This window comes from Micromonospora sp. CA-263727, assembly GCF_050942455.1.
Classification (GTDB): domain Bacteria; phylum Actinomycetota; class Actinomycetes; order Mycobacteriales; family Micromonosporaceae; genus Micromonospora.
The window spans coordinates 4,644,495-4,700,593 of the sequence record NZ_CP192031.1; the positions used below are offsets into that span (position 1 = coordinate 4,644,495).

Annotated in this window: 53 protein-coding genes and 1 pseudogene (2 of these 54 cut by a window edge); 17 read left to right on the forward strand and 37 right to left on the reverse strand. The window is 73.1% G+C overall.

What is annotated here, in order from left to right; translation table 11 throughout:
- Positions 1-159: the end of a hypothetical protein gene (locus ACQPYA_RS20200; RefSeq protein ID WP_433528660.1), read on the forward strand. 504 nt of this gene lie to the left of the window's left edge; 159 of the gene's 663 nt are visible here — the last part of the coding sequence; its start codon lies off the left edge, out of view; the stop codon is at positions 157-159.
- Here ACQPYA_RS20200 and ACQPYA_RS20205 read toward each other — a convergent pair.
- Together ACQPYA_RS20205 and ACQPYA_RS20210 are read right to left on the reverse strand one after the other, a co-directional pair.
- Positions 156-1,421, reverse strand: coding sequence for a cupin domain-containing protein (locus tag ACQPYA_RS20205; protein ID WP_433528661.1), 1,266 nt, complete (start codon positions 1,419-1,421; stop codon positions 156-158). The two genes, ACQPYA_RS20200 and ACQPYA_RS20205, sit on opposite strands and share 4 nt — an antisense overlap.
- A 6-nt stretch (positions 1,422-1,427) precedes the next feature.
- A complete protein-coding gene (locus tag ACQPYA_RS20210) occupies positions 1,428-1,733 on the reverse strand; it encodes a hypothetical protein (RefSeq protein WP_433528662.1) in 306 nt (101 codons plus the stop codon).
- Positions 1,734-2,050: 317 nt separating this feature from the next.
- Between ACQPYA_RS20210 and ACQPYA_RS20215 the strand changes: the two genes are divergently transcribed.
- A complete protein-coding gene (locus ACQPYA_RS20215) occupies positions 2,051-2,788 on the forward strand; it encodes a PIG-L deacetylase family protein (RefSeq protein ID WP_433528663.1) in 738 nt (245 codons plus the stop codon).
- A gap of 53 nt (positions 2,789-2,841) precedes the next feature.
- Here the strand turns inward: ACQPYA_RS20215 and ACQPYA_RS20220 are convergent, their stop codons facing one another.
- The 8 genes from ACQPYA_RS20220 to ACQPYA_RS20255 form a co-directional block, all read right to left on the reverse strand.
- Entirely contained in the window at positions 2,842-3,270 is a 429-nt protein-coding gene (locus ACQPYA_RS20220) for a DUF2267 domain-containing protein (RefSeq protein ID WP_433528664.1), read from the reverse strand.
- A 342-nt stretch (positions 3,271-3,612) separates the two neighbouring features.
- Complete coding sequence (locus ACQPYA_RS20225) at positions 3,613-4,488, reverse strand: DUF72 domain-containing protein (protein WP_433528665.1); 876 nt, start codon at positions 4,486-4,488, stop codon at positions 3,613-3,615.
- 49 nt (positions 4,489-4,537) lie between these two features.
- Positions 4,538-4,936, reverse strand: a complete 399-nt coding sequence (locus ACQPYA_RS20230; RefSeq protein WP_433528666.1) for a TraR/DksA family transcriptional regulator — start codon at positions 4,934-4,936, stop codon at positions 4,538-4,540.
- 119 nt (positions 4,937-5,055) lie between these two features.
- A complete protein-coding gene (locus ACQPYA_RS20235) occupies positions 5,056-5,697 on the reverse strand; it encodes a uridine kinase (RefSeq protein WP_433528667.1) in 642 nt (213 codons plus the stop codon).
- A 33-nt stretch (positions 5,698-5,730) separates the two neighbouring features.
- Complete coding sequence (locus ACQPYA_RS20240) at positions 5,731-6,342, reverse strand: winged helix-turn-helix domain-containing protein (RefSeq protein WP_433528668.1); 612 nt, start codon at positions 6,340-6,342, stop codon at positions 5,731-5,733.
- 378 nt (positions 6,343-6,720) lie between these two features.
- On the reverse strand, positions 6,721-7,245 hold the full coding sequence (locus tag ACQPYA_RS20245) for a winged helix-turn-helix domain-containing protein (protein ID WP_433528669.1): 525 nt from the start codon (positions 7,243-7,245) through the stop codon (positions 6,721-6,723).
- A 45-nt stretch (positions 7,246-7,290) separates the two neighbouring features.
- Positions 7,291-7,791 (reverse strand): rhodanese-like domain-containing protein, encoded by a 501-nt coding sequence (locus ACQPYA_RS20250; RefSeq protein WP_433528670.1) that lies wholly within the window; start codon positions 7,789-7,791, stop codon positions 7,291-7,293.
- Between the two features lie 74 nt (positions 7,792-7,865).
- Complete coding sequence (locus tag ACQPYA_RS20255; RefSeq protein ID WP_433528671.1) at positions 7,866-8,327, reverse strand: cysteine dioxygenase; 462 nt, start codon at positions 8,325-8,327, stop codon at positions 7,866-7,868.
- 155 nt (positions 8,328-8,482) lie between these two features.
- On the opposite strand from ACQPYA_RS20255, the gene ACQPYA_RS20260 reads away from it, so the two are divergent.
- A complete protein-coding gene (locus tag ACQPYA_RS20260) occupies positions 8,483-8,875 on the forward strand; it encodes an ankyrin repeat domain-containing protein (RefSeq protein ID WP_433528672.1) in 393 nt (130 codons plus the stop codon).
- A gap of 55 nt (positions 8,876-8,930) precedes the next feature.
- Here ACQPYA_RS20260 and ACQPYA_RS20265 read toward each other — a convergent pair whose 3' ends face one another.
- From ACQPYA_RS20265 to secA2, 3 genes are all read right to left on the reverse strand, one after another.
- Positions 8,931-9,401, reverse strand: a complete 471-nt coding sequence (locus ACQPYA_RS20265; RefSeq protein ID WP_433528673.1) for a DUF2231 domain-containing protein — start codon at positions 9,399-9,401, stop codon at positions 8,931-8,933.
- A 74-nt stretch (positions 9,402-9,475) separates the two neighbouring features.
- Positions 9,476-10,216 carry a GAF and ANTAR domain-containing protein gene (locus ACQPYA_RS20270; RefSeq protein ID WP_433528674.1) on the reverse strand — a complete coding sequence of 247 codons (741 nt, stop codon included), beginning with the start codon at positions 10,214-10,216 and terminating at the stop codon, positions 9,476-9,478.
- A gap of 214 nt (positions 10,217-10,430) precedes the next feature.
- On the reverse strand, positions 10,431-12,725 hold the full coding sequence (gene secA2 / locus ACQPYA_RS20275) for an accessory Sec system translocase SecA2 (protein ID WP_433528675.1): 2,295 nt from the start codon (positions 12,723-12,725) through the stop codon (positions 10,431-10,433).
- Between the two features lie 402 nt (positions 12,726-13,127).
- Here secA2 and ACQPYA_RS20280 point away from each other — a divergent pair, with 402 nt between their 5' ends.
- Complete coding sequence (locus ACQPYA_RS20280; RefSeq protein ID WP_433533545.1) at positions 13,128-14,054, forward strand: glucosyl-3-phosphoglycerate synthase; 927 nt, start codon at positions 13,128-13,130, stop codon at positions 14,052-14,054.
- 188 nt (positions 14,055-14,242) lie between these two features.
- Positions 14,243-16,231 carry an aa3-type cytochrome oxidase subunit I gene (gene ctaD, locus ACQPYA_RS20285; RefSeq protein WP_433528676.1) on the forward strand — a complete coding sequence of 663 codons (1,989 nt, stop codon included), beginning with the start codon at positions 14,243-14,245 and terminating at the stop codon, positions 16,229-16,231.
- Positions 16,232-16,243: 12 nt separating this feature from the next.
- On the opposite strand, the gene ACQPYA_RS20290 is transcribed toward ctaD, so the two are convergent.
- The 4 genes and pseudogenes from ACQPYA_RS20290 to ACQPYA_RS20305 all read right to left on the reverse strand — a co-directional run bounded on the left by ACQPYA_RS20290 (position 16,244) and on the right by ACQPYA_RS20305 (position 21,330).
- Positions 16,244-17,119, reverse strand: a complete 876-nt coding sequence (locus ACQPYA_RS20290; protein ID WP_433528677.1) for a SigB/SigF/SigG family RNA polymerase sigma factor — start codon at positions 17,117-17,119, stop codon at positions 16,244-16,246.
- Between the two features lie 219 nt (positions 17,120-17,338).
- Positions 17,339-18,675 (reverse strand): annotated as a pseudogene (locus tag ACQPYA_RS20295) (hypothetical protein).
- 344 nt (positions 18,676-19,019) lie between these two features.
- Positions 19,020-20,219 (reverse strand): thiamine pyrophosphate-binding protein, encoded by a 1,200-nt coding sequence (locus tag ACQPYA_RS20300; RefSeq protein ID WP_433528678.1) that lies wholly within the window; start codon positions 20,217-20,219, stop codon positions 19,020-19,022.
- A complete protein-coding gene (locus ACQPYA_RS20305; RefSeq protein ID WP_433528679.1) occupies positions 20,212-21,330 on the reverse strand; it encodes a Vms1/Ankzf1 family peptidyl-tRNA hydrolase in 1,119 nt (372 codons plus the stop codon). Before ACQPYA_RS20305 ends, ACQPYA_RS20300 begins: the two co-directional genes overlap by 8 nt.
- Positions 21,331-21,478: 148 nt before the next feature.
- Here ACQPYA_RS20305 and ACQPYA_RS20310 point away from each other — a divergent pair, with 148 nt between their 5' ends.
- Positions 21,479-22,018 carry a hypothetical protein gene (locus ACQPYA_RS20310; protein ID WP_433528680.1) on the forward strand — a complete coding sequence of 180 codons (540 nt, stop codon included), beginning with the start codon at positions 21,479-21,481 and terminating at the stop codon, positions 22,016-22,018.
- Positions 22,019-22,103: 85 nt separating this feature from the next.
- On the opposite strand, the gene ACQPYA_RS20315 is transcribed toward ACQPYA_RS20310, so the two are convergent.
- Positions 22,104-22,439 carry a DUF3817 domain-containing protein gene (locus ACQPYA_RS20315; protein ID WP_433528681.1) on the reverse strand — a complete coding sequence of 112 codons (336 nt, stop codon included), beginning with the start codon at positions 22,437-22,439 and terminating at the stop codon, positions 22,104-22,106.
- 152 nt (positions 22,440-22,591) lie between these two features.
- On the opposite strand from ACQPYA_RS20315, the gene ACQPYA_RS20320 reads away from it, so the two are divergent.
- From ACQPYA_RS20320 to ACQPYA_RS20330, 3 genes are all read left to right on the forward strand, one after another.
- Entirely contained in the window at positions 22,592-24,070 is a 1,479-nt protein-coding gene (locus tag ACQPYA_RS20320; protein ID WP_433528682.1) for a glutamate--cysteine ligase, read from the forward strand.
- A 170-nt stretch (positions 24,071-24,240) separates the two neighbouring features.
- Complete coding sequence (locus ACQPYA_RS20325) at positions 24,241-25,218, forward strand: NAD(P)-dependent alcohol dehydrogenase (protein ID WP_433528683.1); 978 nt, start codon at positions 24,241-24,243, stop codon at positions 25,216-25,218.
- 136 nt (positions 25,219-25,354) lie between these two features.
- On the forward strand, positions 25,355-26,794 hold the full coding sequence (locus ACQPYA_RS20330) for a hypothetical protein (RefSeq protein WP_433528684.1): 1,440 nt from the start codon (positions 25,355-25,357) through the stop codon (positions 26,792-26,794).
- 83 nt (positions 26,795-26,877) lie between these two features.
- Here the strand turns inward: ACQPYA_RS20330 and ACQPYA_RS20335 are convergent, their stop codons facing one another.
- The 3 genes from ACQPYA_RS20335 to treZ form a co-directional block, all read right to left on the reverse strand.
- A complete protein-coding gene (locus ACQPYA_RS20335) occupies positions 26,878-27,222 on the reverse strand; it encodes a hypothetical protein (protein ID WP_433528685.1) in 345 nt (114 codons plus the stop codon).
- An 86-nt stretch (positions 27,223-27,308) separates the two neighbouring features.
- Positions 27,309-28,760 (reverse strand): argininosuccinate synthase, encoded by a 1,452-nt coding sequence (gene argG, locus ACQPYA_RS20340; protein ID WP_433528686.1) that lies wholly within the window; start codon positions 28,758-28,760, stop codon positions 27,309-27,311.
- A gap of 525 nt (positions 28,761-29,285) precedes the next feature.
- A complete protein-coding gene (gene treZ, locus ACQPYA_RS20345; protein ID WP_433528687.1) occupies positions 29,286-31,010 on the reverse strand; it encodes a malto-oligosyltrehalose trehalohydrolase in 1,725 nt (574 codons plus the stop codon).
- A gap of 297 nt (positions 31,011-31,307) precedes the next feature.
- Between treZ and ACQPYA_RS20350 the strand changes: the two genes are divergently transcribed.
- The 4 genes from ACQPYA_RS20350 (at position 31,308) to ACQPYA_RS20365 (ending at position 36,562) form a co-directional block, all read left to right on the forward strand.
- Positions 31,308-32,711, forward strand: a complete 1,404-nt coding sequence (locus ACQPYA_RS20350; RefSeq protein WP_433528688.1) for a glycosyltransferase family 4 protein — start codon at positions 31,308-31,310, stop codon at positions 32,709-32,711.
- Positions 32,712-32,874: 163 nt separating this feature from the next.
- The gene (locus ACQPYA_RS20355; RefSeq protein WP_433528689.1) at positions 32,875-33,531 is read left to right on the forward strand and encodes a response regulator transcription factor; all 657 of its coding nucleotides are present in this window, start codon (positions 32,875-32,877) and stop codon (positions 33,529-33,531) included.
- Positions 33,532-33,656: 125 nt separating this feature from the next.
- Positions 33,657-35,780: a M14 family zinc carboxypeptidase gene (locus ACQPYA_RS20360; protein ID WP_433528690.1), complete on the forward strand. Its 2,124-nt coding sequence runs from the start codon at positions 33,657-33,659 to the stop codon at positions 35,778-35,780.
- A 95-nt stretch (positions 35,781-35,875) separates the two neighbouring features.
- A complete protein-coding gene (locus tag ACQPYA_RS20365; protein ID WP_433528691.1) occupies positions 35,876-36,562 on the forward strand; it encodes a fasciclin domain-containing protein in 687 nt (228 codons plus the stop codon).
- A 209-nt stretch (positions 36,563-36,771) separates the two neighbouring features.
- On the opposite strand, the gene ACQPYA_RS20370 is transcribed toward ACQPYA_RS20365, so the two are convergent.
- The 9 genes from ACQPYA_RS20370 to ACQPYA_RS20410 form a co-directional block, all read right to left on the reverse strand.
- The gene (locus tag ACQPYA_RS20370) at positions 36,772-38,055 is read right to left on the reverse strand and encodes a citrate synthase (protein WP_433528692.1); all 1,284 of its coding nucleotides are present in this window, start codon (positions 38,053-38,055) and stop codon (positions 36,772-36,774) included.
- 358 nt (positions 38,056-38,413) lie between these two features.
- Positions 38,414-40,432 carry a sulfatase-like hydrolase/transferase gene (locus ACQPYA_RS20375; protein WP_433533546.1) on the reverse strand — a complete coding sequence of 673 codons (2,019 nt, stop codon included), beginning with the start codon at positions 40,430-40,432 and terminating at the stop codon, positions 38,414-38,416.
- Positions 40,433-40,616: 184 nt separating this feature from the next.
- Entirely contained in the window at positions 40,617-42,068 is a 1,452-nt protein-coding gene (locus tag ACQPYA_RS20380) for a class I SAM-dependent methyltransferase (protein ID WP_433528693.1), read from the reverse strand.
- A gap of 9 nt (positions 42,069-42,077) precedes the next feature.
- Positions 42,078-42,227: a hypothetical protein gene (locus tag ACQPYA_RS20385; protein WP_433528694.1), complete on the reverse strand. Its 150-nt coding sequence runs from the start codon at positions 42,225-42,227 to the stop codon at positions 42,078-42,080.
- A gap of 233 nt (positions 42,228-42,460) precedes the next feature.
- A complete protein-coding gene (locus ACQPYA_RS20390; RefSeq protein ID WP_433528695.1) occupies positions 42,461-43,684 on the reverse strand; it encodes a glycosyltransferase in 1,224 nt (407 codons plus the stop codon).
- A 2-nt stretch (positions 43,685-43,686) separates the two neighbouring features.
- Positions 43,687-46,047, reverse strand: a complete 2,361-nt coding sequence (locus ACQPYA_RS20395) for a glycosyltransferase family 39 protein (protein WP_433528696.1) — start codon at positions 46,045-46,047, stop codon at positions 43,687-43,689.
- A gap of 45 nt (positions 46,048-46,092) precedes the next feature.
- On the reverse strand, positions 46,093-47,535 hold the full coding sequence (locus tag ACQPYA_RS20400) for a HAMP domain-containing sensor histidine kinase (protein ID WP_433533547.1): 1,443 nt from the start codon (positions 47,533-47,535) through the stop codon (positions 46,093-46,095).
- Between the two features lie 17 nt (positions 47,536-47,552).
- Positions 47,553-48,299, reverse strand: coding sequence for a response regulator transcription factor (locus tag ACQPYA_RS20405; protein WP_433528697.1), 747 nt, complete (start codon positions 48,297-48,299; stop codon positions 47,553-47,555).
- 88 nt (positions 48,300-48,387) lie between these two features.
- Positions 48,388-48,612 (reverse strand): hypothetical protein, encoded by a 225-nt coding sequence (locus tag ACQPYA_RS20410; RefSeq protein ID WP_433528698.1) that lies wholly within the window; start codon positions 48,610-48,612, stop codon positions 48,388-48,390.
- Positions 48,613-48,781: 169 nt separating this feature from the next.
- On the opposite strand from ACQPYA_RS20410, the gene ACQPYA_RS20415 reads away from it, so the two are divergent.
- Together ACQPYA_RS20415 and ACQPYA_RS20420 are read left to right on the forward strand one after the other, a co-directional pair.
- Positions 48,782-49,204, forward strand: a complete 423-nt coding sequence (locus tag ACQPYA_RS20415; protein ID WP_433528699.1) for an OsmC family protein — start codon at positions 48,782-48,784, stop codon at positions 49,202-49,204.
- A 278-nt stretch (positions 49,205-49,482) separates the two neighbouring features.
- Positions 49,483-50,325: a hypothetical protein gene (locus ACQPYA_RS20420; protein ID WP_433528700.1), complete on the forward strand. Its 843-nt coding sequence runs from the start codon at positions 49,483-49,485 to the stop codon at positions 50,323-50,325.
- A gap of 82 nt (positions 50,326-50,407) precedes the next feature.
- On the opposite strand, the gene ACQPYA_RS20425 is transcribed toward ACQPYA_RS20420, so the two are convergent.
- Together ACQPYA_RS20425 and ACQPYA_RS20430 are read right to left on the reverse strand one after the other, a co-directional pair.
- Complete coding sequence (locus ACQPYA_RS20425) at positions 50,408-50,854, reverse strand: response regulator (protein WP_433528701.1); 447 nt, start codon at positions 50,852-50,854, stop codon at positions 50,408-50,410.
- 58 nt (positions 50,855-50,912) lie between these two features.
- Positions 50,913-51,263, reverse strand: coding sequence for an STAS domain-containing protein (locus ACQPYA_RS20430; protein ID WP_433528702.1), 351 nt, complete (start codon positions 51,261-51,263; stop codon positions 50,913-50,915).
- A 313-nt stretch (positions 51,264-51,576) separates the two neighbouring features.
- Here ACQPYA_RS20430 and ACQPYA_RS20435 point away from each other — a divergent pair, with 313 nt between their 5' ends.
- Positions 51,577-51,816, forward strand: a complete 240-nt coding sequence (locus ACQPYA_RS20435; RefSeq protein ID WP_433528703.1) for an STAS domain-containing protein — start codon at positions 51,577-51,579, stop codon at positions 51,814-51,816.
- Positions 51,817-51,951: 135 nt separating this feature from the next.
- Here ACQPYA_RS20435 and ACQPYA_RS20440 read toward each other — a convergent pair whose 3' ends face one another.
- Positions 51,952-52,275, reverse strand: a complete 324-nt coding sequence (locus tag ACQPYA_RS20440) for a hypothetical protein (RefSeq protein ID WP_433528704.1) — start codon at positions 52,273-52,275, stop codon at positions 51,952-51,954.
- Positions 52,276-52,488: 213 nt separating this feature from the next.
- Between ACQPYA_RS20440 and ACQPYA_RS20445 the strand changes: the two genes are divergently transcribed.
- Complete coding sequence (locus ACQPYA_RS20445) at positions 52,489-53,466, forward strand: 4a-hydroxytetrahydrobiopterin dehydratase (protein WP_433528705.1); 978 nt, start codon at positions 52,489-52,491, stop codon at positions 53,464-53,466.
- Positions 53,467-53,535: 69 nt separating this feature from the next.
- Here ACQPYA_RS20445 and ACQPYA_RS20450 read toward each other — a convergent pair whose 3' ends face one another.
- The 4 genes in view from ACQPYA_RS20450 to ACQPYA_RS20465 are tightly spaced (at most 35 nt apart) and all read right to left on the reverse strand, a layout consistent with a single transcriptional unit that may run on beyond the window.
- Positions 53,536-54,837 (reverse strand): NAD(P)/FAD-dependent oxidoreductase, encoded by a 1,302-nt coding sequence (locus ACQPYA_RS20450; RefSeq protein WP_433528706.1) that lies wholly within the window; start codon positions 54,835-54,837, stop codon positions 53,536-53,538.
- 35 nt (positions 54,838-54,872) lie between these two features.
- Positions 54,873-55,148 (reverse strand): DUF6510 family protein, encoded by a 276-nt coding sequence (locus tag ACQPYA_RS20455; protein WP_433528707.1) that lies wholly within the window; start codon positions 55,146-55,148, stop codon positions 54,873-54,875.
- 13 nt (positions 55,149-55,161) lie between these two features.
- Positions 55,162-55,884, reverse strand: a complete 723-nt coding sequence (locus ACQPYA_RS20460) for a ferredoxin reductase (RefSeq protein WP_433528708.1) — start codon at positions 55,882-55,884, stop codon at positions 55,162-55,164.
- An 8-nt stretch (positions 55,885-55,892) separates the two neighbouring features.
- Positions 55,893-56,099, reverse strand: the end of a protein-coding gene (locus ACQPYA_RS20465; protein ID WP_433528709.1) for a sulfite oxidase-like oxidoreductase. Its footprint extends 393 nt past the window's final position; only the last 207 of its 600 coding nucleotides appear in the window; its start codon lies off the right edge, out of view; it ends in the stop codon at positions 55,893-55,895.

Sequence of the window (56,099 nt, forward strand, 5' to 3'; positions counted from 1 at the left end):
GTGCTGGCACTGGTGGTGACGCTGCTCGGCCCGGTGCTGGGCCTGATACCGACCCGGCTGCTCGCCGACCGCCGGCACGCCGTCCTCAGCCCCCGTCCCGTGCTCATCGTCATCGCCGCCGGCCTGACCACCACCCTGCTCCTGCTGACCCTGCCCTAGGCCGGAACGAGGACGGCTTCGCGGAGCAGGCGGCGGGTGAGGGTGAGGCGGTCGGCGTCGGTGTCGAGGCCGGGCAGGTCGCCGACCCGGCTGGGCGCTCCGGCGAGCAGGGCACGCAGCGCGGGCTCGCACTGCGCGGGCAGGGTGATCGTACGGTCGAACAGGCGCAGCGTGACCCGGTCGCCCTGCGGCGCGAGCTGCCAGCGGAGGCCGGGGCGGAGCGTGACCCGGCTCTCGGCGTCCAGCGCGGCGATGGCGGCGGCCTGGGCGAGCGGCCGGATCGGCGCCGGGCGGGCCGCCGGCCACGCGCGCTGCCGCAGCCGGGCCGCCACCGCAGCCGGGTCGGCCCGCAGCAGCCAGTCGCGCAGCGCCTCGACGGTCTCGGTCAGCTCCGGCTCGACGGCCTCCGGGTCGGCCAGGTCGGTGCCGAACGGCAGGGTGGCCCGCAGCCGCCGGTCCTCGGCGGCCAGCGCCAGCAACTCCTCGACCAGCGCGTACCGGGTCAACGCGCGGACGCCCACGGTCAGGTGCAGCGAGCTGGAGTCCTGCGCCTGGGCGCTGTGCAGCCACCCGCGGGGCAGGTAGAGCACGTCGCCCGGTTCGAGCACCACGTCCAGGGCAGGCTGGCCCTCGGCGGTGGCGGCGACCTCGTCGGCCCGCCCGCCCCACGGCTGGCGTTCCAGCGGGTCGGGCAGCACCGGCGGGTGGACGCGCCAGTGCTTGCGACCGTCGACCTGGAGCACGAAGACGTCGTGGGTGTCGTAGTGGGTGGCGAAGCCCTGGCTGCCCGGCGGGGTCAGGTAGGCGTTGACCTGCAACGGTTGCCCGACGGCCCGGCTCAGGTCACGGGTGAAGTCGATCAACGCCGGCCAGTTGCGGTGCAGGCCCTGCAGGACCAGAGTGGCGCCGCCGGCGTACAGCTCCAGGACCTTCTCGTCGAGGACCTGGTCGCCGATCTCGGCGCCGGCGCCCCCGCCGCCGGTGTAGCGCGCCGCCGGCAGCACCTGGCCGTCCCTGGCCACCCGCAGGAAGGGGGTACGCAGCCCACGCCGGCTGAGCAGCTCGTCGGCGTCGGCGGGGCTGAGCAGGTCGGTGAAGCCGGCCGGGTTGGCGAGCTCGGCGGCGCGGGACAGCAGCGGCGTCTGTCCCCAGTGGGCGGCGGCGAACTTCGCCGGCTCCACGCTGACACACCGGGCCAACGCCGCCACGGCGGACGGGACCGCCGGACGGCCAGCGCCGCCCGGCGGGTCGAGAGGCGTCATGGAGCGTTACCGGGCGCCGCCGTCGGCCCCACCGTCCTGCTGGCCGGGGGTCGCGCCCCCGTCAGCCGGCCCCTCGGCGCTACCGTCGGCCCCACCGTCGTGCTGGCCCGGGGTGGCGCCCCCGTCAGCCGGCCCCTCGGCACTGCCGTCGGCTCCACCGTCGTGCTGGCCCGGGGTGGCACCCCCGTCAGCCGGCCCCTCGGCGCTACCGTCGGCCCCACCGTCGTGCTGGCCCGGGGTCGCGCCGCCGTCGGCCGGGCCTTCCAGCCCGCCGCCGGTGGTGGTCTGCATGTCGTCGTCGTTGAGTGGCATCGTGCTCCCTCGGATGGACCCGCCCCTGCCGTCGGCCGGGTGCGTCGTGCCGTGGGTGTTACCCCGGGCTCGATCTTCTCTAACCACGGTAGACGTCCGAACCGACCCGTATGCCCGGTTCGGCGTGCCAACCGGCACGGTCACCGCATCCGGCAGCGTCGCGCTCGGCGTCCGGCGAGCCGCTGACCGGCAGGACGGCGGTGACGGCCGTCGCCGTCAGCCGCGCAGCATCGAAGCTCAACCATGGTCGAGGTCAACACCCGGCAGGCGTCCCTGGTGGGTGACAGGATGGACGGACGCGATCAGGGGAGGTGCCGATGACCGAGCCGTTGGAGCCGGTGACCGAGGAGTGGCAGCGCGCGCTGGCGATCGTGGCGCACCCGGACGACCTGGAGTTCGGCGCCGCCGCCGCGATCGCCCGCTGGACCGGGCAGGGCAAACAGGTGGTCTACTGCCTGGCGACCAGCGGCGAGGCGGGCATCGACGGGATGCCGCCCGCGCAGGCCCGCCAGGTACGCGAGCAGGAGCAGCGCGCGTCAGCGGCCCTGGTCGGCGTGGACACCGTCGAGTTCCTCGGCCTGCCCGACGGGGTGCTGGAGTACGGCGTCGCCCTCCGCCGCGAACTGGCCGCCGTGGTGCGCCGGCACCGGCCGGAGATCGTCATCACCAACAACTTCCGGGAGACCTGGGACGGGGCGGACATACTCAACCAGGCCGACCACATCGCGGTGGGCCGGGCCACCCTGGACGCGGTCCGGGACGCCGGCAACCGGTGGATCTTCCCGGAGCAGGTGGCCGGCGATGTCGAGCCGTGGGGCGGCGTACGCCAGGTGTGGGCGGCCTCCTCGCCGCGCTCGGCGCACGGGGTGGACACCACCGACACCTTCGCCCACGGCGTGGCGTCGCTGCTGGCGCATCAGGCGTACCTGACCGGATTGGGTGACGGCAGCTTCGACGCCGAGGAGTTCCTGGAGGGCGGGGCCCGCCCGGTCGGGAGCCGGCTGGGCGTGCGCTACGGCACCTCGTTCGAGGTGTTCCACTTCGACCTCTGGTGAAGCCGCTCGGCCCGCCCCACCGGCGGGTGGGGCGGGACCGTGACGTGGCGGGGTCAGGGCATGATCCGGGCGAGGTCGGCGGGCATGGTGTCCCTCACGTCGTCCCACTCGCCCTGGGTGATGTGCCGGCGCAGGGTGTCCAGCACCACCTGGACCACCCGTTCCGGGCCGCCCGCCACGTCGTACGGGAAGCCCTGGCGCACCTCGTAGAGGAAGTCGTCCCGGTTGAGCTTGATCGGCACGTCCTGCGGCTGCCACCCGTCGAAGTAGATGCCCCGCACGAGGATCGGCAACTGGGCGGAGAACTCCACGCTCTCCTGCACGGGCAGCCGGTCGCGCAACAGGTGCAGCACGGTGCGCAGCGCCGCGTACGACTGGTTGCGCTGTTCCTTCGGCCACCCGTACGCCCGCTCGATGTCCTTCAGAATCAGGTTGGTCTTGTCCACCGAGGACTCGACCGCCGACTGGAACTGCTCAGCCATCTGTCCACCCCCGTAGGTCGGTCTCCCACCGTCGGTCGTCGTGGCGTCGCGGCGGGCCCGCCGGGCCACGCCGTGGCCGGATCGGGCTGGCCCGTCCGGCGCGCGGGACCCGTCGGGCCTGGCCGGACGCGCCGACGACATGCAGGACCGCGTCCCGTCGACGGGACGCTGTCACCCGAGCCGTCATCGCCAACCACCTCCGTGGTGTCGCCTCGCGCGGATGATCGGCAGCCCGCCGTCCGCGCCACCACCATCGTCCGCACCGCCGGGGTGAGCCGTCCTCACCCCGACCGGGTGAGAAGCACCGGCGGAGGGTTGTGGGGTGAGAGAGGGAGGGTGCGGTCAGGGGAGGCCGGCGAGGAGGGCCTGGAGTTGCTGGGCGTTGGTCTGGGCGTAGTCGCGGTAGCAGTTGTTGAGCAGGACATGGGTCTGCTGCGTCTCGTCGGCCAGTTCTCGCAGCTTGGGGGCCCAGTCTCGTAGCTCCCGCGCGGAGTAGTGGTAACCGAACTTCTGGTGGATGTCGCGGCTGGTCCACTTGTCGCTGTGGCCGTGGAAGCGGACCACGGCAAGGTCGGACGTGGCGGCCAGCACCGGCGGTATCGACGATCGGTGTCCCTGCGGCATGTCCACGCTGACGTACGCCAGCCGGTGCTCACGGAGGAAGGCCAGCGTCTCCCCGGCGTTGTCCCCGTCGAACCAGGAGGCGTGCCGGAACTCGAAGACCGGTCGCAGGGGCGCGCAGCGGCGGGCCACCTCCAGCAGGTACTGCTTGTTGTCCCGCCGGATGGTGAACCAGGGCGGGAACTGGAACAGCAGCGCGCCGAGCTTGCCCGCCTCGACCAGCGGGTCGAGCGCGCTGAGGAAACGGGTCCAGACCTCCTCGTACGCCTGCGGGGGCAGGTCGTCCGGATAGAGGTTGCGCTTGTCGGTCTCCGGGCGCAGGTCCCTGTAGATCGCGGTGAGCTTGGTGGGGTGGCCGGTGAGCAGGCTGAACGCCTTGACGTTGAAGGTGAAGCCGGCGGGGGTGCGCTCGGCCCAGAGCCGGGCCGTGCGCTCGGCCGGTGGCGCGTAGTAGGTGGCGTCGACCTCGACCAGCGGGAACTGCCGCGCGTAGTAGGCCAGCCGCCGCTCCGGGGTGTCGGCGCTCTGCGGGTACCAACCGGAGTCCAGCAGGGTCCGGTCGGTCCAGGATGCGGTGCCCACCCTGATCTCGCCCATGGGTGACGTTCACCTCGTCCCGGACCGACCGGCAACCGCGCGACTCAGCTCAGGCTGCCCGGCGCTCGCGGGTCTGCTTGCAGGCCACGCAGGTGGTCGCCGACGGGAAGATCTCCAGCCGTTCCACCGGAATGGGCGCGGAGCAGCCCTCGCAGAAGCCATAGGTGCCCTCGGCCAGGCGCGTCAACGCGTGCTCGTACTGGGCCCGCCGGTCGAGGATGGTACGCAGCAGCGACTGGGCGGTGTCCCGCTCGGCGGTCTTGGTGCCGCTGTCGGCCTGGTCGTCGCCGGCGGTGTCGCCGACCTCCACCAGCCGCAGCACCTGGCTCTGCTGCACGGCCTGCTCGTACTCCTCGGACAGCTCGTCGTGACGGGCTTGCAGGGAGAGTCGGATCTGGTCGATCTCCGCCTGGGATCGGCCCGTGCCGACCGTGTCGTGGACGAGCATGGCTGCCTGCCTTCCTGGGCTTCGTCGTCGCGGGCGGGGCCGTCCCCACCCGGTCATACCGCCCACGGGCGTGCACCCCGGGCGCTGTGAGCCCCGCGGATACCCAGCTCGGTGGCGGGTCAAACCGGGTCGTCGCCGGATTCCACGATCGCGGGACGACGCGGGTCGTCGGCGCGGACCACCAGATCGGCGAAGCTCGCCGGGGCGACCTCGTCGGCGTACCGGGCGAACGCGGGTAGCGTCCAGGCCAGCTCGGGATCGGTGCGCCGGCCCAGCGCGCCGGAGGAGAGCGTCAGGTGCACGGTGACGTCGAACGGCAGGCCGCCGCCGAGCAGGAACGCGCCGCTGACCAGGACCACCCCGCCGGGCGGCAGTTCGACGTACGCGGCGCGGCTGGCCCGGTCCAGCCGGACGTCCCAGAGCGAGGGCAGCAGCCGCCCGGTCCCGTCCGGCCCCGCCGGGTCCAGCACCTCGCGGCGCAGACCGGCCTCGTCGACCCAGCCCTCGTAGTACGCGTCCGGATTGGTCCGGCCCCGTTCCAGGCGGACCGAGGCGGGACGCAGGAAGTCCTCGGCCCGTACGTGCAGCACCGGGCGGCCCCGGGCCCGCAGCGGGTCGATCAGGGCGGCGGCCAGCTCGTCCGGGCCGGCGGCGGGGGCGCCGTCCACCGCGACCCGCAGCCGCCCGGCCGGGGTCGCGCCGGCGAGCCGCTCGGCCAGCTCGGCGACCAGCCGCTGCGGTGAGATCGGACGCACGCGCATCCGACCATCCTGCCGGCGACCGCCGGAACCCGGTCAGCCGGTCCGGTCGATGGTGACCCGGGCGTCGTCGGCCAGCCGGTAGCCGACACCGTAGACGGTGGTGACCAGTGGGACGTCCACCCCGACCTTGCCGCGCAGCCGGCGCACGTGCACGTCCACCGTACGCACGCCCGCGTGCTCGTAGCCCCAGACCGCGGTGAGCAGCTGGAGCCGGGTGAAGACCCGGCGGGGATGCGCCACCAGGTGCAGCAGCAGGTCGAACTCCAGCCGGGTCAGCGGCAGCGGCTCGCCGTCGCGCAGCACCGATCGGGACGAGGCGAGGATGTGCAGGCTGGGGATGGTCGGGGCGAGCTGCCGGGCCGGTGACCGGCCGGCCGGGACGGTCTCGGTGCGGCGCTCGGGCAGCGCCGGGCCGGCGTTGGAAATGGTGCCCTCGCCGCGTTCCAGCATCTCCCGTGCCGCCTCCAGCAGTTGGCGCGCGGCCGGGGTCAGCGACTCCTCGCAGGCCAGCGGAATGGAGAAGGTGACCGTGATGACGGGGGCCGCGGTGCTGGTGGGACGGCGCTGACCGCCGGGGGGCCGACCGGGTACCGCGGGTTGGGACGTATGCCATCCTGCGCGCGACGAAGCGGGGCTGACCGACATGGTCCTCCTTGGCTGATCCGGGTATCTCCCCACGGCCCGGGACGCCGCCTTATCGATGCTTCCCGGCGCCCGTGCAAGGGTCAAGGGGCGGCTGCGTTGCATGAATGTGACAATTGACCGACACATCGGAGCCGATTGCTCGCTCTGCGTACGAGGCCAGATGATTACAGCAGAGTCGCCAAGTTGACCTGATACGGGGGTCACCGTCCGAGTTTCGCGTTACTTTTCGGGCACCTCGCCACCGGGTGCCCGGACCGCCTTCGAGGTCGACTGATCGCGCTCCCAGGAGGTGACCCGTCACGCTGACGGGACAGCACGGCGCGGCGTGCCCTCGTCGGGACACACCGCGCCGGACGGCCGGGTTCAGCCACGGCCGGCTCAGCCTTCGACGACCACCCGGGCGTCGTCGGCGAGGCGGTATCCGACACCGTGGACGGTGGTCAGCAGCGGCGTGTCGGCGCCGAGCTTGGCGCGCAGCCGGCGGACGTGCACGTCGACGGTGCGGGCCACCGCGTGGTCGTAGCCCCAGACCGAGTTGAGCAGCTGGAGCCGGGTGAACACCCGGCGAGGCCGTTGCGCCAGGAAGAGCAGCAGGTCGTACTCGATGCGGGTCAGCGGGACGTCCCGGTCGCCCTGGCGTACCGTCCGCGGCCCGGTGAGGATGCGTACGGCAGCGGGGTGCTCCGCCGTGGCCCGGTCGGCGACGTCGGGCGACAGCTGCCCCTCGCCCGACTGGGCGAGTTCGCCGAGCAGTTCCAGCAGCCGGGTCAGGCGGGGGCTCACCGTGCCCGAGTCGAGGTCGACGGTGATGGTCAGGGTCGGCCCGGTGCGCTGCCGTACCAGCCGGGCCCGGTTGGTACGGCCGGGCGGGTGCTGACGCGGGCTGATGGCGACGACGGACATGGTGGCCTCCTGGGGACTACCGCCACGCCGGGTGGGGCGTGGTGTTCAGCGGGACGCCTGGCCGGCGGTCGCCGGGGGCGCGAGGATGGACGGTCGGGGCGGCGGGGTCGGACCGAGCACGGGCAGGCCGGCGATCCGCCAGGCGGCGAAGCCGCCGATCACGTCGGTGGCCCGGTGCAGGCCGATGTCCTGCAAGGCGGCGGCGGCCAGCGACGAGGTGTAGCCCTCCTGGCAGATGATCACCACGGGCAGGTCGTAGCCGACCGCCTGGGGCAGCCGGGCGGAACAGCGCGGGTCGAAGCGCCACTCCAGCACGTTGCGTTCGACGGCGAGGGAACCCGGCACGGTGCCGTGCGCGGCCCGCTGCGCGGCGGGACGGATGTCGACCAGCAGGGCACCGGTCCGGTACGCCAGGTGGGCCTGCTCCGGATCGAGCCGGGCGAGCCGGCTCCGGGCGGCGGCCAGGATCTCGTCGATCCCCCGAGAGCCCGGGGGCGGCACCGGCGCCGGACAGCGGGCGGCGGCGGAATCTGTCTGCGACATCATCGGTTCCTTCCGGAAAGTTCGGGTGGCGCGCCGGGCGTCGGCCGGGTGGGGCGCGCCGCCACGGCCTGACAAGATCACCATGCCACGCCGGCCTCGGCCACGTCGGCGACGAGCAGCCGGCCCGCCACGAGGTGATAGCGGGTCATCCGGCGCAGGGCCGGGCGGTAGACGTGGACGCTGACCGCCGGCTCGGCGTGCCGGTTGGTCACCACGTGCACGTGCCGGGGGCCGAAGCGACGGCCGGAGCCGGCGGCGAGCAGGTGCGGGCGCAGCCGGTGGCCGCTGACCGTCTCCTCGGTGAGGACACCCGCGGCGACCAGGAAGGCCCCCGAGGAGCCGCCGTGGTCGTGCAGGTCGGTGCCCTGGCCGGGCAGCCAGCTCAACGCCCACACCTCGTGCTCGTCGTCGGCGGCGAGCCGCGCGTACCACCTGCTGGCGGGGTCGAAGCGCAGCGGCACCGGCCAGCTTGCGGGGTCGGCGGCCCACTGGCGGGCGACGGCGAGCAGGTCCGGCTCGGTGACGGGCACGGCTGGCATGGGTTCCTCACGGTGGTCGACGGTTGGTCTCGCCGCCAGCTTAGCCGGTAAACCCTATAGGGTTAGTAGGTAATCTCGGATGATGGGACGAGATGCGTGCGGGCGAGATCGACTGCGGTCGCGAGCGCCGGCATGCGGCCCACTAACCTGAACCAGTGAGCGAGGAACTCGACGCCGAGACCCTGGAGTTCGCGCACCGGATGTTCGACCTGGCGCGCGACGGCGCGACCACGGAACTGGCCGGGTACGTCGACGCGGGGCTGCCGGTCAACCTGACCAACGAGCGGGGCGACAGCCTGCTGATCCTGGCGGCTTACCACGCCCATCCGGAGACCGTCACCGCGCTGCTGGCCCGGGGCGCCGACCACACGCGCACCAACGACCGGGGGCAGACGGCACTGGCCGCGGCGGTGTTCCGCAGCTGCGGCGAGGCGGTACGCGCGCTGCTCGCCGCCGGCGCCGACCCCGACGACGGCGACCCGTCCGCCATGGACACCGCCGACTTCTTCGACCGGCCCCAGATGCTCGCGCTGCTGCGCGGCGCCTGAACACGACCCTCGCCGTTGCGGGTGTTAAGAAGGGGCCCCAGCTCTACACCAGGCGTTAATAGGGGGCCCTTCCTTGCATGTGGAGGTTGGGGGTTTCGCGGGGGGTGGCCTCGAAGTGGCGGATGAGGCGTGCGCCGAGACGGACGCCCACCCCGCCGACGGCGAGGGCGACCAGCTCGGTGAAGAGCAGCGCCGGTGACGCGCCCCGGTTCGGGGCGTCGGCCCGGATCAGGCAGGCGAGCAGGAAGAGCCCGGCCATGCCCGCGTTGACCAGGTTGAAGCTGATCGCGGTGTGGCGGGTGCGGTCGGGCGGCACGTCCCACAGGTCGACCATCCCGGCGACCGCGGTCAGCGCCGCCGCCACCAGGGCGGCCACCGCCGTCCAGTAGCCGACCTCACCGAGGAAGACCGGGCCGCCGGCCACATCGGCGAAATCGAAGATGGCGGCGCAGACGAAGAGCCCGTACGGGAACGTCACCAGCATCGGTTGGATCGGGTGCCCCTGCACCCGCAGCCGGCTCTGCATCGCTTCCCCCTGGCGTCGGATCAACCCATCAGTCCAGGGTGCTACCCGGCCGCCAGCCGGACGAAACGACCCGCTCAGTTGTCCCGAGGTCGGGAGACCGTGCTGACCAACCGCTCCGCCACGTCGCGCAGCGGTATCGACAGCGCGGACGCGGCGCTGCGCAGCACGTCGAGGGCGTCGGCGGCCGGGCAGCCGCGCTGCGTCATGATCACTCCGACGGCCTGGCCGATGACGCCGTCGTTGAGCAGGGAGGCGTCCCGCTCGCCGGTCAGCGCGGCCCGCCGCTCCCGGTCGCGCACCGCCGCCAGCAGCAGGCCGGCGTGCTCGGCGAGGAGCATCGCGGTCAGCTGGTGGCCGGGGGTCAGCGCGTCGGGCTCGCCGGCGTAGAGGTTCACCGCACCGATCACCTGGTCGTCGATGTCCACCGGAGCCGAGATCACCCCGCGTACGCCCAGCTCGCGGGCCTGGGGCGTCCAGGACGGCCAACGCGGCTCGGCGGCCAGCTCCTCGGCGCCGACCATCTCCCGCCGCCGGATCGCGTCCATCGCCGGGGTGTCCGGGCCGTACCGCAGGTCGTCCAGCCCACTGAGCCGGGCGTCGGAGGCGGCCACCCCGGCCGGTTCACCGGCGCGCAGGGCGGTGAACCCGCACCAGCTCACCCCCGCCACGGCGTCCCGGGTGGTGGTGACCAGCGCGGACAGCGCCTGGTCGAAGTCGTCCAGGGCGATCAGAGCGGCGGTCAGCTCGCGCAGCAGGGCCGCCGTCTCCAGTACGCCGAGGGTTTCCGTCAGCGGTGGAGTGGTCTCCAGGTTCACCGGCCCCCAGCCCCCGTTCGCCCGGCCAGTGTCGTCACCTGTCTCCTCCTCGGCGGCGGCGTGGTTGCACGGACCCGCCCTCCTACCCGCGACGACAACGGTCGAAACGGGTGCAAACCGGGGCCCCTCCCAGGGTACGGGTACCGCTGGGAGGGGCGCGCACGGCTTAACGAGACCGTCAACAGCGCCGGTCCTGTTACCGGTCGCTCTCGACTCAGCGGGAGCCGGCGCCGGCGAGCCGGCGACCGACCGAGGCGATCAGCCGGTCCAGCTCGGAGCCGAACGGGTTGTCGTGCACGAGGTACGTCCAGGTCGCGCTCGGCCGGACCAGCTCGCCCTCGTTCGGCTCCCAGTCCTCGTCGAACTCGGTCTCGGCGAAGGTGGCAAGGGTCCGGGTCTCGATCTCCGGGACCAGGTCGGTGAACGCCGGCACGGCGGCCCGGTGGAACTCGTCGAGCGGGTCGAGCCGGCCCAGGGCCCGCAAATGCACGCCCTCACGGACCTCCGATAGCTCGGCCAGGTGCCCGGCCCAGAGCCGGTCGAGGTGGTAGAGCGCGATCGACCGGGCCACCCGGGCGAGCAGGTCCTCGTCCATCTCGCCGGCCTTCTCCGGCAGCTTGTCCAGCAGCATCAGCGCCGCGATGTCGCTGGTCAGCAGCCGCTCCCGGCGCTCGGCGAGCGCCTTGCGCTGCTGCTCGATGACCACGCTGTAGCGCCAGGTGTTGCGGTGGATCTCGTGGTTGACCCCTTCGGCGACCCGCTGGGCGTGCTCCACGGCGTAGTCCACCTGCGCGTCGGTGACCAGGCCGTCGGCGTTCATCCGGGGCGAGGCCGGCACGGTGTCACCGGCGTGCCGGACGACGAGGTCGTCCTCCAGGCTGACGAAGAAGACCGACCCGCCCGGGTCGCCCTGCCGGCCGGCCCGCCCGCGCAGCTGGTCGTCGACCCGGCGGCTGTCGTTGCGGCCGCTGCCGATCACGAAAAGGCCGTCGAGCCCGGCCACCCGATCCCGGTCGCTCTGGTCGCTGCCGCCGAGGCGGATGTCCACGCCCCGGCCGGCCATCTGGGTGGAGACGGTCACCGCGCCGTACGCGCCGGCCTCGGCGATGATCGCCGCCTCCTCGTCGTCGTTCTTGGCGTTGAGCACCACACAGGCCACGCCCGCGGCGTTGAGCCCGGCCGCCAGCTGCTCGGACTCCTTGACGTCCAGGGTGCCGACCAGCACCGGCCGCCCGTCGGCGTGGCAGCGCTTGATCTCGTCGATCAGCGCCTCGTCCTTCTCCGCCCGGGTGGCGTAGATGCGGTCCGGCTCGTCCACCCGAACGCACGGGGTGTTCGGCGGGATCACCGCGACCTCCAGGCGGAAGAACTCCCGCAGCTGGTCGCCGACCAGCACCGCGGTCGCGGTCATCCCGCACACCTTCGGGTAGAGGCCGATGTACGCCTGCACGGCGATGGTGCCGAGCACCTCACCCTCGGCGGTGGCGTCCAGCCCCTCCTTGGCCTCGACCGCCGCCTGGAGCCCGTCGGGCCAGCGGCGGCGCTGGGCCACCCGGCCGCGCATCTCGTCGATCAGCTCGACCGTGCCGTCCCGGACGATGTAGTCCACGTCCCGGTGCAGCAGGGCCTGCGCGTGCAACGCCACGTTCACCGCGGAGAGCTGCTCGACGTTCTCCTCGTCGTACAGGTCGATGCCGAGCTTGGCCTCGACGGCGGCCAGGCCGGCGGAGGTGAAGGCCACGCTGCGGCCGTCCTCGGCGACCGTGAAGTGCTTGCCCTTGCGCAGGCCGCGCACGAGCGCGGCGGCGGCGTGCACCGGATCCTGCTCGCCGGGCACCGAGCCGGCGAGGACCATCGGCACCCGGGCCTCGTCGATCAGGATCGAGTCGGCCTCGTCGACGATCGCGGTGCGCAGCGGACGCTGGACCCGGTCGGCGATGTCGGTCACGAGTTGGTCGCGCAGGAAGTCGAAGCCGGCCTCGCTGACCGAGACGTAGGTCACGTCGCAGCCGTACGCGGCGCGCCGCTCCACCGGCGTGGACGCCTCGTTGACCCACCCGACGGTGAGCCCGAGCAGGGTGTAGACCGGCTCCATCCACTGGGCGTCGCGGCGCGCCAGGTAGTCGTTGACGGTGAGCACGTGCACCGGCCCGTTGCCGAGCCGGACGTGCCCGTACGCGGCGATCGCGGCGGTCAGCGTCTTGCCCTCACCGGTGGCCATCTCGGCGACCTTGCCGGAGAGCAGCGCCATCGCGCCGAGCAGTTGGACGTCGTACGGCCGCTGGTCGAGGCCGCGGCGGGCGGCCTCCCGACCGAGCGCGCAGATCTCCTCGTAGCTCGACGCCGCGGCGGCCGCCTCGGTGAGTTCGGCGTCGTCGAGCGCCGACATCTCCTCCTCGCGGGCCTCGACGGCCGGCAGCAGCTTCTCCAGCGGGGCCAGGTCGACCGTGGTCCCCGGGCGCTGGAGGAACCGGCGGAACCTGGTCTTCAACCGTTGCGACACACCCATGAGCGGCAACGGTACGCGACCGGAGGCCGGTTGTGGCGGCCCGTCCGGCGCGCCGTCGCGCACGCGGCCCCCGCCGCCCGGTCCACCGGGCCGGTCGACCCCGCCGGCAGCCACCGGTCCCGCCCGGCACACCCGGGCTACACCAGCCCTTCCGCCTCGCGCGGCGTCTCCCCCGGCCGGGCGCAACCAAACGTTCATCGTCCGGGAACATGACCGCGGCACGGTGGTGATCAAGCTGGGGGGACGGATCCGGTTAGCGTGCGGGGTGCTGGGAAACCGTCTCCCGGTTCTTCCCGCGATCAGGGGGTGCCTGTGCGGAACACTGAATCTCTGGTCTCGCCCGTGGTCGAGGCCTGGGCCACCTATCGGACCACCTCGGCGGCCGACTGGCCGACGCGACGGCTGCTCCGCGCCAAGGGGGACAGCCGGGTCAGCGTGGTGCTGCCGGCGCGCAACGAGGAAGCCACGGTCGGCGCGATCGTGTCGACCATCCGCGAGCACCTGATGGACCGGGTGCCGCTGGTCGACGAGTTGATCGTGGTCGACTCGCGATCCACGGACCGGACCGCGCCGGTGGCCCGGGCGGCCGGCGCTGAGGTGGTCAGCCAGGACGAGATGACCCGCGGGCTGCCCCGGCTCACCGGCAAGGGCGACGCGCTCTGGGCCGGGCTGGCCGCCGCGGAGGGCGACGTGGTGGCGTTCGTCGACGCCGACCTGCGGGAGTTCCGCCCGCACTTCGTCACCGGCCTGCTCGGCCCGTTGCTCACCGACCCGTCGGTCGACTTCGTGAAGGGGTTCTACCATCGGCCGCTGGTCAGCACGAGCGGGGTGGAGGCCGACGGCGGCGGCCGGGTGACGGAGCTGATGGCCCGACCGATGCTCAACCTGTTCTGGCCGGAACTGGCCGGTTTCGTGCAACCCCTCGCCGGTGAGTACGCCGGCCGCCGCGAGGTGCTGGCCCAGGTGCCGTTCGTCTCCGGCTACGGCGTCGAGACCGCGATGCTGATCGACCTGCTCGAACTCGTCGGGCTGGACGCGCTGGCCCAGGTGGATCTGGGTGAGCGCAAGCACCGGCACCAGGACACCGCGGCGCTGGGCCGGATGTCCGCGCAGATCATGCTCACCGCCTGGTCGCGGTTGCAGCGCCGGGGCTGGGCGAACCCGGACGTGCTGCCCACCGCCCTGCTGACCCAGTTCCGCCGGGGCGGCTCCGACGCGCTGCCGAACCTGGACCGGGAGATCGTGGTCAGCGATGTCGCCGTCGAGGAGCGGCCACCCCTGGCCGAGCTGCGGCACCGGGTGCCCCGCCGGCGGGTGGCGGCGGCGTGACCGGCGGGCCGTCGGCGCCTCCGGCGGCCCGGGGGCGGTTCCGGCCCGTCTGATCCCGTCGTGGTGGTGAAAGGAGTGGATCAGCACACTACCCGCGAATTGACCGAAATTCCCCCTCTCGCCTGGTTACATGGTCGACGGGACGGGTAGCCACGCCCGTCCTTTCCGTCGTCAGCGGGGTGAGACTCATGCCCAAGCGGGTAACCACCGAACCCGGACAGGACCGTGGGCCGGCCATCCTGGCGCCAGCCCGGTTCGGCGGCTATCCCGGCTCGGTGCGCAAGCCCGTGCCCGGCGGATCGTTGGTCAGGTTCCTGGCCACCACCGACCACAAGCAGATCGGGCTGCTCTACCTGATCACCTCGTTCGGCTTCTTCGTGGTGGCCGGCATCGAGGCGATGCTGATCCGCGCCGAGTTGGCCCGGCCCGGCCTGCAGTTCCTCGCCCCGGAGCAGTACAACCAGCTCTTCACCTCGCACGGCGCGGTGATGCTGCTGCTCTTCGCCACGCCCGCGGCGTTCGGGTTCGGCAACTACATCGTGCCGATCCAGATCGGCGCGCCGGACGTGTCGTTCCCCCGGCTGAACGCCCTGGCGTACTGGCTCTACCTGTTCGGCGGGCTGATGGTGATCGGCGGGTTCCTGACCCCGCAGGGCACGGCCGACTTCGGGTGGACCGCGTACACGCCGCTGAGCCATGCGGAGAACTCCCCCGGGGTCGGGGCGAACTTGTGGGTGGTCGGCCTGGTGGTGTCGGGTCTGGGCACCATCCTCGGCGCGGTCAACCTGATCACCACGATCCTGACCCTGCGCGCGCCCGGCATGACCATGTTCCGGATGCCGATCTTCACCTGGAACATGCTCTTCACCAGCCTGCTGGTGATCCTGGTCTTCCCGCTGCTGGCCGCCGCGCTGCTCGCGCTGAGCGCGGACCGGCTGCTCGGCGCGCACGTGTTCAGCCCGGCGACCGGCGGGCCGATGCTCTGGCAGCACCTCTTCTGGTTCTTCGGCCACCCCGAGGTCTACATCATCGCGCTGCCGTACTTCGGCATCATCACCGAGGTCATCCCGGTCTTCTCCCGCAAGCCGATCTTCGGCTACACCGGGCTGGTGCTGGCCACCATCGCGATCACCGTGCTGTCCATGTCGGTGTGGGCGCACCACATGTTCGCCACCGGCCAGGTGCTACTGCCCTTCTTCAGCATCCTCAGCTATCTGATCGCCGTGCCCACCGGGGTGAAGTTCTTCAACTGGATCGGCACGTTGTGGAAGGGGCAGCTCACCTTCGAGACCCCGATGCTGTTCTCCATCGGCTTCCTGGTGACCTTCCTGCTCGGCGGGCTCACCGGCGTGCTGCTGGCCAGCCCGCCGGCCGACTTCCACACCCACGACACGTACTTCGTGGTGGCGCACTTCCACTACGTGGTCTTCGGCACCGTGGTCTTCGCGCTCTTCGCCGGCTTCTACTTCTGGTGGCCGAAGATGACCGGACGCCTGCTCGACGAGCGGCTCGGCAAGCTGCACTTCTGGACCATGTTCGTCGGCTTCCACGGCACCTTCGCGGTGCACCACTGGCTGGGCAACATGGGGATGCCCCGCCGGTACGCCGACTACCTGCCCACCGACGGCTTCACCACGCTGAACACCATCTCCAGCATCTCCTCGTTCGTGCTCGGCGCGTCCACCCTGTTCTTCATCTGGAACGCCTGGAAGTCCTGGCGCTACGGCGCGCTGGTGACCGTGGACGACCCCTGGGGCTTCGGCAACTCGCTGGAGTGGGCCACCACCTGCCCGCCGCCGCTGCGCAACTTCGACCGGATGCCCCGGATCCGCTCCGAGCGCCCGGCCTTCGACGCCAAGTACGGCGAGCTCGTGGCCAGCCTGGGCCGGGACCTTCCACAACGGACCACCCGGCCGCCGCAGGAGTTCCGCGAGGAGATCCACCGCGAGCAGCACCGGCCCGAGTCGCCCAGCGCCGAGGGCGCGCACGGGGCGCGGGAGGCGGTCGCGTACCAACCCGCGCCGCAGTCCGGCGCCCGGCCGGTGGACGTACCGGAACCGGAGGACGTGCGCCGGCCCAACTTCGAGCAGACCGACGACCCGGCGGAGAACTCACCCGGAGCCGACCCCCAGCAACAGGCCACCCAGCGATGGCGTCACCCCCATTCCCCCGACTGATCGACGGGGTGTTCAGCGGGTGCGGGCCGGGGCGGTGGGACGGGTCTCCTTCGCCGACTCGGACTCGGCGGGGCCGTTCTGCCAGGGCGGCGGCGCGTCGGCGAGCATCGCCTGGCGCAGCCAGGTCAGCGCCCGCGAGAGCAGCCGCGAGACGTGCATCTGGGAGATGCCGAACCGGGCGGCGATCTCGGCCTGGGTCTGGTTGCCGTAGAAGCGCATGGCCAGGATCCGCCGCTCCCGCCAGGGCAGGCGGTGCAGCAGCCCGCTCACCGTCACCCGGTCGTCCACGGACTCCAGCGCGATGTCCGACTCACCGACCAGGTCGCCGAACTCCGCCGAACTCTCCCCGCCGACCGGCGCGTTCAACGAGGCCGGGCTGTAGCCGGCCGCCGACTCCAGCGCGGCGAGGATCTCCTCCTCCGGCGTCTCCAGCCGTTTCGCCAGCTCGGCGACGGTCGGCGCCCGGGACAGCTCACTGGTCAGCGACGCCGTGGCCTGCCCGACCTCCAGGATCAGGTCCCGCAGCCGGCGGGGCACGTGCACGCCCCAGGTGCGGTCCCGGAAATGCCGCTTGATCTCGCCCACGATGGTGATCGCGGCGTACGCGGTGAACGAGCCGCGTTCCGGGTCGTACCGGTCGACGGCGTTGACCAGGCCCAGACGGGCCACCTGCTCCAGATCCTCCAGCGGTTCCCCGCGCCCCCGGTAGCGGCGCGCCAAGCGGCCCGCGAACGGCAGCGCGAAGCGCACCAGGTCGTCGCGCGCCTCATGGCACCGCTCCGGCGGCAGCCCCTCGATCCGGGCCGCGTACGCCAGCGCCGCCGCGTCGAGGTCCTCCAGGCCCCGATCGGTGGGTGGTGGTGTGGTTGTGGTGGTCTGTCCGAACATCCGCGCCTCCCTCAGGAAGGACCCCGCCCGGATACGCCGACACCGGGCACGCGCGTAGGCACGCACGGGCCTGAAGTGGGTTACGTGACTGGGATGCCAGCGGGCGACGGCGCCGTGCCACGGCAAGGTGATCAGCCTGTCGCAGCCGGCGGTGTTCCCGCTCCGTAGGTACTCAATCACGGGATCACGGGTTCGCGAGGATGTTTCGCCAGCCCGGTCTCAACAGATCAGCAGGCCATGGCGGGTGCCGCTGTCGCGCAGCGCGGCGAGGGCGGCGGCCACCGTGAGCTGGCGCGGGGCAGGCAGGTCGTACGCCTGGGCGCGGAGCACCTCGGTGGCCCGGCGGGTGGGCACGGAGGTGACCGGGTAGCCCCGGGCCGTGGTACGGTCCAGCGCCCGGCGACGGCGGCCGAAGCCGGCGATCGCCAGCCACTGCGGCAGGCCGGCGAGCGCCGGCGAGCGGACCCCCGGCGGCTCCGGCAGCACGTCGACCGAGCTGAACGGCTCGCTGCCGGCCAGCCACCACTCCACCTGCTCCACGCTGCGCCGGGTGGCGTTCTCGCACCAGTACGGCACCAGACCGGCGCGTACCACCTGCCACGGATCGAGCAGCCGGCCGCATTCGACCACCAACCGGTCACCGGTCTTGCCGGCGGCGCGCAACCAGCCCCGGTACAGGTCGGCGGTGGCGGCGCTGAGCGCCTCCGGCGTCGGCACGAGAACCCGGTGCAGCGGATGCCCGTGCCGGGCGGTCCACTCCCGGACGCCGAGGTCGAACCCGGATTCCACGCCGTGTTCGGCGGCGGCGGGCGGGGCGAGGATCTCCGGGGGTTCCCAGTGCGCGCCGTCGCCGCCGGCCGAGCGCAGCACCTGCCGCAGCGCGTGGCTGTCCGGGTGGAAGTCCACCGGGTTCAGGCCGCTGGCCGGGCAGCCCACCTGGAAGCTGTGCCCGTCGGCGGCGTCCAGCACCGGCCAGGTCCGCGCGTCGCGCAGCACCAGCACCGCAGCGCCGGGCTCCAGCCGCTCGGCCAGGAATCTCCGGTACGCCGCCGGCAGCCCCGCCAGCGGCCGGCCAGCGCCACCGTCACCCCGGCCAGCGCGCCCCGGCTGGCCGGGCAGTGCACCTGGCGTACGTGCAGATCGGGGTTGCCGGCGAGCAGCCGCCCGGCGAGCGCGGCACCGTGGTCCAGGGCGGCGCGGGGACGGTCCACCGCGCCGCGCGGCCAGTGCGCGGTCATCTCGAACCCGGCGGGCAGCCACGGCATGCCCAGCGCCACCGCCAGGTGCGCGGCAGCGCCGTGCGGCGAGCCCAGCAACACGCCGGGGTACCGGCGGCGCGGATACTGGTCGACGAACCACTGGGCGACCCGGGCCGCGTCAAGCTCGGTCGCCTGCTCCGCGGTGAGCGCGACCCGGCCGGCGGAGCGGATCGCCGCCGCCCGGCGGACCGGATCGGGGGCGCCGACGAAGCGGGACACCGGCCCGACGTGGCCGAGATCGGCGCAGTCGGTGCCGCGCAGGGCACGGGCGGTGGCCGCGACGAGGATCCGCGCCATGCTGCCGGCCGCCACGATCCGGTCGCCGGCCAGCCCCGCGCCGGCCGCCGTGAGTCCCGGGCGCACCTTGCGCACCGGCCCCAACTTGCCTCGATCGCTCACCACGCGGCCCGGCTTCCCGCCTCGATGCGGGTTAAACAGGGCATCCCTCCACCCGGTGGCATCAATCAGGTGACCTTGGCCGATCACGGTTACCGGGGCCAGGCCGACGTCCGCGCCCACATTCCGACGTCTCCGTCCGCCCGCTCGCGCGCCGGACGCCAGCGCCCCGCCGGGCCCACAACACCCCACGCCGGACCGACCGGCCCGTCCCCCGCGACGTCGCGGTTCCCGTACCGGCCCGGTCAGGTCAGATGCGGCATCGGGGTCGCCCGGGCAGCGGGGCGCAGCCGGCGGGAGGCCAGGTCGACCATCATTTCCAGTACGCAGGGCCGCTCCGCGGCCAGCGCCTCGTCGCAGGCCGTGCCCACCAGTTCCGGCCGGTCGACGCGTACGCCGCGCAGGCCCAGCAGGCGGGCCCAGCCCGCGTACGGGACGTCGTCGGCCAGGTGCCGGGCCGGATGTCCGGAGCGGGTGTTGAGCACCAGGACCACCAGCCGCGGGTCGGGCCACGCCGGCCAGCCACGGGCGACGGTGACCAGCTCGGTGAGGCCGTGCAGCTGCATCCCCTCGTCGGTGACCAGGGCGAGCACCGGCCGGTCCGGGTCGGCGAGCTTGGCGGCCACCGCGTACGGCAACGCCCTGCCGGTCGCGCCGAGGGTGTCGGACGGCAGGACGGCCGCGCCGCGTGGTAGCCGGTGGTCGAAGCCGCTGAGGAGCGGGTCGCCGTCCAGCGTCACGGCGACCCGACCAGGCAACCGGGCGGTGAGCTCGTCAACGACCAGCGCCGGATCGACCGACCCGCCGGGCCCGATGAGGGGCCGCCCATCGCCGGGCCCGTGGTGGGGCAGCACCAGGCAGACCGGACCCGCCCCGGCCACGGCATCGCGCAGCGCCTCGTCCACCAGCTCCGCGACGCGCCGTGGGTCGCCGGCGTGCCACACCCGCCGGCACAGCCCGGTGAACAGCCGGCCAACCCGCTGCGGCAGGTCGGCCGGTGACTGCCCACCCGCCGGTCCGACCTCACCCCATGGGTACGCGCCAGCGGACCCATGCGGGCCGGCGGCCCCGGGCCGGGCGGCGGTCGAGGGCCGGGCGGCGGTCCCGGGCAGGGCGGCAGTCGGGGGTCGGGTCCGCTCGCCGACGATCGCCAGCACCGGGAGGCCGGCGCGCCGGGCGGCGTCGAGACCGGCCAGCAGTCCGAAGGCGGCCGGTCCCTCGGGCGCCAGGCAGACGCCGACCGCGCCGGTGAACCCGGCGTGCCCGGTCGCCATGAGGGCGGCGCTCTCCCCGTTGCGGGCGGCTACGAAGTCCGGCTCGCCACCGGCGGCGGTCAGGGCCTCGACCAGCGGCGCGATCGCCTCGCCCGGTTGGCCGAAGACCCGTGGCACCCGCCAGGCCGACAGTCGCGCGACGAGCGCGTCAGCCAGCTCCCGGTCAGGCACCGCCCCGACCCGGGGTGGCCGGGTCGACGTAGCGCAGCACCGCGCCCACCCCGTCCACCAGTTCCGGGGCCTCGTCCGGGCCCAGCACGGTCAACTCGGCGTCGGTGCCGACCAGCGCGCGGACCAGCGCCGCGTCGGCGCGGACCCGCTCCGGGCCGGCCACGGTGGCCAGCTGGCTCGGGTCGGTGGCGATGTCGGTGGCCGCCGGGCCGATCCAGAGTTCCCCGTTGGCGGACGGGTCGTCCACGATCAGCATCGTGTCGACCTGGTTGCGTTGCAGCGCGGCCACCACGGCGTCCAGTCCGGCGCCGACGTCCTCCTGCATGCCGAAGCGGTCCAGCGCCGCGGTGATCCGCTGGTCGGCGACCTCGGCGATGGTCTGCACGGTGAGGTCGTCCAGCAGGGTCTGGTCGGCGCCACCGGCCCGCGAGCCCGCGTCGGTGCGGACCACCATGTCCTGCCAGCGTTCCGGCATCTGGGCGGCGATCATGCCGGTGGCCCGGACGTCGCCGGCCACCACGACCACCTCGGCGCCGACCCGTTCGGCCAGCTCGACGGTTGCCGCGGTGACGTCACCGGCGTTGTGGTGCCACGCCTCCATGGCGGCGCGCTGGTAGCGCGACTGCGACCAGCCGCCGGGCTTCACCCGGCGCAGCTGGTAGCTCTCCCGGCCGACGACGTGGGCCCGACGCGGTACGCCGCCAGCGCTGACCGACATCGCGTCGGCGCCCGTGCGGTCGGCCAGCACCCGCACCCACGCCACCTGCTCGCCCCGCTGGGCCAGCAGTGGCATCACGTGCGGCAGCGGGCCGTACGCGGCGAGGTCCCGCCGTGGCGGGGCGGACAGGTACTCGGAGAGCGCCACCCGGCCGTGGGCGGCGAAGACGGCCAGCCCGTAGTCGCCGGGCATCGAGTCGTGGCCCCGGATCACCCGGTCGAGAGCGGCGAGGGTGGGCTCGTCCGCCCCCTGCTCGGCCAACTGCCGTTGCAGGCCACGCCAGCGCAGATCGAGTGCCGGGTGCGCGTCCTCGGTGTCCAGGGAGGCGTCCAGGTAGACCGAGCACCACGGACCCGGACGCCCGTAGAGCGGCCGCAGGAAGGACAGCTGCATGCTCGACCCCTTTCCAGCTCGGCCCACCGCTTACCCGCGCCGCCCGACTTGTCACCTGCCGGCCTCGGCGTGACCGGTTTTCATTCACGTCGTTCAACCCGAAGGATCGATACGATCTGTAGGCGGAAGCGGACTCTGGGTGGTGGTCATGGACGCGACATCGTACTCCCGGCGCAGCCTGCACCCCACGGGCCGGATCCTCACCGCCCAGGTCGTGCGCCTACAGGACGGCTATCCCCGGGAGATTCGGGTGGGGCAGCCGGTGCTGGTGGTGGTGCTCGCCGCCGCCGGGGTGGCCGGGCTGCTCGCCCGACTGGTGCGCGCCGCGCTCTCCGCCGGCTCCGGGACCGGGCGGCGCAGCTTCAAGGACCTGAAGAAGGGCCCGGAGTATCTGGTCACCCCGATCCGCCTGCGGGACGCCAACGGCCGGGCGTACGAGGTCGAGCTGCACGGGCACCTGCCGCAGAGCGCGCTGCACCCGGCCGACCAGGTCCAGCTGACCCTGCGCGACCAGGGCGACCCGGACCTGCCGCCGAAGATCGAGCGGATCGTCAACCTCACCACCGGGCAGCTGCTCCGGCCGCGTACGGCCACGCTCTGGTCGCATCTCGGCCCGCCACTGCTCCTGCAGGCCGCACTGGGCGCGCTGCTGCTCGCCGGGCTGGCCGCCTGCACCGCGCTGAGCTGAGGCACCCGGCCGACCGGCGCGCGACGGGCCGGCGCCGATCCAGCGTGCGGACCTCGCGCGACGGGTCAGCCGACCGCGACGGGGGTCAGCCGACCGGGGCGGGCTCGCGGGCCGGCTCGGTGACGTCGAGCAGGCCGCGCCGGCGGGCCGAGCGCTCGAAGACGAGGGTGGCGAACGGCGGCACCGCGCAGGCCAGCGCCACGCCGGTGGCCAGCAGGCTCCATCGGTGCACCCGGGCCACGGCCAGCACCAGCACGCCGTACGCCACGAAGAGCGCGCCGTGGATCGGGCCGAAGATCTGCACCCCCAGCTCGTTGCCGGGCGGGCCGTACTTGACCGCCATCCCGGCCAGCAGTCCCGCCCAGGAGATCGCCTCCGCGATCGCCGCCACCACGAACAGTCGGGTCACCTTTTCACGCACCCGGCCATGGTATCGGCGCTCCGGATCGACGCCGGACAGCCGGGCCGGCGACGTGGCCGGCGCCTCGATGGTGGAGAAGCCGGCCGTCGGGGCTTCCCTCGGATGCCCGGACGTGCGAGGTTTGGGGTACCAGCGGTGACAGGGTGGTGACCATGGGCGAGGAAGTCGGCGCGCAGACCTTCAGCCGCCAGGACCGGGCTCGCTACCGGGACAAGGTACGCCGCTGCCTCGACGTCTTCGCCGAGATGCTGCGCGAGTCCCGGTTCGACGTCGACCGGCCGATGACCGGGCTGGAGATCGAGCTGAACCTGGTCGACGACACCTGGATGCCGGCGATGCGCAACGCCGACGTGCTCCAGGCGGTGGCCGACCCGAGCTTCCAGACCGAGCTCGGCCAGTTCAACGTCGAGATCAACGTGGCGCCCCGGCGGCTGGCCGGCACCGGCACCGCCGAGTTCGAGGAACACGTACGGGCCAGCCTGAACGCCGCCGAGCAGCGGGCCCGGACCGTCGGCGCGCACCTGGTGATGATCGGCATCCTGCCCACCGTGCTGCCCGAGCACCTGACCGCCGCCACGCTCTCGGCGAACCCCCGGTACACGCTGCTCAACGAGCAGATCTTCGCCGCCCGGGGCGAGGATCTGCGGATCTCCGTCAACGGGGTGGAGCGGCTGGCGGTCACCGCCGACACCATCACCCCGGAGGCGGCCTGCACCAGCACCCAGTTCCACCTCCAGGTCGGCCCGAACCAGTTCGCCGACTACTGGAACGCCGCCCAGGCCATCGCCGGGGTCCAGGTGGCGCTCGGCGCGAACGCGCCGCTGTTCTTCGGCCGGGAGCTGTGGCGGGAGACCCGGATCCCGCTGTTCCAGCAGGCCACCGACACCCGCCCGGAGGAGATCAAGACCCAGGGGGTACGGCCCCGGGTCTGGTTCGGGGAACGGTGGATCACCTCCGTGTTCGACCTCTTCGAGGAGAACGTGCGCTACTTTCCGGCGCTGCTGCCGGTCTGCGACCCGGAGGACCCCGCCGAGACCCTCGCCGCCGGCGGCGTGCCGAACCTCGCCGAGCTGCGGCTGCACAACGGCACCGTCTACCGCTGGAACCGGCCGGTCTACGACGTGCTCAAGGGCCGGCCGCACCTGCGGGTGGAGAACCGGGTGCTGCCCGCCGGCCCGACCGTGCTGGACACCATCGCCAACGGGGCGTTCTACTTCGGCCTGGTCCGCGCGCTCGCCGAGGCGGACCGGCCGCTGTGGTCGCAGATGTCGTTCAGCGCCGCCGAGGAGAACTTCAACACCTGCGCCCGGCACGGCATCGACGCCCACGTCTTCTGGCCCGGGCTGGGCTACCTGCCGGTCACCGAGCTGGTGCTGCGCCGCCTGCTGCCGCTGGCCGAGCAGGGCCTGGATCGGTGGGAGGTGGACCCGGACGAGCGGGACCGCCTGCTCGGCATCATCGAGCAGCGCTGCCTGACCGGCCGCAACGGGGCGAGCTGGCAGGTGGCCACGCTGCACCGGCTAGAGTCGGCCGACCAGTTGGACCGCCCGGAGGCGCTACGCGAGGTGGTCCGGCACTACGTGGAGCTGATGCACAGCAACCGCCCGGTCCACGAGTGGCCGATCCCCTAGAGCCCGCTCGCCCGCTCCCCGCCAGAGCCGGGTGGAGTAAAAGTTTTTTGACATGACGTCAAAGACACCATACTCTCGGCGTGTCAGGGATTCTTGACATCGACGAGGCTGGTCGTGGCGTGTGCCGGAGAAGCGCCCCTGGATCCCCCCGACTCCGAGGAGGCGACCCGGTGAAGGCAATCGTCCAGGACAGCTACGGCCCGGCGGGCGTGCTCGACCTACGCGACATCGACCGACCGGCCATCGGCGACGAGGAGGTGCTGGTCCGGGTACGCGCGGCCGGAGTCGACCCGGGCGTGTGGATCCTCATGGCCGGCCGCCCCTACCTGGTGCGTCTCGCGGCCGGGCTGCGCCGCCCCCGGGTGGCGGTGCGCGGTCGGGACCTGGCCGGGGTGGTGGCCGCGGTCGGCGCCCGAGTGACGCGGTTCCGGCCGGGCGACGAGGTGTACGGCACCTGCCTGGGCGGCTCGTACGCCGAGTTCGCCGGCACACCGGAGCAGCGGCTGGCCCGCAAGCCGGCCAACCTGACCTTCGCGCAGGCCGCCGCCGCGCCGGTCTCCGGGATGACGGCACTGCGTGCGGTACGCGACACCGGCGCGGTGCGCCCGGGGCACCGGGTCATGGTGATCGGCGCGTCCGGCGGCGTCGGCTCCCAGGCGGCGCAGATCGCCAAGGCGTACGGCGCGACGGTGACCGGCGTCTGCGCCCCGGACAGGATCGATTTCGTCCGCTCCCTCGGCGTCGACGACGTGCTCGACTACACCCGCGAGGAGGTCGACCGCGACGGCCCGGTGTACGACGTCATCGTCGACACCGGCGGCGACCGCGCGCTGTCGCTGCTGCGTCGCGCGCTCACCCCGCACGGAACGCTGGCCCTGGTCGGCGGCGCGTACGCCAAGGGCCCGCTGCTCGGCGGCTACGGCCGGCAGATATTCCGCGCACCCCTGCTGTCCCTCTTCGTCGGCCAGCGGCTGCGCACCGTGAGCGCGGTGGAGCGCACCGAGGATCTCGACGAGCTGCGGGAACTCGTCGAGTCGGGTGCGCTCACCCCGGCGGTCGACCGCGCCTACCCGCTCGCCCAGGCAGCGGATGCGATCCGGCACGTCGCCGGAGGCCACCCCGCAGGAAAGATCGTCGTCACCATCTGACCAGGAGACGGTTGGCGCAACGCCCCCTCTGCATAGACAGTCGCTGATAATGTCGGTCGTCTAACCACTATGGAGGCTGGGAGGCTCAGTGCAGATTGGACGACGGACCGCCGGCGCTTCGGTCGCGCTCGCGGTAATGGTCACAGCGATCTTCACAGGACAGACCCAGGCGGCCGGCGCCCGGGACAACGCGGAACCACCGGCGGACGCGCTGGTCGCCAGCGCCGAGGAGCGCGCCAAGGTGCAGGAGGCGCTGGCCAGCGTCGACCGCGGCGCCGCGCCGAAGCTGGCCGGGGACGAGGACGAGCAGCTTCTCCGGGCCACCAGCGGGGTGCCGGGCTTCGCCGGCATCTGGCTGGACGACAGCGCGGCGGGTCCGGTCACCACGATCGCCGTCGCCGGTTCCGGCGCGCAGGCCGCCCGGGTCGCCGCCGACGTGCAGAGCGCGCTCCGGCGGCAGCCGGCCACGGCGCTGACCCTCAGCGAGGGCGCGAAGGCGCTCGCGAAGGACGGCGCCCGGGTGAAGACCGTCGAGGTCTCGTACTCGTTCGCGCAGCTGAAGACGTGGCAGAGCGCGATGGACGCGCTCCTGCCGGCCGGTGCGGTGACCTTCACCGACGCCGACGAACGCAGCAACACCGTCACCGTCGGCGTCAACGACCTGGACGCGCGGGCCGCCGTCGTCCGGCACGCGGAGAAGGCCGGCATCCCCCGCGACGCGCTGAAGGTCGTCGAGGCGAACTTCGGCCGCAAGACGCTCCGGGACGACCACCGACCGGTGACCGGCGGCCAGCAGATCTCGTACGCGATTCCCGTCATCGGACCGATCGGCACCATCTTCTACACCGGCCAGTGCACGCTGGGCGTCACCGCCCGCCTGGTCAACACCAGCCCGCAGTTCACCGGCTACCTGACGAACTCGCACTGCTCGACGGATTACGCGCAGACCGACTACGTCTACCACTGGCAGCCCACCATCCCCTGGGGCGCCCTCTGGAACACCGCCAACCGGATCGGCTACGAGATCCTCGATCCCTCGCTGTACACCGGCAACCCGTACGGCTCGGAGGCGCTCGCCTGCCCGTCCGGCTACCGCTGCCGGCTGAGCGACGCGGCGTTCGGGACGTTCGACGGTGACTACACCAGCACGGCGACCGGCTGGATCGCCCGGCCGGCCACCACCGGCACCATCAACTGGAACGGCACCGACAAGTACCGCATCACGGCCACCGGCACGCCCACCGGCGCGATCCGCGGCGTCGGGCGTACCTCGGGCATGAGCACCGGCACGATCACCAGCAGTTGCGTCCGGATCAGCAACATCGAGGACATGCCGAACATCGCCCAGAACTGCCAGTACATCGGGACGTACTCGTCCCAGCCGGGCGACTCCGGCGGCCCGGTCTTCCGCCTCACCAACAGCCCGCTCACCAACGACGTCACCTTCGTCGGGCTGAACTGGGGCGGCGGCACCGTCAACGGGCAGCCCGTCGGCATCGTCTCGTCGTGGCCGATGATGCAGTCGGACTTCTACCCGTACGACATCCGGGTCTGCGTCTCCGTCTACGGCTGTTAGCACGGTGGCAAGGCGGGCCGGACGTCCATCGGGCGCCGGCCCGCCGGCTGTCGGCGCGGCCCGCCGGCCGTACGGGCCGACCGTCAGATCCGGTACAGCACGGCCCGGTAGCCCGCCAGCGCCACGATGACCAGCACCGCCATCCCCACGCCGAATGGCCACCAGCGACCGCGCGGGCGGGCCACGACGAGGGCGACGGTCGCCAACCAGAGCACCCCGACGACCGCCGTCCAGAGTGTCGCGGTGGACACCCGATCGGCGATCCGGCAGCCGGCCGGCGCGGGCAGCACCGCCGCACAGAAGTCGTGGCGCGGCACGGCCAACCACCAGTAGCCCGCCCACGCCGCCGCCGCGACGCCGGTGGCCGCCACGGCCCCGAGCCACGAGCCGGCGCGCGCGGGCGCCCGAACTTCGGCAGACTCACTCATGCCGGTAAGTGTATTGGTCGGCTCCGGGCGGGCCGCCGGGCACCACGACGTGGCCGAGCCGGTAGCGACCTCTCCCGGCACACGGATCAGTCGACGCCGAACTCCATCGCGGCGCGGTCGAGCGCCTCGTCCTCCGCCGAGGAGACGCCCCGGGAGGCGATGGCTTCCGCGCCGCCCTGCGGCATCGCGCCGATCAGCCCGGTCGAGGCCGCCTGCGCGGCACCGATCATCCGCTGCGGGGCCGCGCCGCCGACCAGGCCGAGGTTGGCGTACTGCTCCAGCTTCGCCCGCGAGTCGGCGATGTCCAGGTTGCGCATGGTCAGCTGGCCGATCCGGTCCGCCGGGCCGAACGCCGAGTCCTGGGTGCGCTCCATCGACAGCTTGTCCGGGTGGTAGCTGAAGGCCGGGCCGGTGGTGTCCAGGATCGAGTAGTCCTCGCCCCGGCGCAGCCGCAGCGTCACCTCGCCGGTGACCGCGGTGCCGACCCAGCGTTGCAGCGACTCGCGCAGCATCAACGCCTGCGGGTCCAGCCAGCGCCCCTCGTACATCAGCCGGCCGAGACGGCGGCCCTCGCTGTGGTAGTTCGCCAGGGTGTCCTCGTTGTGGATCGCGTTGACCAGCCGCTCGTACGCGGCGTGCAGCAGGGCCATGCCGGGCGCCTCGTAGATGCCCCGGCTCTTGGCCTCGATGATCCGGTTCTCGATCTGGTCCGACATGCCCAGGCCGTGCCGGCCGCCGATGGCGTTGGCCTCCAGCACCAGGTCGACCGCGCTGGCGAACTCCTTGCCGTTGATCGTCACCGGGCGGCCCTGGTCGAAGCCGACCGTGACATCCTCGGTGGGGATCTCCACCGACAGGTCCCAGAACCGGACTCCCATGATCGGGCTGACCGTCTCGATGCCGGTGTCCAGGTGTTCGAGGGTCTTCGCCTCGTGCGTGGCGCCCCAGATGTTGGCGTCGGTCGAGTACGCCTTCTCGGTGCTGTCCCGGTACGGCAGGCCGCGTTCGAGCAGCCACTCCGACATCTCCTTGCGCCCACCCAGCTCGGTGACGAAGTCGGTGTCGAGCCACGGCTTGTAGATCCGCAGCTGCGGGTTGGCCAGCAGCCCGTACCGGTAGAACCGCTCGATGTCGTTGCCCTTGAAGGTCGAGCCGTCGCCCCAGATCTGCACGTCGTCGGAGATCATCGCGCGCACCAGCAGCGTCCCGGTGACCGCGCGCCCCAACGGCGTGGTGTTGAAGTACGCCCGCCCGCCCGAGCGGATGTGGAAGGCGCCGCAGGTCAGCGCCGCCAGGCCCTCCTCGACCAGGGCGGCGCGGCAGTCGACCAGCCGGGCGACCTCGGCGCCGTAGCTGAGCGCGCGACCGGGCACCGAGTCGATGTCGGGCTCGTCGTACTGGCCGATGTCGGCGGTGTAGGCGCAGGGCACCGCGCCCTTGTCGCGCATCCACGCGACCGCGACCGAGGTGTCGAGGCCGCCGGAGAAGGCGATGCCGACACGTTCACCGGTGGGCAGGGAGGTAAGAACCTTGGACACGAGGAAAAGTATGCACCACACCGCATGCCCATGCAAACCAGATGCAAGGAAGGGCCCCCTATTAACGCCTCGTGCATAGGAAGGGTCCCTTCTTAACAGCCCGTGTTGGGGGCGGGGGCTGCTGGAGGTGGATTGAGCCGACCGGAGCGGTGCTCCACGCGGTCCGCGAGTGCCCGCCCGGCTCCGCCTCCGTCGCCGGGCGAGGACATCACCTCGCGCGACGCCGGGGGACCGCCGGGACGGCGTACGGTCCCGGCACGCCCAGCGAAGTCGACGGCCGACGCTGCGGGAAATCCTCGAAACGCGTGGATCGCAGACGAGCGGACTTCGCGAAGGGATTCCGCCACTCCTTCGTGAGCGCCTCGGTGACCATGTGCTTCATCTGATGCAGGGCGGCGTCGTGTGTGACCGGCTGGTAGATCAGGGACGGGGACGGTCGCGCAGAGCTCGTTGACATGGCAGCACTCCGGGGTAGACGGCGGCACCAACCTGACGGGCCCGGTTGCCGTCCGGTTCAACCTCGCCTCAGAGTGCCACGATCGCCGCGGTCTCCGCCGGCAGCTCGATGCGGTCGCGTTGGACGGTGACGCCCTCACCCGTGGCCAGCAGCACCCGCCGGGCCACCCCCGGCAGGGTGATCCGCTGCGGCTTGTCGGCGAGGTTGGCCGCCACCAGGCACCCGCCGCGCCGCATGACGAGGAAGCGGTCTCCGTGGCGTACCTCGATGGCGAACAGGTGTGGATCCGACAGCTCCGGCCGCGACCTGCGCAGCGCGATCAACCGGCGGTAGAAGCCGTACATCGCGCGGTGTTCGGGTTTGTCCAGCTCGGCCCAGTCGAGCCGCGAGCGGACGAACGCCTGCCGGTCCTGCGGGTCGGGCGCCGAGTCCGCCGGCCAGCCGTGCGTGGCGGACTCGCGGCGGCGGCCGGTGGCCACGGCGGTGGCCAGCTCCGGCTCGGGGTGGCTGGTGAAGAACTGCCAGGGGGTGGAGGCGGCCCACTCCTCCCCCATGAAGAGCATCGGCGTGAAGGGCGCGGTCATCAGCAGGGTGACGCCGACCCGCAGCATCGACGCGGAGACGGTGGCGGAGAGGCGGTCGCCGGTGGCGCGGTTGCCGACCTGGTCATGGTTCTGCAGGTACGCCACGAAGCGGTGGCCGGGGGTGCGCGGGTCGACCGGGCGGCCGTGTTGGCGGTGGCGGAAGCTGGACCAGGTGCCGGTGTGGAAGAACGCGCCGGACAGCACCTCGGCCAGGCATTCCAGCGAGCCGAAGTCGCCGTAGTAGCCGTGCCGTTCGCCGGTGAGCAGGGTGTGCAGGGCGTGGTGGGCGTCGTCGTTCCACTGGGCCTGCAGGCCGTAGCCGCCGGCTTCCCGAGGGGTGATCAGCCGCGGGTCGTTGAGGTCGGACTCGGCGATCAGCGACAGCGGGCGGCCCAGGTGCACGGAGAGCGACTCGACCTCGATGGCGATCTCCTCCAGCAGGTGCACCGCGCGGGAGTCGGGCATGGCGTGTACGGCGTCCAGGCGCAGGCCGTCGACGTGGTAGTCGCGCAGCCACATCAGCACGCTGTCGATGATGAAGCGGCGCACCCCGTCGGAGTGCGGGCCGTCCAGGTTGACCGCCCGGCCCCCGGGGCTGTCCCGCCCGCCGAGGTAGGGGGCGAAGAGCGGCGGGTACGCCCCGACCGGCCCGAAATGGTGGTAGACGACGTCGAGGATCACCCCCAACCCTCTGGCGTGGGCGGCGTCGACCAGCCGTTTCAGGCCGTCCGGCCCGCCGTAGGGCTCGTGCGGGGCAAACCAGCAGACGCCGTCGTACCCCCAGTTGTGGTCGCCGTTGAAGGCGTTGACCGGGAGCAGTTCGATCATGTCGACGCCGAGGTCGATCAGGTGGTCGAGCCGGCCGATCGCCGCGTCGAAGGTGCCTTCCGGGGTGAAGGTGCCGACGTGCAGCTCGTAGAGGATGCTGCCGGGCAGTTGCCGGCCGGTCCAGGAGCCGTCGGTCCAGGGGAAGACCGCGTGGTCGTAACGGCGGCTCGGGCCGTGCACGCCGGCGGGCTGCCACCTCGACCGCGGGTCGGGCAGCGCCCGGTTGTCGTCGTTGAGCAGGAAGGCGTAGTCGGCGACCGGGCCGGGCACCTCGACCCGCCACCAGCCGCCCCGCCCGGGTCGCATCTCGTGGTCGGCGGCGCCCGACAGGCGCAGCCGCACCCGCGACGCCTCCGGTGCCCAGACCGTGAACTCGGTCATGACGCCTCCCGGGTCGGGTGTGTGGGGGCGAGCAGCGCGACGGGCAACCGGCCGGCAGGCCGGCCCGGCGGACCTCTCTGTCACTGTAGACCCGGCCGATGAACAGGCACGACGACTCTGTGACGGTAAGTTGGCCGGGCGGTGTCGTCGGTCACTGTGACCGTTGTCAAGGTGCGGGATCGGCCGTTATGGAGTTTCCTGGATGGCGGACCGTGTTCGCGTGTCCAACCCCCGACACTCCTCCTCCCCGCCGCCACCGACGCCGGCGCGATCCCTCCTGCACGGACGGAGATTGATGTGACCACCCTGCGGGTCGGCGGGCGTCCCGCCACCGCCACGGACCGCGTCCACCGACCCACCCTCACCTCGCGCCCCCAGATCCCGGCGCAGCCCGGCCCGGCCGGCCCGCAGCGCAGCCACCGCATCCTGATGCTGTCCTGGGAGTACCCGCCGGTGCTCGTGGGCGGCCTGGGCCGGCACGTGCACGCCCTGTCGGTGGCCCTGGCCGCCGCCGGCCACGAGGTCACCGTCATCACCCGGCACGCCGAGGGCGCGCCGCTGGAGGAGTACGTCGACGGGGTGCGCGTGGTGCGGGCCGCCGAGGATCCGGTGACTTTCCCGTTGGCCACCGAGAGCCTGCTGGCCTGGACGATGGCGTTCAACCACACGCTGACCCGGGCCGCCCTGCGCGCCGCCACCACCGGCGGGTACGACGTGATCCACGCCCACGACTGGCTGGTCGCGCACGCCGCGATGACCCTGCGCGACCACCTCGACCTGCCGCTGGTCAGCACCATCCACGCCACCGAGGCCGGCCGGCACCAGGGCTGGCTGCCCGGCGAGCTGAACCGCACCATCCACGGTGTGGAGCAGTGGCTCGGCACCGAGTCGACCCGGGTCGTGGTCTGCTCCGGCTACATGCGCGACGAGGTGACCGGGCTGTTCGGCGTGCCGGCCGGCCGGGTCGACGTGGTGCCCAACGGGGTGGAGCCGCACCGCTGGCGGGTGCCGGCCAGCGCGGTGGCCCAGGCCCGCGCCCGGTTCGCCGGGGACGGCCCGCTGGTCACCTTCGCCGGCCGCCTGGTGTACGAGAAGGGCGTGCAGCACCTGCTCGCCGGGCTGCCCCGGCTGCGCGAGCGGCACCCGGGGCTGCGCGCGGTGATCGTCGGCGACGGCCCGTACCGGGCCGAACTGGAGGCCGACGTGCACCGGCTCGGCCTGGCCGGCACGGTCAGCCTGCCCGGCTTCCTCGGCGGGACGGACCTGCCCGCGGTGATGGCCGCCTCGGACTGCTTCGCGGTGCCCAGCATCTACGAGCCGTTCGGCATGGTGGCCCTGGAGGGCGCCGCCGCCGGCGCTCCGCTCGCGGTCGCCGAGACCGGCGGCCTCGCCGAGATCGTCGAGCCGGGCGTCACCGGGATGACGTTCCGCCCGCACGACCCGGACGCGCTGACCGACGCGGTGGACGCGCTGCTCTCCGACACCGACCGGGCCCGCGTGCTGGCCCGTCGCGCCCGCGCCATGGTGCACGAGCAGTACGGCTGGGCGGCCATCGCCAGCCGCACCGCGGCGACGTACGCCTCGGCGATCGCCCAGGCCCCCCGCTTCACCGCCGAACGCGCCGCGGCGCAGATGGCCCACGGCCGTCCGCGGGCCGTGACTGCGGAGGGCAACCTGCTCGCCGCCGCCGGCCTGCGCTGACCCGACCGCCACCGGCGTCGCAGGGCCGGGGTCGACCGGCGGGGACAGGCCCGTTCGGGCAGATCATTCTGCCGTTACGATCTTGTATCCACACTGTTCACCACTACTTGACATCCGACAGACTCGCAGCATCCAGCGGGGGCGATGTCGAGGAGGGTGCGGGGTGCGGGTGCTCCTGGTGGAAGACGACCTGCGCGTCTCGGCGGGCCTCGCCTCGGCGCTGCGGCGGCGGGGGCACGAGGTGGTGCAGGCGGTGACGGCCGCGGAGGCGGTCGAGGCGGAGCCGGTCGACCTCATCCTGCTGGACATGAACCTGCCCGACCGCGACGGGCTGGAGGTGTGCCGGCGGATCCGCCAGCACGACGAGGCGGTCGCCATCATCGCGGTGACCGCCCGCGACGAGGAACAGGACCGGGTGGCCGGGCTGCGGGCCGGCGCCGACGACTACGTGGTCAAGCCGTTCTCGATGGTCGAGTTGCAGGCGCGCATCGAGGCGGTGATGCGCCGTACCGCCCGGAGCGCCCGGACCGCGACCGCGATGCAGGTCGGCGCCCTGCGCATCGACGTGGACGCCCGGCGGGCCTGGGTCGCCGACCGGGAGGTCGGCCTGTCCCGCAAGGAATTCGACCTGCTGGTGGCGCTGGCCCGGCAGGCGGGCACGGTGGTACCCCGGGACCGGCTGCAACTGGAGGTCTGGCAGACCACCTGGGCCACCCGGCACAACCTCGACGTCCACGTCGCGGCGTTGCGCAGCAAGCTGGACGACGCCGGCCTGGTGGAGACCGTACGCGGCGTCGGCTACCGGCTGCGGGCCGGCTGAGCATCGACCTGGCCGCGGCGGCAACCTCAGATGATCCTCAAGAATCCCAGCTCGCAGCCCCGCCGCCGGCCGACTGAGGGTGTGCTGGTCGTTACCCCAGCCATCCCTCCTGTTTGGAGATCCCTTTGAGATACAGACGGACAACGGCCGGTGTCTTCTCCACTCTGCTCGCCGCCATCCTCGCGGCGACCTCGATGCCCGCACAGGCGCACGGTCAGACGGCCGCCATGGCCCAGCTGCTGGCGGAGCCGAACCAGGTCCAGGACCTGACGGTCGACCAGGCCGACGGGTACGCGACCCTGGCCTGGACCCCGGTCGACGGGGCCACCGACTACCAGATCGAGCGGACCCCGGTCGCCGAGGACGGCACGGCCACCGGCGCCTCGGTGATCGTCGGTGTGTGGCGGCCCAACCGTCAGGTCAACAACACCGAGCCGACCTTCGCCGACGCCGGCTTCGCCCCCGGAAACCGGTTCCAGTGGCGGGTCCGCGCCCGCCTCGGCACCGCCGCGCAGCCGTACTCGGCCCCGGTCAGCGGCACCACCAACGCGCACTGGGGCAACCTGACCATCCCGGGGCAGAACCTGCGCACCCAGTGGGAGGAGACCCTCGGCGCGCAGTACACCAGCGACGTCAACGAGTACGCCTACACCGCGGCGATCGACGAGCTGAGCGAGCGGGTACGGGTGGTGGAGATCGGCCGGACCATCAACAACCGGCCGATCAACATGTTCGTCATCGGCTACCCCACCCCGCCGGCGACCCCGGAGGCGGTGGCCGCGACGAACCCGCTGCTGGTCAACTGCAACGTGCACGGCAACGAGCCCGGTGACCGCGAGGCCTGCTTCATCATGGCCCGGCAGCTGGCCTTCACCGACGACGCCGCCACCCTCGACCGGCTGTCGAAGACCACCATGCTGATCCTGCCGACCATCAACGGGGACGGCCGGGCGGCCAACAGCCGGGGCAACTCCACCGGTCAGGACCTGAACCGGGACTACTCGCTGATCCGCCAGCCGGAGACCCATGCCTTCGTGGAGATGATCCGCGACTACCGGCCGATCGCCAGCTACGACGGCCACGAGTACGGCAACGCCAACACCGGTGACCTGCCGATGCTGCCGCCGCGGCACCAGAACGTGGCACAGGGGATCTTCGACGAGTCGCAGAACATGATCGAGGGCCACATGTACACCCAGGGCGCCAGGGACGGCTGGTGGGCCTGCCCGTACGGGTGCACCGGCGCCTCCGTCGGCCTGGGCGAGGAGACCATCCTGCGCAACACCCTCGGCCTGAAGAACGTGGTCAACTCGCTGCTGGAGCTGCGCAGCTCGGGCGGCCCGACCCGGCCGGACGAGAGCAACACCGCCAACAACCGCCGGCGCAAGACGTACTCGGCGCTGTGGACGTTCAACCAGTTCTTCACGTACCACGGCAACAGCGTCACCGACATCACCCGGGCCCGGGCCGAGGCGATCAGGTTCCAGTCCGCGAACACCGGACGGATCGTCTTCCGGGGCTCCCGGCCGATCCCGGCGCACCCCGCCCCGCACCCGGGCGACACCCCGCCGCCGGTCGACGCCCCGGGCGCGGACCAGATCCTGAACCAGCCGCCCTGCGCCTACAAGCTCACCGAGGCGCAGTACAACGGTGCCCGTACCGACGGCCCGGCCGGCCGGCAGACCACCGTGGCCCAGCGGCTCGCCGCCCACGGCTGGAAGGTGATCAAGGTCGCCGACGGCTACCTCGTCCCGCTGTCCCAGCCGGAGCGGGGTCTGGTGCCGCTGCTGCTCGACGGTCAGGCCGCCGAGGGCCTGGTCGACGGCGAGCGGATCGCGCCCACGCTGACCGGCACCCACAACGGCCCGCTGACGGTCTCCGGAGTGGCCTGCCTCGCCGGCGCCACCGTCCGGGGCCCGATCGTGGTCAGGCCGGGCGCCACGCTGATCATCAACGGCAGCTCGATCAACGGCCCGGTGGAGGCCAGCGGGGCGGCCGGGTTCGTGCTGACCGCCAGCACCGTGCACGGCCCGGTGAACGCCACCGGCGTCCGCGGCCCGGTGGTCCTGGTCGACAACAAGACCAACGGCCCGGTCAACGTGGTCAACAACACCGGCGTCGCGCCGCTGGTCGCCGGCAACACCGTCAACGGCCCGCTCAGCTGCACCGGCAACACCCGCCCGCCGGTCAACCTGGAGGTGGCCAACTCGGTCAACGGTCCGAAGTTCAGCCAGTGCGCACGCCTGTGACCGGCTGAACCTCCTCGTCCCCCTTCGTGCCGGCAGGCCGGTTCCGCGCCCGGCCTGCCGGCACCCCTCGTACCGCCAGTGGAGTGGAGAACACCGTGACCGACACCCTCTCCCGGGCCGCGACGCCGGCAACCCGGGGCACTCGGCGCGCCATCCCGCTCGTCGGGGCGGCCCTGACCCTGCTCGTCGCGGTCACCGGCTGCACCGGCGCGGACGGCCACGGATCCGCCGCGCCGGACGCCACCACGCCGGTCGCGGTCACCGTGACCGGGCCGCTCTGCGACCAACTGCCCGCCGGTGACGAGCCGGGCAACCCGACCTCGCTCGCCAGCCAGCCCGCCGACCAGGCCCTCCAGTGGATTCCCGTGCTCACCACCTTCGAGGCGGCGGTACGGGCCACCGGCCTGGCCACCGAGCTGACCGGCACGGCAGGCGTCACCATCCTGGCCCCGACCGACGACGCGTTCGCGGCCAAGTTCTCCCGGACGAACCTCGACGAGCTGCTGCTCAAGGAGACCGACACGCTGCGCGGTCTGCTGCGCGACCACGTGGTCACCGGGTCGCTGCCGGTCGCCGAGCTGATCACCAGCGGCACCGTGACCACCCTCGCCGGCACCCGCCTCACCGTCACCGGCTCCGGGCGCAGCGCCCGGGTCGACGACCGGGCCGACACGGTGTGCGCCGACTACCAGGTGTCCAACGCCCGGATCCACGTCATCAACCAGGTGCTCGGCTCCCTGCCCACCACCGCGGGCGACGAGGAGGACGACCACCACTCGTAGCCGCCGCGGGGCAACCCCCTCCCCGCGGACACCGACGGCCGCCGCCCCCCGCAGGGGGCGGCGGCCGTCCTCGCGTCATCTTCGCGCTGCCTCGCGTCGCGCCGCCTCGCGCTGCCGCCTCGCGCTGCGCTGCTGCGTCGCGTTGCGTCGCGTTAACAGGGGCCCCTTCCTCTACCGGAGGCGTTAGGAAGGGGCCCCTCCTTACCTGCTCAGCGCTTGTCGAAGGGTAGGTAGTCGCGTTCGGCGGCGCCGGTGTAGACCTGCCGCGGACGGCCGATCTTGGTCTCCGGGTCGTTGATCATCTCGCGCCACTGCGCGATCCAGCCCGGCAGCCGGCCCAGGGCGAACAGCACCGTGAACATCTTCGTCGGGAAGCCCATGGCCTTGTAGATCAGGCCGGTGTAGAAGTCCACGTTCGGGTAGAGCCGCCGGGAGACGAAGAAGTCGTCGGCGAGGGCGATCTCCTCCAGCTGCATCGCGATGTCCAGCAGCGGGTCCGGCTTGGCCATCCGGCCGAGCACGTCCTGCGCAGCGTTCTTCACGATCGCGGCCCGCGGGTCGTAGTTCTTGTAGACCCGGTGGCCGAAGCCCATCAGCTTGACGCCGTCCTGCTTGTCCTTGACCTTGCGGACGAAGGACTGCACGTCGCCGCCGTCGGCCTGGATCCGCTCCAGCATCTCCAGCACCGCCTGGTTGGCACCGCCGTGCAGCGGCCCGAACAGGGCGTTGACGCCGGCGGAGACCGAGGCGAAGAGGTTGGCGTTGCTGGAGCCGACCAGCCGCACGGTCGAGGTGGAGCAGTTCTGCTCGTGGTCGGCGTGCAGGACGAAGAGCATGTCCAGCACCCGGGCCATCACCGGGTCGACCTCGTACGGCTCCGCCGGCACGCCGAACGTCATCCGCAGGAAGTTCTCCACGTACGCCAGCGAGTTGTCCGGGTAGAGCAGCGGCTGCCCGATGGACTTCTTGTACGCGTACGAGGCGATGGTGGGGACCTTCGCCATCAGCCGGAACGTGGACATCTCCACGTGCTCGGCGTCGAACGGGTCCAGGCTGTCCTGGTAGAAGGTGGAGATGGCGCTGACCGCGGAGGAGAGCACGGCCATCGGGTGCGCGTCCCGGGGGAAGCCGTCGAAGAACCGGCGCATCTCCTCGTGCAGCAGCGAGTGCCGGCCGACCCGCTCGGTGAACTCGGTCAGCTGTTCGCTGGTCGGCAGCTCACCGTAGATCAACAGGTAGGAGACCTCCAGGAAGGAGCTCTTCTCGGCCAGTTGCTCGATCGGGTAGCCGCGGTAGCGGAGGATACCCGCGTCGCCGTCGATGTAGGTGATCGCGGACGAACAGGCGGCGGTGTTGACGAACCCGGGGTCGTACGTTGTCATCCCGGTTTCCTTCAGCAGCTTGCCCACACCGATGCCGGCGGGGCCTTCGACCGCGGGATGCACCGGCATCGACAGCTGCCCGCCGGAGTGATCGAGCTTGACTTCCGTCATGTGGTTCCTCACTTCGCCGGCAGATCTACGTTGAATTGCCTTCGCTTCTACCGTAATTGCGGTTGCGGCAACACCGCCCGCCGTGGTTCGGCGGTGAGGTCTGCGTCACCCGATTCCCGACCGCAGAGCTGGGAAACCCCGACGACCAGGGCAGACAGTGACGGCAGGGCGCACGGAGGGTGGAAGCACGCGAGCGGACAAGACTGTGCGGCAACTCAGGAAGCCGGCTCGGCAGGGCGGCCCGGGACGGCGCGGGACGGCCTCGGCAGGACCACGCCGGGCGGGCTCAGAGGGGCCTCCGCAGGACCGCGCCGGGCGGGCTCAGGAGGGCCGGCTCGGGACGGTGCCGGGCGGGGGGTCAGGAGAGGGTGAGGTGGCGCAGGCCGCCAGCGGTGTCGACCAGGTACAGGTCGAGCCGGTTGCTGCCCGGGTGGAAGAGTCGATCGTCGGCGAGCAGCGCGGCGAAGCGACGCCCGCCCGGGTCCGGGGCGACCACCGGCACCACGGCCGCGACGGTGCCGTTGACGGCCACCGCCAGAGACGTACCGTCCGGGACCCGATCGGGCACGGTGCCCCAGATCATTGCCGGTAGCCGCCCCTCGTCCGGGTCCACGGCGCGGAAGGCGTCCAGCCCGCCGACGTGGGCACTGCCGCCGTCCGGCGCGGCGCCCACGGCGGTGCCCACCAGCGGATGCGGCGCGGGCGGTGGCGACGCGGCGGGCACCCCGCCGGTGATCGGCGTCGGTTGCGCCGGGCGGTCGTAGAAGACCTTGCCCGGATCGGTACGCGGAGCCTCGCGGGCGGAGCGGCCGTCGACCCGCCAGGGCAGCCGGATGGCCGCCTCGTCGGCGACGGTCGGCAGCAGGTCGACGTGTTCCCAGTTGCGGTCGTCCACCCGCCCGCCGCGCTGACCTGGCGTCTTGACGAACATCGGCACCCAGGCCACCTCGTCCGCGGCGGCCCGGATGGCATCCATCCCCCGCCCCTGCGCGCCCTTGGTGAAGCTGACCCCGTGATCGGCGGTGACCACCACCAGCGCCTGGTCCCACAGGCCGGACTCGCGCAGCGTCCGCAGCGTCTCGCCGATCAGCCGGTCGGTGTAGCCGAGCTGCGCCAGGTGGCGTGCGCGGGCCAGTTCCACCCACCCGTCGCCCTCGTTGGGAAAGTCCTCGGGCGCCTCGTAGCGCGCCCCCGAGGGCAGGTACGCCCACGGCGAGTGCGGCATCAGCAGGTGCAGGAAGTGCAGCGTCGGCCGGGGCGAGGGCGTCAGGCCACGCAGGAAGCTGGTGAACCGGGCCGGCTGGTTGACGTTGAGGCTGTCCCAGCGGAACTTCGGGTCGTCCGGCACCGGCTCGGCGGCGTCGATGCCCGCCTCCTCTGCGGTGCGTTCCCGGTAGGAGTCCTCCGGGTCGACCCGGCTGTCGTTCGGCGCGGTCACCTGACGTGCCAGCTTGCCCGTCTCGCGGAGCAGCACGCCGAGCCCCTGTTCGGGGGTGACCGGCTGCTCGCAACGGCTGGGCGGGCAGAGCCGGGTGATGCTCTCCTCGGCGCGGATGTCGTACAGGCCACCGAAGGCGGTGAAGAGGTTGTCCGGGTAGTGCGAGTAGTGCGGGGCGACCCCCTCGGCCGGGTAACGGCCGGTCAGCATCGCCGGCAGCGCGTACGGCGTCCAGCCGCTCACCCCGGTGGCGTTGCGGTACCAGGTCGAGCCGGCGGCCAGCTCGGCGAAGTGCGGGAACCGGGCGGCGTCGATGCCGCCGTCCGGGCCGAGCAGGGAGACCAGGGGCAGTTCGTCGAGGATCAGCATGACCACCGGCGGGTGCAGGTTGCCGGTGGCCGTGCCGGCCACCCCGCCCTCGCCACGCGGCAGCACGACCGGCCCGGTCGGCGAGGCGAAGAGGAACAGCCCGACGAAGACCAACGGCCCGACGCCGGCCAGTCGCAGCACCCGGCCGGGCACCCGCCATCGCCGGTGGACGAACACCCCGGCGGCGCCGACCGCCGTCGCCGCCACCAGCAGCGGTACGCCCCGCAGCGCCGTGACATGCCGACCGACCTGCACCGCGAGCGCGGCCACCAGCAGCCCCACCAGCAGCGTGTGCGTCCCCGCCCGGACGGCCCGCCCGGCCAGCCCGGCGACCAGGCCAACCAGCCCGAGCGCCACCGTCGGCACCACCGCGACCAGCGCCACCAGCAGCAGGATCTCCCGCCGGTCGGCCCGATGGAAGAGGAAGAAGTCCGGGCTACGACCGAGGACGTCCAGCAGCGGCTGGGTGATCACCAGCCCGACCAGCGCCGCGATCTCCAGCAGCCGCCCCGCCTCGGCCCGCCAGCCGCCCCACCCCCACGTTCGGGCGCGCACCGCCGCCACGGCCACCGACCAGCGGCGAACCGGGCGACCCTCGGCCGCCCCGGGTGCCGCCGACCCGGACGCCACGGACCCGGACGACGGCGGGCCGGACGGCGGCGGCGCGGACAGTGGCCTGCCGGCCGGCGATGGCGGGGCGGACGGCGGGGGTTTGGCGGCCGCGGGGCCGCCCGATCCAGGCTCGGCGGGTTGGTCAGTCACCCAGCGCCACCCGGTAGAGAGTGCGGGTGCCGGAGGGCAGCTCCAGCCGTTGCTCGACCGTGCCGCGCGCGGCGAGCAGCGCCTCGAAGGCGTCCCGCCGGTAGCCGGGGAAGATCCCGTCGGGCTTGTTGGCCAGCAGCCGGCCGGCCATCGGGTCGTCGGGGTGGACGAACTCCACCACCAACCGGCCGCCGGGCGCGGCCAGGCTGGCGAGGCAGGACACCACCTCGGGCAGCGGCACGTTGCGCCCGATCGCCAGATGGTGCACCAGGGCCAGGGCGAGCACGACGTCCGCGCCGGCCCGGCCAGCGAACGAGGCCCGCTCGACTCCGCGCCAACCACCCCCCGGCGACGGGTCGGCCAGGTCCATCACCAGCGGCAGCACCCGCCGCTCGCCCTCGCCGCGCAGCGCACGGTAGAGCCGGTCGACCACCGCCGGGTCCTGCTCCACCGCGACGACGTAGTCGGCGTGCCGGGCGGCGAGCCGGGAGTAGCGGCCGTCGTTGGCACCCAGGTCGAGCACGAGCCGCCGCCGGCCGACGCCGGTCAGCGCGTCGGTGACGAACCGCTCCTTGCCCGCCCGGTCGTCGCCGGAGTAGCCGCAGGTGCGCTGGTAGTCCACCCAGTGGCTGGCGGGCGGTTGGTGGTCCAGGCGCCGGACCAGCTTCTCCATCCCGCGTACGGTGGCCAGCGCCAGCTCGCGGGTGTAGCCGGCGGCGCGCAGCTGGGCCCGCACGTCGGCGGTGCTGGTGCCGGCGTTGCGCCGTTGCACGCTGCCGTGCAGGTGGACGTGGGTCAGCACGCCGGGCAGCAACCGGCGTGCGCCACGGAAGAGCCGGCCCATCTGATCCGGCTCGATGCCGTCGACCCGGGCCCGCAGCCAGGGCTGGAAGTCCAGCCCCAGGTGGGCCCCGAGCAGCAGCGGGTAGAGCAGGGTCTGACAGAACTGCCGGTAGCCGGCCCACGGCTCGCCCTCGCGTAGCGGGGCGAAGGAGCCCACGTCGATGAAGACCGGCTCGGCGCCGCGCCACTGGAGGTTGTACGCCGACCCGTCCTTCGTGGTGAAACCGGCCGGCAGGGCCGCCCGCAGGATCTCCAGGTGCAGCAGCGCGGCGTCGCGCAGCATCGCGAAGGACCACTCGTACGGGTGGGAGACGAACGGGATGCGCTCGTGCCGCAACATTGCCGCCCAGGCCGCGGGCGCCGATCCCGTCGGCAGTTCCTCCGTGCCGCAGACCTTGCCGGCGGCGAGCAGCGGCGGGAAGAAGGCGCTGCCGGCCAGGGCCCGCCAGTGCGCGGCGGCCGTCTCGTCGAGCGCGCGCAGCACGTCGTCACCGGCGTGGAAGACCCGGTTGGCCGGGTCACGGAACGAGCCGGGCTCGGCCCGCAGGTCGGCATCGATCGGGGCCGGTCGTGGCGACCGGCCGAGGTGCGGGATCGCCATCGCGGCGGGTCAGCTCTGGTCGGTGGGCTGGCGGCGGAACCGGTCGACGAGCCGGCGCCAGTAGAGCTTGGCCGCCACGGCGACGCCGGCGATCCCGCCGACCACCGCCTGCACGATCAGGCTGCCGGATCCCGCGTCCAGGTAGGCCAGGTGGTTCACCGACCGCTCCTTCCCTCGCCGTCTCGACACCGGCACGCACCGCAATGACCCACATTTCGGATTTAGGCGGTGTAGCCGGACTTATGCCACCGTACGCCGCTCGCCGTCGTCATGTCGGGCACAACGCCCAGTTGCCGGCGTCCGTTTCGGTCGAGAGGGTCGCCACCGGCCGGACGTAGCTTTGTTAATAGGGGCCCCCTGCTATGCACGAGGCGTTAACAGGGGGCCCTTCCTTAACGGCGATGGTGCATGCCGAGGCGGAGCAGGACGAAGCGGAGCACGGTGGCGGCGAGGTTGGCCGCCACCAGCACCACCAGTTCCATCGCCCGGCCCGGGGTGGTCACGGCGTGCAGCACGGCCAGCGAACCGCTGGTCAGCGCCAGGCCGAGACCGAACGCCAGCAGCCCCTGGACGTGGTGCCGGCCGACGTGCCGGCGGCCGGTGATGCCGAAGGTCAACCGCCGGTTGGCCGCCGTGTTGCCGATCGCGGTGAGCAGCAGCGCCAACAGGTTCGCCGGCTGGGCGCCGAGCGCCCCCCGGGTGGCGGTGAAGAGCAGCAGGTACGCGAGCGTGCTGGCCGCCCCGACGGCGGCGAACCGGACCAGTTGCCGGGGCAGCCCGGCGGGCACCCGATTCGGCGGGGCGGCCAGCGGGGGCCGGCCGAGCTGCGCCCGCAGGTCGGCCAGGGGCAGCGCGCCGGTGAGCAGCGCCCGGCCGACGCGGCCGATGCCGCGCAGGTCGGCCAGGGCGGTGGCCACCACGTCCACCCGGCTGTCCGGATCGTCGATCCAGTCGACCGGCACCTCGTGGATACGCAGCCCGGCCCGCTGTGCGAGCACCAGCAGCTCGGTGTCGAAGAACCAGCCGGTGTCCTGCACCAGTGGCAGCAGCTCACGGGCCACGTCGCCGCGGATGGCCTTGAACCCGCACTGGGCGTCGGAGAACCGGGCCGCCAGGGCGCCCCGCAGCAACAGGTTGTACGCCCGGGAGATGACCTCCCGTTTGGCCCCGCGCACCACCCGGGAGGTCCGCGCCAGCCGGGTGCCGATGGCCAGGTCGGAGTGGCCGGAGATGAGCGGCGCGACCAGCGGCAGCAACGCGGCGAGGTCGGTGGACAGGTCCACGTCCAGGTAAGCCAGCACCGGCGCGTCCGAGGCCGACCAGGCGGCCCGCAGCGCCCGGCCACGGCCCTTGGCGTCCAGGTGCCGCACCACCACCCCGGGCAGCTCGGCGGCGAGCGCCTCGGCGACGGCCAGGGTGCCGTCGACGCTGGCGTTGTCGGCGATGGTGATCCGGAACGGGTACGGGAAGTGCTCGCCGAGGTGGGCGTGCAGCCGCCGGACGCAGGGGCCGAGGTCGACCTCCTCGTTGTACACCGGCACCACGATGTCCAGCACCGGGCCCGGCGCGGCGGGACGGGCCCGTACGGCGACCCGGGACTCGTTCGACTCGATCATCGTCATCCCTCCTGTCCGGTGCTCAGGTCGTAGACGGTGGTCCCGTCGACGGTCTGCGCCGTGAAGTTCTCCGCCACCCAGGCGGCGATCTCCGACGAGGCGGAGCTGCCGCCGTTGGTGCCGCGGAAGCCACCGCCGCCGACGAACCAGTGGATCTTGCCCTCGGCCACGTGCTGCTGGAACTGGGCGAGGGTGGGCGACGGGTCGCTGCCGTTGAAGCCGCCCACCGCCATCACCGGCTCGCCGGTGGCCAGCTGATAGCCGGCGGCGTTGTTGGAGCCCACCGTGGCGGCGATCCAGGTGTAGTCCGCGCTGTCGCGGGTCAGCAGCTCGCGCAGCTCGGCACCGGGCTCGCGGGCGTCGAGCAGCCCGCCCATGCCGCCGCCCCGGTTCCCGCCGGTCGACTGGCCGCCGGGGAGCCCGGAAGCCTGGCCGTCGTCCTGCTGGCCCGACGCCTGACCGCTGCCGGTCCGGCCCGATCCCTGGCCGGCGCCGGTCTGTCCCGACGCCTGGCCGCTGCCGTCCGTGCCACCGGGCTGGCCGCTGCCGCCCGGGAACCCGGGGAAGTTGGGCGGGGCGCCGGACTGGCCGGTCCCGCCGTCGGCGCCGGTGCCCGGCCGACCGCCCATCCGGCCACCGTCACCCGGCCCACCGGCCATCCGGCCACCGCCGCCGAATCCGCCCCGCACCTCGGGGCCGGCCGTGGGGATGGCGCCGGTCTGCGCGGTCGCGGCGGTCTGCACGGAGTACGCCGCCGGCCCGGCCAGCACCGCCGCGCCGGCCAGCACCAGCACCGGCAGGACCGCGAGGCGGGACAGCCGGTGGGTCAGCCAGTGGGCCAGCACCAGGGCGACCGCGGCGACGAGCCCGCCGACCAGCACGGCGGCACGCAGCCACGGCTGCCAGTCCGGGGTACGCCCGAGCAGCGTGGCCGACCACCAGGCGGTGACCGCGACGCCGCCGGCCAGGGTCAGCGTGGCCGCGAGCCGGCGCCAACCCGACGCGGCGCCGCGGGCCCGCCAGAGCAGGGTGACGCCGATGCCGACCAGCGCGGCGACCGCCGGCGCCAGGGCCACCGTGTAGTACTCGTGGAAGATCCCGGACATGTAGCTGAAGATCCCGCCGGTGACCAGCAGCCAGCCGCCCCAGAGCAGCAGCCCGGCCCGGGCCCGGTCGGTACGCGCCGCGCGGCCGGCCAGCACCAGGCCGACGACCAGCAGGATCAACGCGGCCGGCAGCAGCCAGGAGATCTGCCCGCCGACCCGGTCGGTGAACATCCGCAGCAGGCCGGCCTGCCCGGAGAACGGGCCGCCTCCGCCCGGACCGCCGCCACCGCCGACGCTGCCGACCTCGTTGCCGGTGATCCGACCCAGGCCGTTGTAGCCGAGGGTCAGCTCCAGCACGCTGTTGGACTGCGACCCGCCGATGTAGGGGCGGGCGCTGGCGGGCACCAGCTCCACGGCGGCCACCCACCAGCCGGCGGCCACCACGACGGCGAGCCCGGCCAGCAGGACCTGCCGGATCCGGCGGCCCAGCGTGGTCGGCGCGGCGACCAGGTAGACCGCGGCGAAGACCGGCAGCACCAGGAACGCCTGGAGCATCTTGGTCAGGAAGCCGAAACCGACCAGGGCGCCGGCCAGCATCAGCCACCGGGTGCTCGCCGTCTCCAGCGCCCGGACGGTGGCGTACGCGGCGGCGACCAGGAGCAGCACCAGCAGGGCGTCCGGATTGTTGAACCGGAACATCAGCGTGGCGACCGGGGTCACGGCGAGCACCGCCCCGGCGAGCAGGCCGGCGGCCGGGCCGTACCAGCGGCGGACCGTGGCGTACAGCAGGCCGACGGTGGCCACCCCGCACAGCGCCTGCGGCACCAGCAGCGCCCAGCTGTTCAGCCCGAACAGCCGGATGGAGAGCGCCATCAGCCACAGCGAGGCGGGTGTCTTGTCCACGGTGATCGAGTTGGCCGCGTCCGAGGAGCCGAAGAAGAAGGCCGTCCAGCTCTGCGAGCCGGCCTGCGCGGCGGCGGCGTAGTAGGAGTTGGCCCAGCCCGAGGCGCTCAGCCCCCACAGGTAGAGCAGCCCGGTGGCGAGCAGCAGGGCGACCAGGGCCGGGCGGGCCCAGGCCGGGCGTCGTACCGGGGCGTCGGCCGGCGGCGGCGCGGCCACCGGCCGGTCGGGCGCGGGCGGACCGACCCGGGCGGCTGCCGTGGGCGGGTCGCCGGGCGCGTCGGGCGCGGGGCGGGCGGTGAACTCTTCCGGCAGGTCGAGCCGAGCGGTGGACGCCTCCGGCGCGGCGCCGGCGGTGAGCGCAGTGCCGGCGGGGAGCGCGTCGGGCGCGGGCGATCGGATGTCTGTTCTGTCCATGCCGTCCAGCCTGGGTCGGCAAGCTGTTCCGGCTCGGTGGGTCGCCTATGCGTCCGCTGTGGGATTCGGCAGCCGGACCGTGAACACGGTGCGCCCGGGGGCGGTGTCCAGCGAGACGGTGCCGTGGTGGGCCTCCACCACGGCGGCGACGATGGAGAGGCCGAGGCCGGTGCTGCCGTGGGCGCGGGACCGGGAGCTGTCGCCGCGGGCGAACCGCTCGAACACCTCGGGCTGGAGCTCGGGCGGCACGCCGGGACCGTCGTCGGCGACGCTGAGTTCGGCGGCGCCGCCGGCCAGCCGCAGGCTGGTGGTGACGGTGCTCCCCGGCGGGGTGTGTACCCGGGCGTTGGCCAGCAGGTTCGCCAGCACCTGGTGCAGTCGGGCGGGGTCGCCGGAGACCCGGATGACCTCCTCCGGCAGGTCGAGCTGCCAGCGGTGCTCCGGGCCGGCGACGTGCGCGTCGCTGACCGCGTCCACCACCAGCGCGGTGAGGTCGACCGGCTCGACCGCGAGGGGCCGGCCGGAGTCCAGCCGGGCCAGCAGCAGCAGGTCGTCGACGAGGCTGGTCATCCGGGTGCTCTCCGACTCGACCCGGCGCAGGGCGTGCGCCACGTCGGGCGGGACGCGGTCGCGACCCCGGCGCGCCACCTCGGCGTAGCCCCGGATCGCGGCCAGCGGGGTCCGCAGCTCGTGGCTGGCGTCGGCGACGAACTGGCGTACCCGGGTCTCGCTGGCCTGCCGGGCGGCGAGCGCGGCGGCGACGTGCCCGAGCATCCGGTTCAGCGCGGAGCCGACCTGACCGACCTCGGTACGCGGGTCGGTGTCCGCGGCCGGCACCCGTTCGGAGAGCGCCACCTCGCCCCGGTCCAGCCGCAGTTCGCTGACCCGGCCGGCGGTGGCGGCGACCCGGCGCAGCGGGCGCAGCGTGGCCCGGACGATCAGTGCTCCGGCGCTGCCGGCGACGAGCAGCCCGGCGGCGGTGACGCCGGCCTGGGCGGCCACCATCCACCAGACGGTCTCCTGCACCCCGGCCAGCGGGATGCCCAGCACCCGCACCGTCCCGGCGGTGGACGGCCGGGCCACCAGCCGGTAGCTGCCCCGGTCGCCCAGGTCGAGGCTGTGCGGTTGACCGTCGGCGGGCAGCTGGGCCAGCGCGGCCACCTGGTCGACCGGCACCGCCTGCTCCTCCCGGCCGACCAGCGTCCACGCCTCGGTGACCTGCCCGTCGACGACCTGCGCGCTGATCGCGCCGGACGGCAGGCCGCGCGGGACGCGTACGTCGGGCCAGGGCCCGTTGCCCGGCCCCGGGCCCGGCTCCCATGGCGCACCACCTCGCGCCCCGGGTATCGGGGCGAGCTGCTCGTCCACCCGGGAGATCAGAAACTGTCGGAGCGCCACCGTGGTGAGGCCGCCGATGGCCAGGCTGACCACGGCGAGCAGGGCGACCAGGGCGACCACCAGGCGGGTCCGCAGCGACCAGCCGGCCAGCCACCGGCGCACGGTGCTCACTCCGCCGGCTTGAGCAGGTACCCGGCCCCGCGCAGGGTGTGGATCATCGGCTGGCGACCGGCGTCGATCTTCTTGCGCAGGTACGAGATGTACAGCTCGACCACGTTGGCCTGGCCGCCGAAGTCGTAGTTCCACACCCGGTCGAGGATCTGTGCCTTGCTCAGCACCCGCCGGGGGTTGCGCATCAGGTACCGCAACAGCTCGAACTCGGTGGCGGTGAGGGTGACCAGCTGCCCGTCCCGGCGTACCTCGTGGCTGTCCTCGTCCAGGGTGAGACCGCCGACGGTCAGCACCGCCTCCTGCCGGGTGGCGACGGCGAAGCCGGAGCGGCGCAGCAGGGCCCGCAGCCGGGCGATCACCTCTTCCAGGCTGAACGGTTTGGTCACGTAGTCGTCGCCGCCCACGGTCAGCCCGGCGATCCGCTCCTCCACCGCGTCCCGGGCGGTCAGGAAGAGCACCGGCACCGTCGCGTTGTCCTCCCGCAGCCGGCGCAACACCTGGAAGCCGTCCAGGTCGGGCAGCATCACGTCGAGCACCACCGCGTCGGGCTGGAACTGCCGGGCGACGCGTACCGCGGCCATCCCGTCGCCGGCCGTGCGCACCTGCCAGCCCTCGTACCGCAGCGCCATCGACAACAGGTCGGTCAGCGTCGGCTCGTCGTCGACGACCAGCACCCGGACCGGCTCGCCGTCGGGCCGGCGCAGCTCGACGCGGCCCGGCCCGACCTCCCCCTCGGTCATCATGGCCCCCATGATGGGCCGCCGCGCTGGGCCCCGCTTGTGCGGATCCTGTGCGCCAGCTGTGCGGCTGCCCGACCGGTTGGCCGGCGGGTCACTCGGTCACGCCGACCGGGTCGGTGCGGACGAAACGCATGGTCCAGTCGCCGACGCCGTCGCGCCGGTGCCGGGCGTAGAGATGGTCGGCGGCCGGGGTGGGAGCCTCCTCCGGCCGGCGCAGCACCCAGAGCCGCGGCGGGGCGCCGTCCGGACCGGCGGGCAGCGCCCGGACCAGGTCGTTGGCCGGCCCACCGACAAAACGTACGGTCACCTCACTCATCACCGCTCCGCCTCCCGACTGCCCGGCACCTCGGCGTCCCGGCTCGCACGCTAACCCCACCAGCCCCGGCGCGAGGCCGGTTTGCCCCGATCGGCCGCCGGCCGCGGATGGCCGGAGTTTCACCCGATCGGGCTCGGGTAGCCGGGCGGGGAGTGACGGGAGGAACGTGATGCCGAGTTCCTGGCTGAACGAGGTTGCCACCGCGACCGCCGAGGGCGGCCACATCCACACCGACGACGAGGGGCTCTCCACCGCCCTCGCCTCGCCGCTGGCGCCACACTGCACCGGGCTGACCCCGTCGCAGTTGCTCGCCGCCGCCTTCGCCTCCTGCCTGCACCACGCGGCGGTGGAGGCGGCCGGCGGGATCACCGACGAGTCGCACACCGTGCAGGTACGCGCGGAGGCGAAGCTGGGACGCGACGACGACGGCCGGTACCGGGCCGACGTGCGTGCCTCGATCGCGTCGGTCGGCCTGACCCGGCAGCAGCTCGCCGAGCTGGTCGAGCACGCCGACCGGCTGTGGCCGTTCTCCAGCGGGGACGACAGCCGGCACCGGCTCACCGTCACTCCGGCGGAGAATGGCCGGCACTGACCGCCGGTGGCCCGACCGCCCGAACAGCGGTCACCTTCTGATGGACCGACCATCGTCCGTTCGGTGGAGGTCCGGCGGAGCCTGCATCGACGCCGGCAAGATTACCATTTGATCCCGTTCTAGAGCGTCATTTCAGACATAACCGTAACGACGGATAATCGTAGCTCATCCGCTATTCACCCACGCGTGGAGTATCACCCAGTGGATAGTGGCAAATTGTGACGCATGCCACCAACCGACCCGGTGGCAGCGGGCCGAGGTCTTTCTAGCCTCGGCGGGTGCATCCCGACGACCAGATCGACCAGAAGCTGACCCCCCAGCAACCGGCGAGCCGTACGGCCGATGGAGCATCACCCGAACGGAGGGTAGGGCGGCATCGCGCCGCCGTACCCCCACGCCGCGGAGTCCGTGGCCTGCTGGGCTCCACCCCCCTGCGGGTGGCCCTGGCCACCGGCGTGACCTGCTGCCTCGGCGCGGCGGCGGTCGCCGCAGCCGGCGACACCGACGAGGCGCCCACGGCGCAGGTGGCCGAGGCGGTGGCCGACCGCGTGCTGGCGGACGAGGTCGCCTCCCGCTCCCTGGCGCGCAGCGCCAGCCCCAGCCCGACCGCCTCCCCGACCGCCTCCCCGACCGCCAAGCCGTCGGCCAGCCCCACGCCGAAGAAGACGCCCGCCAAGCCGAGCCGGCCCAAGCCGGTCGCCGGGCTCACCCAGGCGCAGATGGACAACGCCAAGGTGATCGTGGACGTCGGCGTCAGGCTCAAGCTGCCGCGCCAGGGCCTGGTCATCGCCGTCGCCACGGCGATGCAGGAGAGCACCCTGCTCAACTACGCCAGCGGCGTGCTGCCCGAGTCGCAGGAATACCCGCACCAGGCCATCGGCTGGGACCACGACTCGGTCGGGCTGTTCCAGCAGCGGCCCAGCAGCGGCTGGGGCACGGTGCGTGACCTGATGCGGCCGGCATACGCGTCCCAGGCGTTCTACGAGGCGCTGCTCGAGGTGCCCGGCTGGCAGGAGATGAGCCTGACCATGGCCGCCCAGGCCGTGCAGATCTCCGCCTACCCCTACGCGTACGCCCAGCACGAGGAGGCCGCCACCACCGTCGTGGCCGCGCTGACCTGATCCTCGGCGGCCCGCCTCTCGGCGGTTCGGCACTCGGCGACGCCCGGAGCGCTCCGGGCCGCCGGGGCGGGCGGTCGCCGGGTCAGGACCGCTTGGGCAGCACGACCACCCGGCCGAAGAACTCGTCGATCCGGTGCACCACGTCGTTGAAGTCGTCCAGGTCGATCGGCTTGGTGACGTAAGCGTTGGCCTGCAACGTGTAGCTGCTGATGATGTCGGTGTCCGCGTTCGAGGTGGTCAGCACGACGATCGGGATGGTCCGCAGGTCGTCGTCGCCCTTGACCTCGCCGAGCACCTGACGCCCGTCCATCCGGGGCATGTTCAGGTCGAGCAGGATCACGTCCGGGCGGTGGGCGTCGGTGTGCCGGCCCTCCCGGCGGAGGAACTCCATCGCCTCCTGGCCGTCACCGACCACGTCGATGACCTTCTCGACGGCCGAGGTCGCCAGGGCTTCCTCGATCATGAGCACATCGCCCGGGTCGTCGTCGACCACCAGGATGCGAACCGGGTCAAGCGTGCGTGCGCCCATCGTTACCTGCCTCAGGTCGGCGAGGACGGGACCTGCCGGTCCCGCGCTGGCGGGAAATCTAGCCGATCCCGGGACGATCGGTAACCGGCGGGTCGTCGGCGGCGTACCCCAGGACATCGGCCAGACCGGTCACCTTGAGCACCCGCTCCACCCGTCCGCTCGCGCCGGTGACCCGCAGCCATCCCCCCTCGGCCGCGGCCCGGTTGTCGCCCCGCACGAAGACGGCGATGCCGGTCGAGTCGCAGAACGTGAGATCGGTCAAATCGACCAGGAGCCGGCGCTCTCCGGCGGCGGCCAGCCGGTCGATGACGGCGTTGAGCTGGGGTGCGCTGCTGACGTCAAGCTCACCGACGAGGCACAGGCGGGTCGGCCCGCCGTCGCGCTCGACGTACGTGACGGTGAAGGTCACCGGATCCCCCCTCCCGCCACCCATGGCCGGATGCTTGCAGTGGGGCAAGTATAGAGCGCCGCACAGCCGGGCGGAGTTTACGCCTCCCGTGGCGAACCACACGGCCCCGCCGACGGCAACACTCCGCAGCCGTCCCGGAGGTAGCCCGCCGCGCGCGGATAGACGTGCAACGCCCGGGCGTAGTGACGCAGCGTGGCCCCCACCGCGGCGGCCGGCACGCCTCGACTGTCCAGAATGGTCACCAGCCCGGCGACGAACTCGGTGAACAGCGAACTGTCGTCGACGTAGAGCGCCGGGCTGGGAGCATGGGGTCATGTCCGCCCAGCTGTTGGCCATCGAGGTCAGCCGGTTCGACGCCGGGCGTGCCGAGCTGCGGCTGACCGGCGACCTGGACTTCGACAGCGCCCCCGACCTCGTCGCCGCCGTGGCCGAGCTGCGCCGCGACGGCTACCAACAGCTGGTCATCGACCTGGCCGGCGTGGGTCTGTGTGACTCCTCCGGGCTGAGCGCGTTCGTGCTGGCGCGCCCGGCGGCGCCGGCCCGATCCGGTTGACCGGCGTCAACCGCATGCTGCGCCAGTTGCTGGACCGCACCGGCCTGGCCGAGCTGCTCGAACTGCCGCCGGCCCTGAAGGACGACGCGCAGGCAGCCGGCTAGCACGGCACCGAACCCGGCGGTTCACTGTGGCTCAGGACGCCGGTACCGCGAATCGCGCGTGACGGGGCGCGGGGGGCTCCGCGTCCTCGGGTGGCCCGGAATCAGGGGTTCTGAACAGATAGCGGACGAACTCCGCGCCCGTCCCGTCGTCCGCGCCCGGCCACTGCCCGGCGCAGTCGACACCGATCACCTCACGGCCGGTGCCGTCGGCCTCCTCCAGCAGCGCCCACAGGCTCACCGGGTAGCAGCGGGTGCTTCCCGCCGCCGCGCCCCCGGTGGGGGTTTCGGCGTCGGCCAGACGCCAGCGGGCGTACCAGCCGGGTCGGGCGGGGACGATCTCGACAATCCGCTTCATCACGACCTGCCCTTCCGCATCTGCCTCGGAAGATCTCCGGTCCGCTCCGATCGTCGGCCACGCCCGGGTGAGCAGCCCTCACCCCGGCCGGATGAAGCCGCGTCGACCGCGTCGAGCACGCCGTCGCCCGGTCGTTTCGCGCTCGGCGGCGACGGGAAGGCCACCGAGGAAGTGAGGGAGCGGCAACCAAGCCAGCGGAAGCGAGGTGTCACCATGCGCAAGCAGATGGAGGGCGACAACCAGCGCCGTCGAGCGTTGGCCCGGCAGGCTCGGGAACGCGGCAGGCAGGCCGGCGACATCGACGCCAGCCTGAGCGCGTCCAAGCAGCTCGCCCATCTCGACCGGGGCAAGCGGGCCGGCCCCGCGCCGGCCGGAAACCGGCACAAACCAAACAGCACGCGCGGCGGACCCGCACCGCCGCCGGCCGGCGTCCCGGAGGCCGCCCGACCCCGGCCACAGCCCGGCGTCGACGCGCCGGGGGTCAGCCCGATGGGTTACCAGGATCTGGTCGACGACGTCGGCCGACGCGCCGGCCTCGACTTCCGCACCGCCAAGGTGGGGGTCGAGTCCACCGTGCTGGTCCTGGCCTGGGCCCTGGAGGCGGCCGAACGCGGGCGGCTGCTGGCGGCGGTGCCCACCTCGTTGCACGACGTGGTGCCGGTCGACGGCATCGAGCGGCGTCAGGACCTGCCCGGATTCCTGTCCGAGGTGGGCCGGATCAGCGGTCGCAGCCCCGAGCAGGCCCGCTACCAGGCCGAGGCCACCCTCGCGGCGCTCGCCGAGCACGACCGTGACCTGGTCGAGTCGCTGCACGTGCCGGACGAGCTGCGGGAGCTGCTGAACCCGCCGGCCGCCGGCGGTGGCGTGGTCGGCGCGAGCAGCGCCACGCCCCCGTTGTCGGACGCGGATCTGCGGGCCGCCCTGGGCGAGCTGCCGTACTGGTCCGGTGACCGCGCGTCGCTGTCCCGGACCGTCGAGCTGCCGCCGGGCAACCTCGACCGGGTGCTGGACCGGCTCGACCAGATCCGTGGCCAGACCGGACGCGGTCCACGGATCGGCCGGGCGGACCCGACGACCGCCGTGCTGACCGTCGCCAGCCGTAACGCCCGTGGGGTGACCGCGCTGGACATCGACCTCGCGCACACCGTCGACGACGCGATCGACGAGGCGGGCGCCGGAATGGCCGGCTGACCGGACGCGGGCCGGTGGGCACGCCCCGCCGGCCCGCAGCGGCCGCGCTGCGCGGGGGCCGGGACGGGGTCAGCGTACGCGGGTCGGCATCTCGGGCGAGGCGCTCTCCAGCGGCACGGCGTTTGCGGGAACCAGTCCGAGCTGGGCGGCCGAGCGGGGTTGTGTCGCGTCGATGAGCCAGTCGGCGCCCACCCGGGCCCGGTTGCCGGGCAGCGCCAGCAGGTGGTAGCCCCGGGTGACCGTCTTGGCCGGCAACCCGGACAGCGGCACCCGGAGCGGGTTCGCCGCCGCCTGCTTGCCGCCCAGGTCGACCACCCAACCGAGGTCGTGGTGCTTGTACGGCCGGCGGCGTCCCTGCCCGTACGACGCGGCGATGTTGTGCGCGGCGAGTTTGCCCTGTCGCTGGGCGTGCTGCGCGGTCATCGTGCATATCTCCCCGGGCCGCGTCAGGTCGGGCACCGCGGCGGCGTCGCCACAGGCGTACACCTCGGGGAAACCCGGAACGTTGAGGTACTCGTCGACGACCAACCGCCCCTTCTCCGTCCGCAGGCCCAGCTCCGCCACGAACGGGTCGGGACGTACCCCGACGCACCAGATCAGCGAGCAGGTCGGCACGTACTCGCCGTCGGTGAGCTTGACCCCCTCGGCGGTGGCGACCGCCACCGAGGTGCCCATCCGGACGTCCACCCCGCGCCGGCGCAGCACCCGGTCGGCGGTGACCGACATCCGGCGATCCAACTCGGGAAGCACCCGGGGGGCGACGTCCAGCAGCATCCACTTCGGGCGGATCTTCAGCCGCGGGCGCTGGGCGACCAACTCGTCGGTGAAGAGCTGCCCGTGGGCGGCCACCTCGGTACCCGTGTAGCCGGCGCCCACCACCACGAAGGTGGCCCGCGCCTGCTGCTCGGCCGGGTCCTCGGCCTGCTCCGCCAGTTCGATCTGGCGGATCACGTGGTCGTGCAGGTAGAGCGCCTCGGGCAGGCCGCGGAAGCCGTGCGCGTACTCGGTCACCCCGGGGATGGGCAGCAGCTTGTTGACGCTGCCGACGGCGAGGACCAACCGGTCGTACGCCAGCCGGTTACGGTCGCCCTCCGGCTGGCTGAAGCCGACCCACCGGTTCTGTAGGTCGACGTGATCGGCCTCGCCGATGACCACCCGTACGCCGTCCAGCGTGCCGTTCAACGGCACCGCGATCCGGCCGGGCTCCACCACTCCGGCGGCCACCTCGGGCAGCAGCGGCAGGTAGAGGAAGTAGTCGGTCGAGTTGAGCAGGACGATCTCGGCCCGGTCGCGGGCCAGCCGGCTGAGCGTCTTCGCCGCGTGGTAACCGGCGAATCCGGCTCCCACGATCACCACACGAGGTTTCGTCATTCCGGCCCGGTTCCCGCCCCGGGGCAGGACAAACGTCAGGACTGGGGCGGCATGGGGACCTGTAGGAAGGTGGCCCCGCGCAGGTCCAGCCACAGCCGGTCGGGGGCGCGGACCAGCCGGAGTATCACCCCGGCGCAGGTCGGGCACCGGGCCACCAGGCCCGGCGCGTGCGAGTAGACCCGTAGCCCCGCCACCGGACTGGTGGTGCCGCAGTGGGCGCACCGGCCGGTGGCGGTGCTCACGTCGACCGCGAACACCTCCCCCAGCGGGCCGTCGAGCATGTTGCCGTCCACGTACGGCAGCGTGGTCATCCGCGGTCTCCTCTCAGCCGGTCGGGCCGAACCGTTCGGTGCGTACCCGCCGCGCCGGGTGGCCCAGCCCGACGAGCAGATCGGAGACGGTCTCCACGAAGCCGGTGGGACCGCAGACGTAGACCAGGGGCGCGAACTCCGGCGGCCAGCCGTGGGTGTTGACGTCGGCGAGGCCGAGCCGGTGCGGCTCGCCCCGCCACCCGTCGGGCGCCTCGCGGGTGTAGACCAACGCCACGTCGAGACCGGCGTCGTCGCGGACCCGCCGGCGCAGCTCGTCGGCGTAGAACACGTCGGCCGGAGCGCGTACGGAGTAGATCAGCCGGAACGGGGCCCGGCTGCCGGCCGCCCGGCGAGCCCGGATCATGGCCATCAGCGGCACCACTCCCGAGCCACCGGCGACCAGCAGCACCGGGTCGTTCTGCTTCGGCCGCCAGACGAACCAGCCACCGACCGGGCCGCGCACCTCGACCGGATCACCCTCCCGGTAGGTCTCGATCAGGAAGGGCGACACCTCACCGTCGGGCACCCGCTGCACGGTCAGCTCGATCCGGTCGCCGTCGGCCGGCGCGGCCAGCGAGTACGACCGGGCCGCCTGGTAGCCGTCGGGCGCGGTGAGCCGGACGTCGACGTGCTGGCCGGGCAGGTGGGCCGGCCAGTCCGGCGCCTCCAGCACCAGGGTCTGCGCGGTCGGCGTCTCGACCCGACGCTCCACCAGCCGGGCCGGCTGCCACCGCATCGGCCCGCTCAATCGCCCTGGTACCGCTGCTCACGCCACGGGTCACCGTAGTCGTGGTAGCCGGCGGTCTCCCAGAAACCGGGGTTGTCCTCGACCATCAGCCGGATGCCGCGCAGCCACTTGGCGGACTTCCAGAAGTAGAGGTGGGGCACCAGGAGGCGGGCCGGCCCGCCGTGTTCGGCGGGCAGTTCGTCGCCGTCGTAGGTGTGCACCAG

Coding starts and splice junctions, on each gene's coding strand:
- ACQPYA_RS20205 (WP_433528661.1), bottom strand. CDS start 1,421: ATGACGCCTCTCGACCCGCCGGGCGGCGCTGGCCGTCCGGCGGTCCCG.
- ACQPYA_RS20210 (WP_433528662.1), bottom strand. CDS start 1,733: ATGCCACTCAACGACGACGACATGCAGACCACCACCGGCGGCGGGCTG.
- ACQPYA_RS20215 (WP_433528663.1), top strand. CDS start 2,051: ATGACCGAGCCGTTGGAGCCGGTGACCGAGGAGTGGCAGCGCGCGCTG.
- ACQPYA_RS20220 (WP_433528664.1), bottom strand. CDS start 3,270: ATGGCTGAGCAGTTCCAGTCGGCGGTCGAGTCCTCGGTGGACAAGACC.
- ACQPYA_RS20225 (WP_433528665.1), bottom strand. CDS start 4,488: ATGGGCGAGATCAGGGTGGGCACCGCATCCTGGACCGACCGGACCCTG.
- ACQPYA_RS20230 (WP_433528666.1), bottom strand. CDS start 4,936: ATGCTCGTCCACGACACGGTCGGCACGGGCCGATCCCAGGCGGAGATC.
- ACQPYA_RS20235 (WP_433528667.1), bottom strand. CDS start 5,697: ATGCGCGTGCGTCCGATCTCACCGCAGCGGCTGGTCGCCGAGCTGGCC.
- ACQPYA_RS20240 (WP_433528668.1), bottom strand. CDS start 6,342: ATGTCGGTCAGCCCCGCTTCGTCGCGCGCAGGATGGCATACGTCCCAA.
- ACQPYA_RS20245 (WP_433528669.1), bottom strand. CDS start 7,245: ATGTCCGTCGTCGCCATCAGCCCGCGTCAGCACCCGCCCGGCCGTACC.
- ACQPYA_RS20250 (WP_433528670.1), bottom strand. CDS start 7,791: ATGATGTCGCAGACAGATTCCGCCGCCGCCCGCTGTCCGGCGCCGGTG.
- ACQPYA_RS20255 (WP_433528671.1), bottom strand. CDS start 8,327: ATGCCAGCCGTGCCCGTCACCGAGCCGGACCTGCTCGCCGTCGCCCGC.
- ACQPYA_RS20265 (WP_433528673.1), bottom strand. CDS start 9,401: ATGCAGAGCCGGCTGCGGGTGCAGGGGCACCCGATCCAACCGATGCTG.
- secA2 (WP_433528675.1), bottom strand. CDS start 12,725: ATGGGTGTGTCGCAACGGTTGAAGACCAGGTTCCGCCGGTTCCTCCAG.
- ctaD (WP_433528676.1), top strand. CDS start 14,243: ATGCCCAAGCGGGTAACCACCGAACCCGGACAGGACCGTGGGCCGGCC.
- ACQPYA_RS20290 (WP_433528677.1), bottom strand. CDS start 17,119: ATGTTCGGACAGACCACCACAACCACACCACCACCCACCGATCGGGGC.
- ACQPYA_RS20305 (WP_433528679.1), bottom strand. CDS start 21,330: ATGCAGCTGTCCTTCCTGCGGCCGCTCTACGGGCGTCCGGGTCCGTGG.
- ACQPYA_RS20310 (WP_433528680.1), top strand. CDS start 21,479: ATGGACGCGACATCGTACTCCCGGCGCAGCCTGCACCCCACGGGCCGG.
- ACQPYA_RS20320 (WP_433528682.1), top strand. CDS start 22,592: ATGGGCGAGGAAGTCGGCGCGCAGACCTTCAGCCGCCAGGACCGGGCT.
- ACQPYA_RS20330 (WP_433528684.1), top strand. CDS start 25,355: ATGGTCACAGCGATCTTCACAGGACAGACCCAGGCGGCCGGCGCCCGG.
- ACQPYA_RS20335 (WP_433528685.1), bottom strand. CDS start 27,222: ATGAGTGAGTCTGCCGAAGTTCGGGCGCCCGCGCGCGCCGGCTCGTGG.
- treZ (WP_433528687.1), bottom strand. CDS start 31,010: ATGACCGAGTTCACGGTCTGGGCACCGGAGGCGTCGCGGGTGCGGCTG.
- ACQPYA_RS20370 (WP_433528692.1), bottom strand. CDS start 38,055: ATGACGGAAGTCAAGCTCGATCACTCCGGCGGGCAGCTGTCGATGCCG.
- ACQPYA_RS20380 (WP_433528693.1), bottom strand. CDS start 42,068: ATGGCGATCCCGCACCTCGGCCGGTCGCCACGACCGGCCCCGATCGAT.
- ACQPYA_RS20390 (WP_433528695.1), bottom strand. CDS start 43,684: ATGATCGAGTCGAACGAGTCCCGGGTCGCCGTACGGGCCCGTCCCGCC.
- ACQPYA_RS20395 (WP_433528696.1), bottom strand. CDS start 46,047: ATGGACAGAACAGACATCCGATCGCCCGCGCCCGACGCGCTCCCCGCC.
- ACQPYA_RS20405 (WP_433528697.1), bottom strand. CDS start 48,299: ATGATGACCGAGGGGGAGGTCGGGCCGGGCCGCGTCGAGCTGCGCCGG.
- ACQPYA_RS20410 (WP_433528698.1), bottom strand. CDS start 48,612: ATGAGTGAGGTGACCGTACGTTTTGTCGGTGGGCCGGCCAACGACCTG.
- ACQPYA_RS20415 (WP_433528699.1), top strand. CDS start 48,782: ATGCCGAGTTCCTGGCTGAACGAGGTTGCCACCGCGACCGCCGAGGGC.
- ACQPYA_RS20425 (WP_433528701.1), bottom strand. CDS start 50,854: ATGGGCGCACGCACGCTTGACCCGGTTCGCATCCTGGTGGTCGACGAC.
- ACQPYA_RS20435 (WP_433528703.1), top strand. CDS start 51,577: ATGTCCGCCCAGCTGTTGGCCATCGAGGTCAGCCGGTTCGACGCCGGG.
- ACQPYA_RS20440 (WP_433528704.1), bottom strand. CDS start 52,275: ATGAAGCGGATTGTCGAGATCGTCCCCGCCCGACCCGGCTGGTACGCC.
- ACQPYA_RS20445 (WP_433528705.1), top strand. CDS start 52,489: ATGCGCAAGCAGATGGAGGGCGACAACCAGCGCCGTCGAGCGTTGGCC.
- ACQPYA_RS20450 (WP_433528706.1), bottom strand. CDS start 54,837: ATGACGAAACCTCGTGTGGTGATCGTGGGAGCCGGATTCGCCGGTTAC.
- ACQPYA_RS20455 (WP_433528707.1), bottom strand. CDS start 55,148: ATGACCACGCTGCCGTACGTGGACGGCAACATGCTCGACGGCCCGCTG.
- ACQPYA_RS20460 (WP_433528708.1), bottom strand. CDS start 55,884: ATGCGGTGGCAGCCGGCCCGGCTGGTGGAGCGTCGGGTCGAGACGCCG.